A 44,813-nucleotide genomic window follows, 5' to 3' on the forward strand; every position below is an offset into this window, starting at 1 on the left:
TTTCATTGAACAGGTGTCGAAGCACAGCGGCGTGCCGGGCAAGGTGGGAGCCAGTTTCTTGAGTTCTCCGCGCTGAATCTTGTTGGTGGCCGTCAAGGGCAGGGCATCGACAAAAGCCACATAGCCGGGCACTTTGTAATAGGCCAGCTGCGCCAGGCTCCAGCTCACGATGTCGTGCGCCAATTGCTTGGCCGCGTGGGTTTCGGGAGGCGTGTTGCAGACCACGCAGGCCAGCACTTCGTCGCCGCGCACGGCATCGGGCACGGCGGCCACGGCCACGGCCTTGATGGCCGGGTGCTGGGCCAGCACGCTCTCGACCTCGATGGCGGCAATGTTTTCGCCGCTGCGCCGGATCACGTTTTTCTTGCGATCGACAAAATGCAGGTAACCCTGTTCGTTGCGCCGCACGATATCGCCGGTGTGGAACCAGCCGTCCTGCCAGGCTTCTCGCGTGGCGGCCTGGTCTTTCAGATAGCCGGCAAAGAAGCCGAAGCGTGGGTTGGCTCCGGCGTGCCTGACCAGCAGTTCGCCGTTTTCACCCGCCTGGGCCGGCTGGCCGGCATCGTTGACGAGCCGGACTTCCACGTCGGCCTCTTCCCTGCCGAAGCAACTCGTACCGATAAGCCGGGGTTCGCGATTGGCAATGATGACGGCGCCGGCGCCGGTTTCGGTCATGGCCCAGGCTTCGAGCAAGGGGAAGCCGAAACGCTGCTCGAAGGGCGCGTGCAGGGATCGGTCGATGCCGGCGCCGAAGCCGAAGCGTACCCGGTGTTCGGTATCGAGAGGGCTATGCGCGGCCTTCATGAGTATGGCCGGCATGACGCCCAGGTAGTGCACGACCGTGGCCCGCGAATCGCGCACCGTGTCCCACCAGGTCTTGGGATGAAAGCGGTCGATGGCGATCAGGCAGCCGCCGGTCAGGACCATGGCCATGACCGAGTAGGCCATGGCATTCATGTGTACCAGAGGCAGAGGCGTAAGCATGCGTTCCGTGCCGGCATTCAGCGCGGCCAGATCGCCGATTCCCGCATACCAGCGTCCGGCATGCAGGAAGTATTCGTTGGGCAGGATGCAGCCCTTGGGACGGCCGGTGGTGCCCGAGGTATACAGCAGCGCGCATTCGGTGGCGCTGTTCACCGCCTGATTGGCCAGCGGTGCGGCGGACTGCGCCGGCTGGGGGGCCTGGTCGGGGCCGATGACAACGAGCGGCCGGCCCGTTGTCGCGGCGGCCGCGTGCAACGATGCGTGATGGCTTTCCAGGGCGACGGCGATCGCGATTTCGGAGTGGCCGACCAGGTATTCGAGTTCGGCCGCCCGCATGTCGGCATTGATCGGCACCACGGACACGCCCAGGGCGTTCAGCGCAAACCAGTGCAGGAAGAAGGCGGGACGATTCTCCAGCAGCAGGCCGGCTCGATGGCCGTGTCCGTAGCCGGCATCCTGATACGCGGCTTTCAGTGTGTCGACGCGCGCAAGGAATGCCCGATAGCCGATTTCTCCCGGCTCGATGCCGTAGATGCCGGCCGTTTCCGGCATGACGCACAGGAACGGGTTCTGCGGCAATCTCCGGGCCGTCCAGCCGAATGCCTGATAGACCGAGTTGAGGGTACTGGGCAAGAACGGCTCCTTACATGAACAACTGAATGCTGCGCAATGCCGAGTCGCAGTTGACCAGATCGACGCGCTTTTGCCGGATACGCAAAGCCTGCTCTTGCGTGGCCAGTTCGTAGGTGGCCCAGCCGGCGTACAGAGCCTGTTGATCCTGCCGGGTTTCAATATAGTGGAAAGCGGCCCTGACCACATAGTGCCCCAGTTCGGGTTGGTGCCAGGGATGCTGGGTTTCGATGGTGGGTTGCTGCAGCAGGTGATGGCTGCGGCTGACGGGTTGTTGCGAATAGGTGCGCTGGCCGGCCAGCCGCTCGACGCGGACTTTGAGCAGGAGCTTGTCTTCATACATGAGCGAGGCTTGCAGGCGGGCGTCGGTCTGGCCGTGGGTCAGGGGCATCCAGTAATGGCCGTCTTCGGTAAACAGATCAAGCCAGGCATCGAACTGCCGCTCGTCCAGCAGGCGGGCTTCCGCATACACAAAATCGATCAATTGCTGAGAGTTCAAGGGGCTCATGCCTGCTCCTTCATGCTTGCCGTGATGAAGCGCGCCCAGGCCTGGTACTGATTGCGCATCTGCCATTCGCTGGTGCCGTTGACCGCTTCGTTTTTCCGCTCCGGCTCGGTGGGCTCGTAGAGGCGCGCCACATTGACCCAGTCGCGGCCGCGCGAGTGCAATCCGTGCTGCGAGCGTTCGTACACTTCGTGATCGTCATGGCCGACCACCGAAGTGGGCGCATTGATAAGCCGGTTGTACATCAAGGTGCGTTCCAGCAGCAGGTCGGGCGCCCCCACCAGGCGGAAGGTCCAGGACTCGACCAGGGTTTTGTTGGCGGCCAGGGGCTTGAAGATGCGCAGGGTCTGGATCGGACCCTTGACCATGATATTGGGGAAGTAGGTGGTGTTGTGCCGGGTGTCGGCCAGTATCCGGTGGGCACGTTCTTCGCCATAGGCGGCGACCATGGCCTCCATATAACCCGGGACCGCCGAGTACGCGGCATGTATGGAGTTGTGGACGCCGGTGTGGCCGTGGCCGTTTTCCCAGACGCGTATGCCCATGCCTTCAAAAAATTCGTAAGGCGAAATAAAGGGGGCGAATTGTTCGACGGCCATGGGCTTGGGCGTGCCCTCGGGCGCCTCTTCCCAGACCCGCACGGCGGTCCCGGCCGAAGACTCGTGGGCCACCATGGGGTGACAGGTATCGGTCTGGTTGTCGACCAGCATCTTCCAGTTGCAGTCGTGCATATAGCGCAAGACGCCGCCGGCCACTTCCAGCTTTCCTTCGGGCGAACGATCGATCATATTGTCGATGGTCGAGAGCGATTCGCCGAAGAAGTCCTCGAAGGACAGGCCTTGCGGGCTCAGGCGGCAAAAAATGAAATCGCGGTAGTCGCGTGTGTTTTCGACCGGCGCCATGCCCTGGCTGGCTTCGCACTGGCTGAAGACCTCGGGGTCGTAGCCTTTCTTCAAGGGCACCGAAAGCAGCTTGCCGTCGGTCTTGAAGGTCCAGGCATGGTAGGGGCAGCGAAAGAACTTGCCGGTATTGCCGCAGGTATCGCCGGCCACCATGACGCCTTTATGCGGGCAGCGGTTGTACAAGACCTTGACGGTCTTGTCGGTATGCCGGACCATGACCACGGGCTGGTTGCCGACCGTGGTGGTGTAGAAGTCGCCCACGTTGGGGATCTGGCTGCCGTGGCCGACATAGACCCAGGTGTTGGCGAACAGGTGTTCCATTTCAAGATCGAACACTTCATCGTCGATGAACAGGTCTTTGTGGACTTCCGTGGCGCGCACCAGTGCCTGGACGGCGGCGGGATTATGGCGATAGCTCATGGGGGTATCCTTGGGTCTAGAGGTCTAAAACCAGACGATCGGAGTGGCTGCGGGAAATGCAGATTTGCATGACCTTGCCTTCGGCCCGCTCGTCATCGGAGAGGTAGTAGTCGCGATGGTCTGGCACGCCTTCCAGGACCACGGCCTGGCAGACGCCGCACTCGCCCCGCTTGCAGTCGAAAAGCGGATCGCAGCCGGCTGCTTCGAGCACTTCGAGTATGGTCTTGTCCGGTGGAATATGAAACACCTGGCCGGACTGGCGCAGTTCGACCTCAAAGCCGCGATCGCCCGCTTGCGGCGCCGCCGCGGTAAAGAGTTCGAAGTGAACATGCGAATGCGGCCAATGCTTGCCGTGCGATTGTTCGACAACGGCATCGATCAGCCCTTTGGGACCGCATATGTACAAGTGCTGCCGGGGGTCTGTTTGTTCGAGCAGCGCGGGCAGGGGCAGCAGTGTGGCGGCATCGTCATCGGCGTGAACGCTCAATGCGGCGCCGTGCTGCCCGCACAGTTCGTCCACGAAGCTCATCTGGTCCAGGCTGCGTCCGTAATAGTGCAGCTGGTAGGGCCGCTGCTGGGCCTTCAGCGCGGCGGCCATCGAAGCAATCGGGGTGATGCCTATGCCGCCGGCGATCAGTACGGTTGCGGGTTCGTCGGCCTGGGCGGGGTGTAGGGGAAAATCGTTCTTCGGGCCTTCGGCGATGAGCGTGTCGCCGGCCTTGAGCTGATGCATATAGCGCGATCCGCCAGTGCTTGGGTCTTCCAGACGGATTCCCAGGCGATAGCTGGCGGGCGCCTCGAACAGGCCATTGTCGGGTTCGAGGCCCATCAGCGAGTAGCAGCGCTGCTCTTTCTGGCCGGGGATATGGATCTTCAGATGCGATCCCGCCGTAAAGCCGGGCAGCGCCGCCCCGTCGGCCGCTGTCAGGACCAGGGATCGAATGATCGGAGTTTCAGTCTGTACGGCGGCAACGGTAAGAGTCAGGGTGGTCACGGCTTATCGCTCGGTATGGTGGGCCAATCCCGGATTGGCCGGCCAGGGTTGTTGAAAGAGGCGTCTTCTATGCGGCGGCCTTGAGATCCTGTTCCAGCAGATGATCGAGCTGCGTGCCTTTGTCGTCGGCCAGGGCGGCATTGCGCAGTGTCCGCAGGCGTGCCGCCGCGTTCTGCTGGCCCAGCAACTGGCTGGCTGCCAGCAACAGTCGCTGGTACTTGCTGTCGCCGCGGGCATGAGTGTCGCTATAGCCCTTGACCAGGCGCCGGCAGTTCACGACCTCGACCGCCAGATCGTAATCGTGGTGCGCGGTGTCGGAAATCTGCTTGAGCCACTGATCAAGGCTTTGAACCTCGGCCTGGTGCCGCAAGGTGCCGCGGCGGAAGCGGCGCATGCCGGCCAGGGCATACAGCATGATGAAGCCGCCCAGCGTACCGCTTTGCAGGAAGCGCCCTTTGCGGAAAAAACGATTCAGGAAGGAGCTGAGTCTTTTGGAGTTTTCGATCTTGCGCCCCAGGAAAGCCGGCAGGGTGCCGCAAACTTCTTCCAGCCTGGGGTGCATGTATTCGGTGGTATAGACCAGTTGGTCTTCTTTGGCGCCGACCTCCTGGCGCACGCGATCGAAACGCGAGCCGCGGGTTTTCAGGTCGGCCACACGGATGACATCGTCGTAGGCCATGGCCACGGCCACATAGCGGGCCGCCGCCGTGGTGAGTTCCCACGATTCCGCCGTACCGCCGAACTGGCCGTCCAGCTTGCGGATATCGTGCATGTGCTCCAGATATTCCCTGGCGTAGCGCAGATCCTGGAATTCAAGTACGCGCCGCAGGCCGGCAACCAGCATGGGCTGGGCCTGGACAGGGAAGTTTTGCTTGAGGTCGTCGAGCAACGCGCGCACCTTGGGGTGCGGGGCGGTTTCGGGAATCGTCGGCATTGGGCGGCTGGTATCGATGCGCGATGGGGCTTTGGGCGCCCCGGTCGCGGCATCGAAGCCCAGGGAAAACGCCTTCAGGCTGGCGTTGACGCCAACGCCGGCGCGGCGAATCGTGGCTTCGTAGTCGTCTCGGGCAAACGGCAGGGCGCCGCTGCCCGCAATGGCGCCGAACAGGCTGGCGCTGATCACGCTGCCGGCCTGGTCGGCCAGGGCTTGCAGGTCGAAGCAGAAAAACTGCTTGGCGGCATCGTTGCCGGCTTCAATGACTTTGTTGGGGTCGGCAATGCCATTGCCGTGCGCGGCCTTCTCGCCCACGGCATAGCTGCGGTGCGAAGACGAAATCAGCACGGTGCGCCGGGGCGTGACCAGGCCGCGGTGGATGGCGCGGCCGCCTTCCATGAGTTCGGCGGCAACCACCAGGTCGACGTCGCCGGGGGTGGGCATCATGGCCAGGGTGGGCGGCTTGCCCGCGGCTTGAACGGCGGATTCGGCCAGCAGTTCGACGTAGTAAATGGTGGCGCCGGTGCGCTGCGCGACGCCTGGAACCGAGGTGGTTTGCGCCCACCAGTGCGAGTGCTCGGCCATGTCGACGATCCAGTCGGCCAGCACGCCGCCGCCTTGGCCGCCCATGGCGAGAATGGCGATTTTGATCGGGGTGCCGGCATGAAACAGGGTAGTCATGATCGTTGCCGTCTACAGAGAGTATTGATTCAGGCGCGCCGTGCGGCGCTGCTGCAGGAAGCCGATGACGCGTTGGCGCACCCTGGCCTTGAACAGGTCCCAGCCACTGGGGTTGTGCACGATATCGGCGCGGTAGAACGAGGGGCAAAGCACGGCGGCATGGGCGACTTCGCCGCAGTTGCCGCAGCCCACGCAACTGTTGTCGACGTAGGCGATAGGATCTTCTTTGAGGATGTCGCCGCTATCCTTGACGGTCAGCGAGGGACAGCCCGACAGGCGGATACAGACGTGGTCTCCGCTGCATACATCGGGATCGACGCCAAAACGTTCTTTGACCCTGCGCTTGCCGTCCTTGACCGCTTTGTTGAACAAGGGCTTTTCGCGGCGCTGCTTGTTGAGCATGCACTCGGATTGGGCAATGATGACCTTGGGGCCGGTGTCGGAGGTGGTGAGGGCCTCTTCGATGGTGGCGCGCACCTTGGCGACGTCGTAGGTGCGGTCAAGCGTGCGGATCCATTTGACTCCGACGCCGCGCACCGCGCTTTCGATAGGGTTGTTGGTGGAGCGGTGATCGTTGCCGGCCCGCGACGACAGGACGTCCTGCCCGCCTGTGGCGGCCGAGTAGAAGTTGTCGATAATGACGATGACGCCATCGTATTTGTTGAATACCGCGTTGCCCACGCCCGAGGCCAGGCCATTGTGCCAGAAGCCGCCATCGCCCATGATGGAAATGGGCCGCTTGGCAGCCGGCACGTTGAATGCCGCCACGCTGGACGCGCCCAGGCCATAGCCCATGGTGGTGGCGCCCAGGTTGAAGGGCGGCAAAATCGAGAACAGATGGCAGCCGATATCGCAGGCGATGTGATGCTCGCCCAGCGTTTCCTGGGCCAGGGTCAGGGCGGAAAATATGGGGCGCTCGGGGCAGCCGGTACAGAAACCCGCCGGCCGGGCGGGTACCACTTCGGCCAGTTCCTTGGCGCGGCGCTGAAAAGTAATGGCCTGTTCCTTGACGGGCCGCACTACCTGGCTGATTTCCATTTGCCCGCCGGCCGGTTCGGGGGCGGCGCCGATGGCGGGCAGAATCTCGGGATGGTACCGGCCCAGGAAATTTTGCAGGCCGTCGCGTATGACGGCCGTGGTGTATTCGCCCGCCATGGGCAGGACATCTTTGCCTGCCAGCGCGGCGGCAATGCCCGCCTGCCGCAAAATGGTGTTGAGGTTCTGTTCGATGTAGTTGGGCTGACCTTCTTCGAGCAGCAGAACCGCCTTTTTTTCCTTGCAGAACGCCGCGATCTCGTCGTCGATAAGCGGATAGGTGACATTCATCACATACAGCGGAATGCGGCTGTTGCCGAAGTGATCGGCCAGGCCAAGCAGTTGCAGCGCCCGGATCACGCCGTTGTACAGGCCGCCTTGCAGGATCAGGCCTATGTCCTGGACGTCGCCGTCGAAAAATTCGTTGAGCCGGTTTTCCTTGATGAACTTGATTGCCGCGGGCCAGCGGGCCTTGACCTTTTCCTGTTCATGCAAAAACGAGGCGGGGGGCAATACGATGCGGCTGACATCGCGCACCGGGTTTTCCAGCGCATGCCTGAGGCTGAACTTGGGTCGCTGATTGTCTTTGGCGGTAAAGCGCCCGTGCACATGGCAGCCGCGAATACGCAATTGCAGGATGACTGGGGTATTGCTGGCTTCGGACAACTGAAAGCCGTCTTCAACCGCCTTGACCATGCTTTCGAGATTCGGACGCGGGTCGAGCAGCCAGATTTGCGACTTCATGGCAAAGGCGTGCGTACGTTCCTGCATGATCGACGAGCCTTCGCCGTAGTCTTCGCCGACGATGACCAGTGCGCCGCCGGTTACGCCGCCGGAGGCCAGGTTGGCCAGCGCGTCGGAGGCGACGTTGGTGCCTACCGTGGATTTCCAGGTTACCGCGCCGCGGATCGGGTACATGACCGAGGCGGCCAGGGTGGCGGCGGCAGTGGCTTCGGAGGCGCTGGCTTCAAAGTGCACGCCCAGTTCTTCCAGGATGTCCTGGGCGTCGGCCAGGACATCCATAAGATGGGAAATGGGCGAGCCCTGATAGCCGGCGACATAGCCTACGCCCGATTGCAGCAGCGCCTTGGTGACGGCCAGAATGCCTTCGCCGCGAAATTCTTCGCCCGCACCGATCCGGAGTTGTTGAACTTCTTTTTTGAATGAACGTTCTGCCATGATCTCTCCAGGGATCGCCGCGATCCGGCCGACAACGCAAGGCGCGGCCCGGCGGCAGTGCTACGGCGAAAATACGGTGCGGCTCTGACGGGTCTTGAATACTTTAGGCTTGAAGCTTAGGCTTGTCAATATAAACATGAATATTCATATATATTGGAAATTTAATATATATAACAGGCTCTTGAATATAAGTAAAAACCATTATGTTGACTGCTTTCGCGGTTTGGAATACGATTTTTCGAGTCACAAGGAAAGCATTCATGTCCACCCCGCAGCCGACTCGTTTTGTGCATCGCTACCTGGCCTCCGTGCTGGCTCTGGCGAGTCATCGCATTTCGGCGGAATTCCACGTCGAGGTCAGAAAGGCCGGCCTGACCGTCACCGAGTGGCGCGTTCTGGGCAGCCTTATCGAGGGCGAGGGTGAAACCGTGGGCGAACTGGCCGAATTGGCCGTCACCAAGCAGCCGACGCTCAGCAAGGTGCTGCCGCGGCTGGAAGCCCAGGGCTACGTTACGATGCACACCGCGCGCGCCGACCGGCGCCAGACCCTGGTGCGGATCACGCCCAAGGGCTCGAAGCTGATCAGCGGTTTGTGCGACCGCGCCATGGAACACCAGCACCGCCTGCTTGAAAAGCTCGATCCCGACCACGCCGAGCGCCTGGTCGATATGCTGCGGGCGATTATTGCGCGCTAAGGCCGAAGCCCGCCCCCTAAGGCGTTCGGGCTTTACATCGGCATTTTTGTCTATTTTTACGAGGCCTGAGCCCTAGCCGTTCAAATAGCGTGCGATGCGTCCTTTTAGGCCGGGGCGTGCCGCCGAGCGCACCAGCGCCGCCAGGTCATCATTGGCGTGATTCTCGTGAATCGCGCCATGGAATCGGACACGCGTGTCGTGATCCAGGGCGGCGGCGGTTTTCCTGGCGCCATCGATAAGCCCGGCCCATTCATCGGGTTCCACCGTTTGCTGGACAAAGCCGATGCGTTCGGCTTCCGCAGCCGAAAAGGTTTTGGTCTCGCCAAGGATGGCCAACGCATTTTGCCTGCCTACGATATCGGCAAATCGCCGTGTTCCCAGCACCAGGCCGAAATTGAGCCCCGGCATGCGGAATGTGGTTCCGGGCGCGCAGTACCTTTGTTTGCATACGGCAAACAGATCGACCCCGGCGCCGAAATTTTTCCCGTGGGCGAAGGCGATCGTCAGGCTCGGCGACATGGCGATGGCGTTGAGCAGCATTTCTATGCGAACAAAACGCAGCAGCAGGTCGCCCTCGCTTTGGGCCTCGTAGTCGGTGAAATCGAAGCCGGCGCTCAGGTTCTTGCCGCTACCCTGGAAAACAAGCAAAGGAATTTTTTCGTCGTACGCCTGCGCTACTCCAGCCAGCAGGGCTTCTATCAGTTCAGACGAAAGGGCATTCATTTTTCTGGGGCGGTCCAGGGTGAATGTCCAGCAATCGGATTGTCGGTCTATTTTTAACGGGCTATCCATCTTCTTATTCCGTCATTTTGGACTGTAATTCCGCCAGGATTTCAGCGTTGTGCTCACCCAGTGCGGGCGGAGGCTTGCGTATTTCCGAGGTCCGCGAGTCGAAGCGAATGGGCGATCCAAACGTTTTGATTTGCGATCCGTTGGGCAGGCTCAGGTCTTGCACCCAATTCATGTGGGCGACCTGAGTATCCGACAGGACGTCCGAGTAGGTATTGATGGGGGCGCATGGCACGCCGGCCTTGCGGAAACGTTCGAGCCAGGTTTCGGCGTCTGCCGCGGCGAATATCGATTCCAGTATTTCCCTGAGACTGTCCTGGTGCGTGGCCCTGGATCCGGTCGTCAGGAACCGTTCATCGCCCAGCAGATCCTGGCGCGAAACCACGCCGCATACCGATTTCCATAGCGAGTTGTTTCCGGCGGCCATGCCGAAGTATCCGTCGCGGCAGTGAAATACCTGGTAGGGCGCATTGCGTGGATGCGCCGAGCCCAGTTTTTGGGGATCGATGCCGGTGCCAAAGTATTGCGATGTCTGGAGTGCCGCAATGCCAAGCGTGGCGCCGAGCATGGAAATGTCGATATGGGTTCCATGGCCTTCGCGTTGCGCCGCCCGCAGCGCCGATACGATTGAAAATGCCGCATACAGGCCCGCGGTGAAGTCGCAGACAGGCACGCCGCATTTCACCGGGGCGCCATCGGGCTCGCCCGTAACGCTCATCAGGCCGCTCATGGCCTGGAGCGTCAAGTCGAAGCCGCCCTCCTGGTTGCGCGGACCTGATTGGCCGTAGGCCGAAATGGAGCAATACACCAGTTTCGGATTGATTTCCCGCATGGCCTCGTAACCCAGGCCCAGCCGATCCATGACGCCGGGCCTGTTGTTTTCCAGAATGACGTGGGCTTGCGCTATCAGTTGCCGCGCGATTTCGACGTCCGCCGCGTTTTTCAGATTTAGTGCGATCGATCGCTTGTTGCGATTCAAAGAGGCGAAATTCTCGCTGAAACCATTGGTGATGGGCGCCCAGCTTCTCAGGGTGTCGCCGCCTTCGGGATGTTCGATCTTCACCAGATCCGCCCCCATGTCCGCCAGCAGCATGCCACAGTAGGGGCCAGCGGCAACATTGCATATTTCAATAACCCGGATGCCTTCCAGCGCTGTTTCCTGTTTCATACATTTTCCATAAGGGCTTTCAACGAGGTTCCATCCGTTTTGTTCCTAAATAATGGGATTTAAACCCCATAATTCAGTTGGTAATGCGGAAAAATAATTGGCTGAATGCATCGTATATGAGATTCCAGTCAAAATCAAATTATAGTATTTATATCCTAATATATAGGATATAAATCATGCTCGGCAATAAAATGGATCAGGCCCCCGCTATGCCTTGCCAATGCACATGCCTTTGCGTGGCATGAGTCCTTTATTCCGTTGCGTTTATGTATTGCCCGCAGCAAGGTTCACTCTTGCGAAAACAGTCGTTCGCCCGGGGGCTAGGGTATTTCCTGATTATTTGTCACTTGCCGCTTATTTGGATTTTGTTTAACTTTAAATAAGTGTATGCAAATGCATAAATATGAGTGAACTGGAACCTGTCAGGCCATTGAACAAAAAACAAGCAGTACAGCGAACAAAACGCCGATCGGGCCTGTCATGGGAACGATATGTCGATATTCTGCATCTAACAATCAACATAATCGGAATTCAATAAATAATCGTGCAATAAAGTGGGGATCATCGCTCGCGACGAAATGCGAGCGCACGATAGGCCGTCAATACCATCAAAAAATTAACCAGCAATCCATAAACAATCCATAAATGAAGAGCAAAACCCAAGAACAAGAAAACCCCGATTCGGGGTCGTCGGCCTACCGGGGCCACAGTACTTTTTTACCGTATGTCCTGAATCGAACCACGTCGGCGGTGAACGCCGACTTTCAAATGGTGCTGCGCGAGCAAGGCCTCACCCTAATACACTGGCGCGTGCTGGCCTTCCTGCGCGATGCCGACGGCCTGGGCGTCAGCGCCCTGGCCAATGTTACCGGCACCGACCAGGCGACTTTGTCGCGCGCGCTGACCGTCATGGAAAAGGCCGGCTATATCGCCCGTGATTCCGACCCTATGGATCAGCGCGTCGTTGTCATCAAGCTGTGCCCGGCCGGTGAAAAGCAATTCACGAAAATCCTGCCTGTTGCCTGGGAGTTGCATACCCGTGCCATTGCCGGTTTCAGCCCCGAGGAGCAGCACGTTCTTAACCAGATGCTTAACCGTATCTGCGACAACGTTCTTGCGTAGAGGGCCGCGAACCCGCCGACCCACCCCGTTCCGTAGGGGCGGCCCTCGTGGCCACCCGTTACTCCGATTCGCCCGTCATCACGACTTTGTTCCCACGCGTGCTTTTTCCAGCATTTCACGAAATGCGGCAAACACTTTGCGCATGGCAGGGGCTTTATAGGGAAACAAATCTTCGGGATCCATGGCGTGGACAATCATGGAATTGTCCACTTCGAAAATCAGCAGCTCGCCCGACGCGGTTTCCGCGCAATCCATGCCCATATAGGGCAGGCCGATGCGTTGGTCGATGGCCTGCAGGGCCGCCGCGTGGCGCACCGCGAAATCGTCGTCGAAGGTAGCCATGCAGGCCGCTTCCTCCATCCGTTTCTCGGCGCTTTCGACCATTCCCGCGTTCAGGTAGTGAATCATCCAGTGTTCGGAGACGGCAAAATGGCAGACAAAAGGCTGCCCGTCAATCATGGCAATGCGGTACTTGCGGAACAGGCCGTCGGCGCCGCGGTAGTCGACGAAGCGGGACACGTAAAAATACTCGTCTCCCACCGCGTGCAGGTATGCGGCAAAATCTTCCGCGCGCTCGAGTTTTTCCAGATCATTTCCCGCATGCGATCCGAGCGGGCGCACGATAATCGGAAAATTGCCGTCCGGAAGAATATCCGTGATGGCCGTCTCGCCATTGCTTAGCGCCTGCAAAACCGATCTGTCGATACGCACCGAAGCGGGAATCTCGACGCCCGGCAAGCCTTGCAGCGCAGCGTAGACGCCGTTGCGAGAGAGCTTGACGATATGTTCAGGGCGATTGATGACGGGATTCGGCCAATCGCCCAGGTATTGTTCCAGGCGCTTGAGCAAGGGCAGGTTGGCATCGGATTCGGCCATCGCCACCATCAGCACGTCATGGTCGGGCAAGCTCGCCGGCAACTCGGCTTTGTCGCTAAGATAAAGCAATTCCAGCGATACATCCGAGTCTTCAACCAGGAACTCAACCGGCGTGTTCGCCATGAAGTCGCCAGGCCCCATGAGAACCAGCAGGCGCAGGCCGGGCTTGGCGTGTCGGGCAGGCAAGAAATAGCGCGACTGCATGGCGAGCGCTTCAGCCTGAATCGCCAGCGCATCCTTCCTGTGCCCGGTGATCAACAGAACCGCTGAAAGATCCAGGCAGGCATGGGCATCGAGCGGGTTTTCCTGGGCGCGTGCCAACAGCTTCTGCGCCATCGGCACCAGGTTTTCGCCGTTGAACGCGCGGCGTATCAAGGGCGCCATTCCTATGAGCGGTGGAATTTTCGTCGCGGCGGACTCTGGCTTGGGGGTGATGGCGTGTTCAGCATTGTCATCATGCATGACGGGCAGTCCCGGTAAGGGGCCGCTGACAGCAGGGATTTACAATCGAGCACGGCACCGTAGCGGGAATATAGGCCCGCAAACTTAGCCGAAACTTAGGAGCATTGATCGGGTGGGCACAAAGCCCACGCCGGCAAACCGATCAGCGGCGGCGCTGGGTCGACGGCGTTGGCGCCGGGCGGCCTGCTATGTGGCGGAAAGTAATGCGACCCTTGCTCAGGTCGTACGGCGACATTTCCAGCGATACTTTATCGCCCGCCAGAATGCGGATATGGTGCTTGCGCATTTTGCCGCCGGTGTAGGCGATGACCAGGTGTCCGTTGTCCAGCGTTACGCGAAAACGTGAGTCGGGCAGCACTTCGGTCACCAGGCCGCCCATTTCAATCAGTTCTTCTTTAGCCATAAAGGTAAATCTCCTGTGTAGTATTCAATAAACGCGGGCTTGGCGGACTCGCGATGCGTGCCATCCAGCCAGCCGATGCGTCCAAACGCGCACGAACCCATCCTGTATTCAACCCGCACGCGGCATGCGGCCGCCGCCTGAAGCTAGCGTTTCTCGCGGCTAGAGGATGAAGACGTGATGCGCGGCGCCACTGTGGCGACTTGGTGCTGCGTTTCCGATGCGGAAACGTGAATAAGAAAAAGTCCAGTCGGCATGCGTGGCCGGACAAAGCGCGCCATGCTGCTTAGTGGCGGAAATTGCGTGTAAAAAATGGACTTGAATCAAGCAGAGCCAATGGAGCTTGCGTGGGACCTGCCTGTTGAAGGCAGTGTGATATGGCTGTTTTCTGCCGAATGCAGGTATGGTGTAGCAAGTCTATGATACCACACATGTTTTATTGAAATTCGATTTACTTGGGGGCGAGGGTGGTTACAAGGGCCGTTCCTACACCAATTGGCTGGGCACCCATGTTTCCATGCCTTGGCCGTGCCCATTATTTAGTAAGGTCGCCCTCGGCGAGGCGACAGCGCGCATCCGCATTCCCTGTAAAATTTCTTTTATGAATATTTGCACAATGCCCTGCCAACCTGTCAGGCATCCCGCATGAAAATCTTCGATACGCGCCTATCCGGCGTCAAGCGGATTCAGCCCGCGGTTCACGAAGACGAACGAGGCTATTTTCTGGAAACCTTCCAGGCGCGGCGGTATCGACAGATGCTGGGCTTGGCGCAGCCGTTCGTTCAGGACAATTGCTCGCATTCCAGGCACAGCGTGCTGCGCGGCCTGCATTTTCAGGCACAGCATCCGCAAGGCAAATTGCTGCGTGTCGCCCATGGGGAAATCTTCGATGTGGTTGTGGATTTGCGTACCGAGTCAGCGACCTATGCCCAGTGGGAAGGCGCTGTGCTGTCGGATCGGAATCACGAGCAGCTATGGATTCCGCCAGGCTTCGCGCATGGTTTTGTGGTGCTGTCCGAATCGGCCGATGTCACGTATCAGTGCACGGACTACTATCGATCCCAGGACGAAGTGTGCTTGCGCTGGGACGATCCCGATCTGGCCATTGCCTGGCCGATTGGCAGCCCCGTGCTGTCGAGCAAGGACCGTGCGGGCCTGACGCTGGCCGAGCTGCAGGCTTTGGGGCGCTTGCCTCGCGTTGTTCAATCCCCATGAAAGCGCTGCTGACCGGCGCCGGCGGGCAATTAGGGCGTTGCCTGCAGGACCGCTGCCCGGCCGATTGGCAGTTGCTGGCGCTGGACCACCGGGCCCTGGACATTACCGACAGCCACGCGGTCAGCCAGTGCATGCGGCAATTCCGGCCGGAACTCATTATTAATGCCGCCGCCTATACCCGGGTCGACCAGGCCGAACGCGAGCCGGCGATGGCCTATGCCGCCAACGAAGAGGGGCCCCGCCACATTGCGCAGGCCGCTCGGGCGGTCGGCGCCCGCTTGATTCATCTGTCAACCGACTACGTATTCGATGGCCATGCCGCACGGCCATATGTTGAAGCGGATCTTGCCATTCCGCTCAATGTGTACGGACGCAGCAAACTGGCTGGCGAGAATGCCGTGTTGCGGGATCCGTCGAGGCCGGAAGCCGAACCCAGGGCTATCGTCTTGCGCACCGCGTGGCTCTACAGTGAGTACGGGAATAATTTTGTTAAAACCATCATTCAGCGCCTGTTGCGCGGGCAGGCGCCAACTGTGGTGAATGATCAGGTCGGCGCTCCTACCTATGCCGGCGACCTGGCCGATGCCATCATTCAAATCGCGAGTATGTCTAACGTGGCGGGCGGTTTGTATCACTACAGCGGTACGGAGGCCCTTAGCTGGCATGCGTTTGCCGTCAGGGTGGTTGAAGCGGCGATGTTTGTTCAGAACCAGGGCGCAAGCCCATCACAGCCGAATCCCGCAGAGGCCGCGAAGCAAGCGCAAGGAACAATCGGTGGAAACCCCTGGCCCAAGCCAGTGTCGTCCGAGCTATACCCGGCCGTTGCCGTGCGGCCCAGGTATTCGGTGCTGGACAACCGCAAGATTCAAAAGCTGGGAATTGGCCCCTCGGCCGGCCTGGATACACACCTGCGAACCATCGCCGCCGCATTGCTTCGGGGTTAGTCTACTTTTTCAACGAATGGGCAAATTCCTGCACCCAATGCGCCGTCGAGGCATCGTGCCCGCCAGGGCCCTGTTTACCGGACAACTCCGCCATAATCCCCTTGGCCAGCACCTTGCCGTACTCCACGCCCCATTGATCAAACGGATTGATGCCCCAGATCGCGCCTTGTACAAACACCTTGTGCTCGTACAGCGCCAGCAGGGCACCCAGCGCATAGGGGCTTAGTCTGGGCAAGACAATCAGGCTGGAAGGTCGGCCGCCCGGGTGCACGCGATGCCGGGCCAGCCATGCCGCCTTTTCCTGCGGCATGCCTTCGGCCAGGCACTCGGCCAGCGCGGCTTCGTAGGTCTTGCCCTTGAGCAGCGCCTCGCGCTGCGCCAGGCAATTGGCCAGCAGGCTTTTATGGTGTTCTGCCCAGCCATGGTCGGCCGCCTGGCAAACAATGAAGTCCACCGGCGCGCCATCGCTGCCCTGATGCAACCATTGAAAGAATGTATGTTGCGCATCGGTGCCTGGCATGCCCCATACCGCCGGCCCGGTCGGTACGCCCACCGGATCGCCGCCCAAGCCCGTCGATTTACCCAGAGATTCCATTTCCAGTTGCTGGATGTACGGCACCAGACTGGCCAGACGGAAATCGTACGGGGCAATGTTCAATGACCCATAACCCAGCACGCTGCGGTTGATAATTCCCGCCACCGCCATCTGGATGGGCGCGTTTTCAGCTACGGGGGCTTGGGCAAAATGCGTGTCCATGGCGGCCGCGCCGGCCAGCATGCCCGCCACTACATCCGACCCCACCGCCAATGCGGTGCTCAAACTAACCGAGGACCACACGGAAAAGCGCCCACCAACCCAGTCCCACAGTTTAAAGATGTGCGCTTCGGGCACGCCCCAGGCCTGGGCTACTTCCGGCCTTGCGGTAATGGCCACCACCTGCTTATAAGGGTCTTCGATGCCGGCGCCACTTAACCATTCCAGGGCTCGTTGGCCGTTCTGCAAGGTTTCGGCGGTGGTAAAGGACTTGGACGCCAGCACAATCAGCGTATCGCGCGGATCCAGCCCGGCCAGGCCGCCAGCAATGGCATGGCCGTCGATATTGGCCACAAAACGCACATTGCGCCACGTGCCCGCGTAGCCGAAAGCGCTGACTGCCAGGCGCACTCCCCAATCGCTGCCGCCTATGCCTATATGCACGATATTGCGCCAGCGGCGTTCCGAATCGGCCAGACGGATGAATTCATTCATGCGCTGCCGCTCTGCGGCGACCTCGGCCACGGGTGCCGGGGCGCGTAAAGCCGTATGCCAGGCGGCGCGATTTTCGGTGGTGTTGGCGATTTGGCCCGACAAAAGCCGGCTGCGAAGCGCCTCGAAATCCCGCGCGCGAAGCAGTGCGGCGGTGCTGGCGGAAAGCGTGGGAGAGCTGCCTTGTCCGCTAAGATCCAATGAAATGCCCGCCGCGGAAATCAGGCGCAAATCGCCAGCATGAACCGATGCCGCGTTCGCGGCAGCCAAAAACGCGGCCCATTCAGGTAGCTGGGTCAGGGGGCGCATAGAGGAAGGAGCTATCGTCAAGTACGTATTCCCATTCGTGTATTTTTATAATGAAACGATTGTAATGCCTATAATTCGCCATGTTCTTCCGGCGCTTGCCTAATCCCTTTTCGGCCATAATCGAGAAATATTGGGCAGTCAGGGATTATCTGCTTAACACTTACGGATACCGATCGCATAAATGAAAATTCTCGTCACCGGCGGCGCCGGCTTTATCGGTTCGGCGCTTATACGCCATATTATCGGCAATACCGCGGATTCGGCCGTCAATCTCGACAAGCTCACCTACGCCGGCAACCTGGAGTCACTGGCGGGCGTGGCGGATAGCGGGCGCTACGTTTTTGAGCAGGTCGATATCTGCGACCGGGCCGGGCTTGAACGGGTATTCGGCCAGCACCAGCCCGATGCGGTGATGCACCTGGCGGCTGAATCCCATGTGGATCGATCCATCGACGGCCCGGCGGCTTTTATCCAAACCAATATCGTGGGTACCTACACTTTGCTGGAAGCGGCGCGTGCATACTGGCAGGCAATGGACGGGCCGCGTAAAGCCGCGTTTCGTTTCCACCATATTTCCACGGATGAGGTGTTCGGCGACCTGGAAGGCACAGGCTCGCTTTTTACCGAAACAAGCGCTTATTCGCCCAGTTCCCCGTATTCCGCCAGCAAGGCCAGTTCCGACCATCTGGTGCGCGCCTGGCAGCGCACTTATGGCTTGCCGATTTTAATTACCAATTGCTCCAACAATTACGGACCCTATCATTTTCCTGAAAAACTCATACCCTTGATGATTCTCAATGCCCTGGAGGGAAAGCCATTGCCGGTGTATGGCCAGGGCGAGCAGGTGCGCGACTGGCTGTATGTGGAAGACCATGCGCGGGCCCTGTACGCGGTGATTTCAGAAGGGAAGATCGGCGAAACCTATAATATCGGCGGCCATAACGAGAAACAGAACATGGATGTCGTGCGCACTTTATGCGAATTGCTGGAGGTATTGGCCCCCAACAAGCCCGCCGGCGTGGCGCGCTACAGCGACTTGATTACGCATGTGAAAGACCGCCCCGGCCACGATCTGCGTTATGCGATCGACGCCAGGAAAATCCAGCAAGAACTGGGCTGGGAACCGCAAGAGACTTTTGAAAGCGGTATTCGTAAAACCGTTGAGTGGTATTTGAATAACCTGGAATGGTGCCGCCGCGTGCAAGATGGCAGTTATAGGCGGGAGCGCCTCGGTATCTAACAAAATAGAACTATTCGTATAAATAAGGATGGTTAAAGTATTACATTAACTGTTCTTCAGTTTGATCTTACTGAGAATGTGTAGTCGCAATTATCCGTTCAATTTGTGTGTTTCATCAGCTATAGCGATCAATACCCCTGGGTATTCACATTTAGGCATTTGCCGGACTAGAGCTTCGAATTCGGTTGGATTTAAAAAATCGCGTATTAGTTCTACTTCTTCCTGACAGCTGACTTATGCCTTGGCGATGCTAAATAGTCTCGATATATAACGGAGGCTTCCTGCAGGGTGGTGTTTGTACCATCAATACCGTGATCGGGTAGTAATCATGGGCTTATCAAATATCACTTGTAACTCCCTTTTTGTTTCACCTGTTGTTTTGTGTGGGTCTTATTTCGAGACGCTTGCGTCCCGCGCCAGTTTATATACTATAAAACTATGGTTTTCGAACACGGACTGAAACGGATACTTCTTATGTATTGCCTGCCTTGACAGGACTAGGTAGTCAATACCGTATTTGGTTGACATGTTGGTGAACCAGTCTGGGTCCATATTATAAAAGCGCTTTAACACATCACCATTAAGCTTATCGAAACCTGCGAGTTGGTTCGGCGAATAAGTATGCAGATAAGGGCCTAGGTCTATCCCGAGTTCGTCAAAACGTTTTTTGCCTTCTAGATAGTTTGCCTTGCGGGAGTCGTAAAGCCAGCTAGTGTGAAGCCATTCACGAAGATTGCCAAACGAACTACGTGATGAAAAATCACGCCACCCATAATAGATTGTGGGATCAACCATGAACAAGGCTGTAGCCGGAGTATGTGCACGTGCCCAGAGTTGCGTTGCAAGATAGTCTTCTCCCCTTTTCCGATATGAGTCAGCTGGTAACTGTTCTCGCTGCCACAAAGACGAAAAGTATGCAGAAGTTGCTAATACTGCTACTAATATCAGGTTTCGACCTGCAAGATTTGTTTTTTTAATGAGTCCAAAGGCCCACCACAGGACGCTCAAAGCGCCTATTCCTGCAGTCATGGACCAAAAGTGGAAACTGCCCGTATAAGCGCTATAGTGTTGGGGTTGGATAATTCCAGCAATCCAAAATGCGCCGCCAAGCAAGATTACGGCGATGCTTAGCGTGAGTGGTGTCAAACGCACTGGCCATGACCATGTGCCATTTAGGCGAGTGAGTGTGCCAGGAAGAATCAGCAATAGAGTCGGGAGTACCGGAAACCCCGGCTTTACAAAAAAAGGAGAGAGAAGCACGGCACAGGCCAGTGCTCGACGAAGAGGGGAAGTCGAAAAGATCTCGTTTACTAGCCCACATACTGCAATTGCAAGGGCAATGAGTATCATCACAGCACTTGCCCGTGGGAGCGCCAGTTTTATCAGCGCCGGAATAGGTACGTACACCGAGATCAGAAGGCCAGCTCCTACAAGTACACTCAGTAGGAGAAGTCCGGCTAGAATTGACAGGCAACGACGATCATCCTTGCAAATACTTGGTAGATAGTAGGTGGCAATAGCAAGTAGACATAGCAACGGTAGGATTCGTTGATCATGCTGAGTAGTCAATGTTCCATAATCTATAGGAAAGAAATGGAAACTGAATGCTCGAGCCATATCTACCCAGACTTGGGGATCGATTGCGCCGGAAGACACATCTGTGCCTCTGAACTTCAAGATCCACCATGCCAACGAAACTGCTCCAAACATGGCGATGGCCGCGGTCAATCTGCGTGGTTCTGGAAGAGGCCGCTCAACCAACAAGCAACCAAGCGCAAACGCGCAACCCATTAGGGCCATTATTGGGTGAACGGTCAGACTGGCCGCAAACAATAATGCGGCTGTTTGAATTCGCCCTCGCAAGACGAAAGCGATACCGAGCAACCTTAATCCGTCTGCTACGTTGTAGAACAGGCCCCAAAAAAAAGGAGCGCCAAAATTGGACAAATCCATATCTCGCGCAGGGCTTCCAATCACTAATATCGCGAACAGGCACGGGGCAATCAATGAGGTGTTGGAAGCGATGGTTTGACAAAAATATACCGCGCATATAGCAAGAAACACAATCTCAAACAAAATCACTACCGGGATCAAGCTTTCTGGGGATATGCCGAGCCACTGTTGAGCCAGCGGGTAGATCTGCATGAAAGACGATTTGTCGTAGAGTTCGACGCCACTTGGAAAGTCGCGAATAAAATTTGCCGGGTGAGTCAGATGCGCCACCCAATCCATTGCGGACCAGCCTGATAAAGCGATGCTCCAATTGATGTCGGGAAGTTTGAGCAACCAAATCCGGAGACAGATCGCCCCGAGCACAAACACAGGGAGTACTTGTTCCAGAGTGAGCTGTATTTTTGGTCTGAGCATGGGTATTTTCAGTATCTTTGCGTCAAAATGTTTATTGGGCTTGCCGCGCGGTGGCACGCAGCTCTGCGACTAATGCCCACAATCCGATTCGCTCTGTCAGCATGATTATCAATGCTAATATTATGGGAAGAACCAACTGCGCTACATGGATAGTAACGGCCAAGGCCAGAGCGTCGGCAAAGGTATAGCCTAGCGATGTCAGAGCAAAAACGGCTGCAGCTTCGTATGTGCCTAAGCCGCCAGGCAATGCAGGCACAGCTCCACCGATAGTTGTACAGACGAACACCAGTAGCGCTCCATATATACCTACTTCCACACTCCCAGCCAAATCCAGTATCAGGTGGATATTCAAGAAGGACAGCCCCCAAACCAATAAACCAAGCCATAAGCCGTGCGCGAAAGCCCGGTCAGTCAGTGTTGAGGCAAAATGCGAGTGGGTTCTTTCAATCAGATTACCAACCCTAGGCCAGGGCAAGGCTTGAGCCAAAGACAGAATGCCTCTACGGCCCCATAAAGCCACGCCGATAATAGTTATTGTCAATACGGCAAATAGAAAAACTGCAGTTTTACTGACCATCGCGAAAAAGAAAAGCAGGCACAGTACCCCAAGAAGCGTGAGGATGATTAAATCAACAGTACGTTCTAGAAGAACGGCTGATACCCCAATGCTCATGGGAACATTGGCCCGATTTCGTAAGTAGGTTGCTTTAAGTATTTCAGACAACCTGGCAGGCAACAGAAGATTCAATCCCTGTGACAAGGTGACCGCTTTTGTCACGGTGAAATAAGATAAGCCTGGCGTGTCGATTAGTACGGTGTGGCGGATGCCCTGCAAAATGAGACTAATCAAGACCACTGGCTGAACCGCCAATATCGCCAGGGAATGCCGTAGATCCAGGATTCTCAGCGCAGGCTCGACCGCGCCAGAGAGCAGTATGGCGCCGGCGATCAACACTACTAAGCTGGCTTTTAGCCATGAAGCGTTCAATAAATGCTTGACGCGGAACACTATTTCTTCATCCCAATATCCGACCGCAAGGTTCGTTGAAGGAGCCTTAGGCCTGCGTTGTAAGCAATACGTTCATTTGCGCAATACGATAGGTTGGGGTCGAGTGTAAAAGGTTCTGTGTCAAACACTGTGCCTGAGTCAATCGTAGTGGTTACCTGGTGCAGCGTAGCGCTCTGATCCATCACTCCATTTCTTAATGCCCGAGCTATTGAGCCTAAGCCTCCGAATTCGGGGATTTTTGCGCAGTGAATATTCAAGAGTGGAATTTCATACGAAATCACTTCTTTATTGATTACAAGGCCTGCCCTGAATAGAATGACACGATTAGGCTGATGCTTATTAAGTAGGGTCAGCAAATCTTTATTGTTTTTTATTCTCTGAACAGAGGCTGGCACGTTGCGAGTATTACTACGTTGGCATTCACAAAAAAACATTTTCAACAAAAGGAGGGCGCTCAGCCTCCCTTTCCACATAAGCCTTGCCACTCTATGGAGATTGGTAGATTCGTCCCTGACAATTACAGGGTTCGTCGCTGAAAGCTCGGGTAAGGTAAAAACCGACCCGGCGACTTTGTCGCTTCCGAGAATGAGCATTGTGCTCATTAGTTGGGCCTATGGGTGAAAATATTGCGGGTGGATTGTTTCATGTTTACTGAGACCGGCAAGTTAATTGTCGTTCGGCTTGACAAGCTGGAGTTAGGGCAATTGGAATAATTCGATTGATACCCATGAAGAAGCGGAATGCTGTATTGAATCAGCGTTCCTAGGTGCACTCCTTTTTTTGCCAGATCGTTGACCACTGCCGCACGGTCTGGCACACGAACTACGTAGTGCGAGTAGGTTGCTCCATTTATGATAGGCGGAAACACCCACCCAGCTTGCTTTTCCATATGCTCTTCAAACCATATTGCATTAGCGCGATGGCGAGCAATGATGGCAGGATATCTCCGAAGTTGAGCCAAGCCTACTTGCGCCTCTACATCTAGCATTTTGTCTAGATAGTCAGGAGGAAAGTGAATTTTATCGTCCAAGTGATAGGATTTTGTAAGTCGGTTCAGTAGTGGCGTTTTTTCTTGAAGCCACCATGTCAGACCGTAAATTTTGTTATTGAAAGCAATATACACGGCTAACAGATATAGCCGTCTTAACAGAGATTTGAATAAGGTTGGCCGTTTGTAATGCTGATCGCGCCAGTTCCTTACCTGATTGGCCAATGTCTTGTCTTGAAAAGTTAGCATGCCGCCAAATATGGACGTCATGAGCTTGCTAATATTGAACGCATAGACGGCCACATCGCCTGATGTGCCAATCATGCGGCCTCGCCAATTCGCTCCAAAGGCGTGGCAGCAGTCTTGCATTAGCCAGATCTTGTGTCCGTAGCGCGCTTCGGCATCCTTGATGATATCTTCAATCCGATCGATGTCTTGCGGATAGCCAAAGGTGTGAGTGGCGATGATTGCACGAGTGTTCTGGTTTATGGCGGACGACATTAGGTCCAAGTCCATGTTGTAGTCGTCGAGTTGAATGTCAACGAAGCGAGGGTGGTTGCCGCTTAATGTTACAGCGTGAGCTACGACGGAGCAGGTATAAGCCGGCATGATGACTTCTGCGTTTTCAATGCCGAGAGCTTTGAAGAAAGCCCATTGTGCGGAACGGCCATAAGGAAAGGCGACTGCGTCGACGGCCTGGAAAGCTTTGGAAAACTCACTTTCAAATTTTGTTACTGCGCCTTTATTAAGACGAAATAATGCGAAAAATTCCGACCAACCAAGCCAAGGTTTGAAGCGGGGGATCATGGTGCTGTACCTTCATCCTGAATCTGCCAGTATCCTTGGCTGGCCATGTGAATGGGAATGAACGGTCCGAGGTCGATGATTTGGCTATAGCCTTTTGGCATACTCAAAACATCGTTAATCGATATGTCTGGACCGAGACGGATACAACGCATATTGGTCGCAGGCCAGCGCGGGCGGCGGGTTATTAGCAGATGTACAAGTAGTTGCTTGATCCGCTCCCGCAGAACGGGGATGTGAAAAACGGTGAGGCAGAGCATACGCAAAGCCAAGAATTGCCTAGGTGTTGGTATTTGTTTAGGCATGGGCGATAGGGAGGCACGGATGGTAAGGCCATTTTCATCGGGTGTAACTTCATTTTCGGGCGTAAATGTTTGCGTGCTTCCAAGCTTGCCATTAGGGTGTTTTACCAATACCCCGGAGTTGATCAGCATTAGCTTGCCATCCCGGAAATGGATAACAACGCCACCTTTGTGAGTGTTTATTATTGTGTAGTGATTGGGCCCGCCATCAATGATCAATCCTGCTTCGGTAAAATCGACGCGCCCGATCGATGATTGGCAGGGCAGATGCAGTTGTTGATTGATTGGTCGAGAATACAGGGTTGCGGCCCAGCACCAAGCGTTGAACATTGGCACCAGATTGGGCTCATCCATGGTGGAGAGCGTGACAACGGCATGTCGCTGTATGCTTTCGCGCATGAAAATGGCAAGTGACGCCGCCTCGGTTATTTCATTTGATAGGGCTTCCAGCCCTGCCGGATAATAAAACCGAGTGCAGCGGCTCCCATATAGCCCGCCGAATGATCCATCTGGGTGTGCAAAGTGCCAGAGAAACTGGATGCATCGGCGTAGCGGCTCACGTAAGCCCCAGTCGGGCCTGCATTGATGAACATCGGCAAGATAATAGATGCAAAGTGACTGGTAACCGGGATCTGCCCCTTCATATTCCTTGAGCCAGCCTTCGTTAGACTGGTTGTCGAGAATACGTTGTAACAACTTATGTGCTTTGTCCTCTGCCTGAACGTCTCCGCTCAAACTGTGCCAGCGTGTCAGTGCGGCCACGGCTGTGGCCAAATGATTGGAAATTAGCGCATGCGTTTCGTCCGACTTGACCAGATACGCGATCATTGGGTGGATAATTGCCAGCCAACGCGAGCGTGTTGGCTCGTCAAGCTCATTATTCAGCAAATCGATGGTGCATAAGAGATCGAAAGCAACCAAGGCGGTGACGCAGTAAGAGCCCTCATTGGGAAAGGCTTCTTCAAGACTACCATCGCGCCGAGTCAGTGCTTTTGCGCCAGAAAACAGGGAATCGATTCGTTCTAGAAATTGTTGCCGAGGGGTAGGATAAGGCCACATGCCATGGCGCCAGAGGCGGGCGAGGCCATGAGACGCTCCTTGAAAAGTACCATTACCAAAATCGATCAATCCCCAGGCCCAATAATAACGATCACCCATTCCGAAGCTTTTGTTTGACCGGTCAGTATCGAATAAGGCGAGCAAGCGCGGTAGAACGCTTTCGATTTCTTGAAGATAATGATTTTCAGCCATAGTTCAGTCCGATTTCTGATAAACGTACCGGATAACGAGGTTGAGATCCAAGCTGGGCAACCAGGATAAAGGCCAGTATTCCGCATGCCGACGGTCAAATACGTGATCAAGCTCAGTGAGAATCTGATCGCCAAAATTCGGATGCTCCCAGCAAATAATTTTATCGGGGTCGATATTTGTATTTTTTTTGAACCAACGCCTAGATGTAACGAGTCGCCCACTTCCCCATGCCAACCCGCCTTCTGTTGGAATAGCTCCCGCCAAAACACCGCCGGGCTTCAGTATTCTCTTCAATTCTTGAAGGTAGGGAGCAAGAGGGTAGATATGTTCAAGTGAATAAAACGAAATAATGACATCAACCGAGGCATCCGCCAAGGGAAGTCCTTCGCCTCGACGTATATGCAGAGAGCGAGTCGGCACGCCAGCATCCGCAAGCTTGGCTTCCGCCTTGCGAAGCATGGCTTGCTGGACGTCTGCCAAGATGTACTGGGCGGGGCGCTCCCGCCAAAATGCTATATGGCGAATATCGCCGGGGCCTATTTCGAGAACTGTCTTGCCAATAAGGTCGACTTGGCGCATCACTTCATAGCCTGCATCATTGACCTTCATGCCGATGCCTTCTCGCTGGTTTGCTGCATAAAACTCGAGATAGGTCGTCTGCCATTCCTTCCAGCAGGAATCCTGTTCGTTTATTTTTAAGCCCCATTTATCGCGGTCGCCCCACAGCATGGCGGAAATTCGGGCAGGGAGTAGGTTTCTTGCTAGCCAAGTTCTCAAGATTTTATCCGTTTCATGCTTGTCAAAAGGTCATTAAACCCTTCTTGCCATCCATAATCCTGTGTCAGGGTGTGTGGGTGCCAAAGTACCGCGGCTTGCCCCCCAACCGTGGTAACTTCATCAAGCCAATGGGCCATGGATATTTGACAATCCTGGCTCCCCACTGGTTGATAATCGTAAAAATGAGAATCCATTAATACGGTCGGCAGCGCTTCCAATGCATAGTGGGAGTGCACCCGAGAATTCCATGGGTGCCATTGTAACGCGGCCCCCGTGCGAAAACCCGGGCGATCATTGAACATAAGTGTTGTGTCCAATTTGATACCCGCTTTTTGTTGGGCTAACCAAGTACGATCCCATGAGAAGCGCAGCCAGTGTTGGCGGCATGTTTTTACATCGGCTCCTGAGGTTTTCTCTAGATGCTCCTTTTGATCTTGAATCAAAGCCGGACTTTGCCAAGCATCAAAACTAGGATGCAAACCAATCGTCCAACCTTTTTTTTGAATCGTCCTCATGAAATCTGACAGACGGGTATCAGACAGCGTATAGCCGGGATCGAACAGCCAGCGTGTAAACGTCTTGTGGCGCTGATCGGCAAAAAAATTGAAATGGCTGCGAATGCCGGTTGCAGCTTCTTGCTCGACAAGTTTGTCGAGCAACCACCAGTCTTCGCTTCCAATCAGAAATCTCTTTGCTTGTTTCAGGCAGGAAATTGAGCGGCGAACGTTACCAGCAGTTATGGCTCGGCCTGCATTGAGCAAGTTGAAAGCGCCTTGTTTGAGGCGAATGGGTAGCGTCTTTGCAACTGCATCCACATCGTGGGTCATGAGTAATTGGGCTCTGGGTTTGGGCCCAAACAATGTTTCCTGCGAGATTTGATCCTGCTGTGCAGCCCACGCTCTGAAAAAGAGAGCAATACGATTTACCCAAGCATGTTTCCAAGCATATGCGTCCCAGCCATGCAAATGGAGGCTGTAGGAATGAATTATTCCGTGATGGCATTCCCAGGCTCGCTCGTGCCAGCATTCGAGCATAAGGAAGGCTGCCAGCCACCAATCAACGTTTTCCATTGATGGGGTATCGGGATTGAGGCATGCTTCGCGTGGGACACCAATCTTGCCATTGACTCCGCAATCAGCGGCCCAGTGTGGCAAAGGAACCAAAGAAATTCGTAAAGGGCCGGCGATGTTGGGAAATGTAAACTCTTTGACTGACAGGGCTGCGATCCGATTTCTACCGCAGGGCCAATAACATTGCAATGCATTAAGGACATGTATTTTGAGTTCTTCGCGGGCAATTGGGCGAAGAAAGTTATTAGGCATCGATAAACCTCTGATGCCAAAGCTCCAAACATAAGGCACCCCATAGCTGGCGCCCTCCGACGCCGTGTTTGGAAAGCATGCTGTCCAGCATTTCCGGTCGAAAAATGCCACGCTCTTTGCTGGATTGGCTCAGCAAGACGTCGCCTACAAATTCTCGCACCGGCCCTGCTTGCATCCACTCTTTTAACGGGACCGGGAATCCCATTTTGTCCTTTCGGTTAAGAACTGTTGGTGGCAACAAGGTGCGAATGGCCTTCTTGAGAATATGTTTAGTGCGACCCGCCTGGAATTTTATGGGAGGAGGCATTGTGGTAACCAGATCGACGATCCGCGTATCCAGCAGAGGGACTCGGGACTCAAGGGAAAACGCCATGCTGACTCGATCTTCTATTTGCAGCAGCGCTGGTAGCTGGGTCTTGAGATCAAAATGGGTCATTTTGTTAATGTAGGAATGAGTGTCCGGATGATTGAAAATTTTCTGGAAGTCAGCAAAAAGTTGGTTTTTATCGAAGGAGGCATAGACATCAGGTGATAGAATCTGCGCCAAATCCTGACTACGATCAATGAGTCGGAAATATCGAGCGTCCATGGACTCGAATAACCCACTGCCCCAAAATTGCGCGAGCAATGGATGATATTGCTTGAGTAGGGGGAGTTGGGGGATGATCGATTCTAGGGAAACGAGGTGCTTGCCTTCCTCCTGTGTTTCGAAGATAGCACCCTTAAGGGCTTGTTCTAGATAGCCTACAAGGTATCGCGCATAACCGCCAAAAATTTCGTCACCACCTTGTCCTCCCAGCACAACTTTGACCTGCTGTCGGGCGAGCCGGCTTACGCAGTATTGTGGGAAGAGTCCTGGCCCGGCTAGGGGCTCATCAAGTGCGTAGATCAGGTCAGGCAGGCAAGAAACGAAATCGTTGGGGGTTGGTACAACTTCAAAGTAGCGGCCTGAACAAGCCTGAGCTTGTGCTTTTGCATAAGCGGACTCATCGTACTGCGGCCCTTCGGTAAAGCGGCCGTGAAACATTGGTAGGGGGGTTTCGAGATGCTGTGCAGCGAGGGCGCAAACAAGGCTCGAGTCGAGCCCGCCGGAAAGGTAACCTCCCAGAGGAACATCGGAGCGAACTTGCAAGCGAATACTATCTTCAAGCAACGCCCGAAGGCGGTCTACAAAGTACTCTTCAGTGTGATAGTGGTCGATTTGGTAGTTCGTATCCCAATAGCACTGCTCCTCAAGAATTCGAGCTCCTGAGCCGCGCATGTAATTGCCTGCCTTGAGTTTGCGAACACCATCGAAGAGCGTTCGGTCTTCAAGACAGAATTGAAATGTCAGATATTGTTGCAGGGCGGTGTTATTGCGGCGCGCCAGTATGTCTGGATGGGCTAGCAGTGCTTTGATTTCGGATGCAAAAACCAACTCGTCGGGCAACAAAGCGAAATAAAATGGCTTTATCCCAAATGGGTCGCGTGCAGCAAGCCAGGTGTTTTGCTTTTTGTCGTGCAAAACAAAAGCAAACATACCGTTTAAGCGTCGAATTGCATCAGCACCTTCCCGGATTAAAAGTTGAAGCAATACTTCGGTGTCAGAAAAAGTATCGAAGTGGCATCCTTGCTGTATCAGCGTTTGACGCAGTTCGAGGTAATTATAGATTTCGCCGTTATAGACGAGGGTATAACGACCATCAGCAGAGCACATAGGTTGGCGACCGTGCTCCACATCGATAATGGCGAGACGGAGGTGGCCAAGCAATGCACTATTTGTGCAATGAACAAGCCCATTGCCGTCAGGCCCCCTGTGAGCAATTCTTGCCAGCATTGTCTCAACAATTGGCAAACGGTCGTCCAGTGGACGGCCGCTACTCAGAATGCCGGCTATGCCACACATGGTTTATGGATATTGGCGTATATCATGAATGGGAGATGGTTATCCAGCCAACGATGTAATTTTCTGGGAACCGCGAGCGGCAGTGCTCGGGCAGGGAAAAAGTGAAAATAGATTTCATCGATTTCGAAATACGGGGAAAGTAACATTTGGAACTCTTTTTGTGAGTAACTTTTACCTATTGGATTGTCCAAGCCGTCATAAAGTCGAACAATTTCATCTACATTGGACTCTAAAAATATTTGCTCACGCCCTCGCCCTTTCAGGCCGCCTCCTAACCATGAAAGAGGGTACCCAGCCCAGCGTAACCAAGGCCACAGGCGAAGGGCCATATTCCGATAATAAACGGAAATGCTGGCGGTGCCGCCAGGTTTGAGTACACGCGAGATTTCGGCTACTGTTTTAGAAGTGTCCGGCGTGTGATGAATTACTCCTTGGCAATTCACATGGTCAAAAGTGCTATCAGAAAAAGAAAGAGCCTCCGCATTTTCTTCTTTAAGCTCGGCCGTTGCTCCATAAATTTCGAGGCGTTGTCGCGTAACTTCCAAAGCTCTTGGTGTCAAATCGGCAGCGACAAGATTATTCAAACCGCGCATGGCAAATTCGGTAGTCCAAAACCCGACACCGCAGCCTAGGTCAAGGATTTTCATTGCTTGCCCATGCTTGCGGGCAGGGGGAAGAAATCTTAAATCGAAACTTCCCCCAAAGCAGTCTCGAATATAGGTGGCACGATGTTCTTCAAAAAACAATTCACTGCCTGATTCGTATCGGGACTCGCCAAACCACAATGGGTTTTCATTCCAGAATTTGCGGACGTCGCCTACGTCAACCATTGCTTCTGTCCCATCTAATATGCTTTTTACGTATGCCTGTACGCCAGCCGCCCCAAGGCCAATGATAAAGAATAGCCATAACGAGATAGCCTAGTGTGGTAACACTACCTACCATCTTGCTGGCACTCTGCTTCTGGTCGTATCTTAATACAAACGGCTCTTCCCCAAACCGGGCGCCTATGAGTTTTAGCTTAACCAGTTTTTCTAGCGTGCAAGTGAAGCCAAGCCCTTTCAATTGAATGAAATTATTTCCATAGAAACTGATCGCATCCTTGATCTTCTCGCCTCGGTAGGCGCGAAAGCCGCAAGAATACTCTTGCAGCCCCGAGATTGGGAAAAACACCTTCATGAATAAATTCGCGCCGCGACTAATAAAGGCGCGGTAGCCGCTCACGCCGAGTTGCCCGCCCCCTGGGGCAAAACGAGAGGCGATAACTACGTCGTAACCTTCGCGAAGTTTTTTGATCAAGCGAGGAATGAACTCCGGCTCATGGGTGTCATCGCAATCAAGACGAATGATTACATCGTCATTGGTAACTAATTCAGCTGCTCGTTCAAAAAGATCGCGAGAGGTCTCACCAAGCCCACGATTAATCTTGTGCTCAATAACATCAAGCGGCATGGTTTTTGTCAATTGATCGAGTTGCACCTGAGTGCTGTCCTCACTACCGTCATTGCAAACCAGAACGCGATAGTCTTCTCCAAAAGCTTCCATTATGTTTTTGATTTTTGGCATGAGTAGCGGCAACGACGCTTCTTCGTTGTAAGCAGGCAGCAAAATGAGAATCACGAGCAGGGCTCCAGAAGTAGTTGAACAATGTGCTCGGCGGCCTTGCCGTCGCCATAGAGCGGTTGATAGGATGTCGGTCGCTGGATTTGAGTGTAGGCGAGTGTTATGCGGTGAGTATCGGCACCTACTAATTGATTCCAGCCAGAGTCGACTGTTTCAATCCATTCAGTCTCGTCACGAGTCGTCAGGCAGGGGACTCCAAAAAAATAAGCTTCTTTTTGTACCCCTTCTTGGCTTTCCCTGATGGCCCGAGAAACTGCGGCAGCTTTGATGAACTGCGGGCGCGCGCCAACAATTGTAATGACCTTTGTCATACTCTTTGCGCCCCTAGTGGCACTCTACAAGCAATAAATTGCTCTTTTTTTTCAAGAACAAGAATCATCAGCAGGCTTATTAAATTTTTTCGTTACTTTCTGGTAAACCAAATAGGTGCATCAGCGTATATCAACTGATATGCTGGCAGCAAGCTGGTTGGGTGTGTGGGGTAATAAGCTATCGCTTGAGTATCAATGTATTCGAGGTTTTTCTGAAAGACCGGCACGCTGTCGAATTTAGAGCATTGGATAAACAGGCTGGTCCGATTAGGGGGCTGGGGGAGCATTGAGAGGTTTATTTTGGAAGACACTGCCGCGGTCGATAGAAACAATGTTGGTTAATCAATATTTATTAAACGAATATGCATAGCAAGCATCTCTTTGATTAATGACTTTTCGCCAAAAAATCGTAATAGGAAAGACTTTAGATCTTCTCCGCCAATATCTTTTCAGCCAATCCAATATAACTATCGTAAGTATTAGGTGCTTATTAGCGCCGTTTCGTTGTCATTATAGAAATAACTGATCATGCTTATTCCAGAGCCTAGGGGCCAATAATATCCGGTAAAGCAGCGCCGTTAACGCGATTTGTGATTAGTTGTGATTATAGTAGGAAATTAAGAATACAGCGTTCTATGGAGCTTCTGGCTGGCTGGGTGGTTAACCGCGTTGGTAGTGGCGCTCCAACGGCTTCCGACGTACGATTGCTGGTAGATGGCCTCGATTATATTGATCTAGCAGCCACGGTTTTTCTTTGAATGTTGGTATTTCGTAGAGAGCGGTTTAGCGGCTACCGCAATTTTGGTTTTTGGTGATTCGGTAAATTAAGCTTAGCCAAGCTCTGCTAAAATAGCCCATCGGGTGGCGCTACTTGGTTTTGGTAGGATACGAGTTAGCGGTTATTTATTGTTAATGCATTATGATTAGTTATGTTTTCTCTGATTGATCAATGAGTGTGAAAGGCTGCCTATGTTGGCCAAACTCAAATCTGGTTGCTTGATTAATGGTTGAAGATGTGATTCTTTTGGGTGGTCCTAGTAGTTAGCCCGCAGTGTTTTGAGCTGCATACGTGTTAAAAAATTCGTTCTGAGTCATTATGAAAAATTTTGCCCTTATCGGTGCCGCCGGCTACATTGCCCCGCGTCACATGCAAGCCATCAAAACAACTGGCAATGAGTTGGTTGCTGCGTTCGACCCCAACGATTCCGTTGGCATCATTGATAGCCATTTTCCTAACGCCGAATTTTTTACCGAATTCGAGCGCTTCGATCGTTATGTTGATAAGGTGCGTCGCGCGAACGACAGCCGACACATCGACTATGTGTCGATCTGCTCGCCCAACTATCTGCACGATTCGCATATGCGGTTTGCCTTGCGCTCCGGCGCCGATGCCATTTGCGAAAAACCGTTGGTGCTGAATCCGTGGAATATAGACGGTTTGCTTGACATCGAGCGCGACACAGGCCACAAAGTGAACACGATTTTGCAATTGCGTGTGCATCCCTCTATTGTCGCACTGCGGGAAAAGGTCCGGAGCCGAAAGCAGGATACCAAGCACGAGGTGGATCTAACCTACATTACTTCGCGTGGCCACTGGTACCTTCAGTCGTGGAAGGGCGATCTTAAAAAATCCGGCGGCATTGCGACCAATATTGGCGTGCATTTCTTCGATATGCTGCACTTTATCTTCGGAGAATTGCAGGACAATGTCGTGCACCACTCGTCAGATACCAAGGCTGCGGGGTACCTCGAATATGAGCATGCACGTGTAAGGTGGTTTTTGTCGGTTGATGTGGAAAACGTGCCGGAAGCGCAACGTGCTGCGGGGCAGCGCACTTATCGCTCGATTACTGTGGACGGAGAAGAAATCGAATTCTCGGGTGGCTTCACCGATCTGCATAACCGCAGCTACGAAGAAATACTGGCGGGCCGTGGTTATGGGCTGGAAGCCAATCGTACGGCTATTGCCACCGTGGCCGCCATTCGTGGGGCTACTATTGCACCGCTCGTGGGTGATTATCACCCGTTTCTTAAGAAATGACTCATTATCAACATCCGACGGCGATCGTCGATGAGGGGGCACAAATAGGCGACGGTTCACGCGTGTGGCATTTCGTGCATGTGTGCGGCGGAGCCCGCATTGGCAAAGGCGTGTCGATGGGGCAGAACGTCTTTGTCGGGAATAAAGTGCTTATTGGTGACAATTGCAAGATCCAGAACAATGTTTCGATTTACGATAATGTCACTTTGGAAGAAGGGGTTTTTTGTGGCCCCAGCATGGTATTTACCAATGTCTATAATCCACGTTCGTTGGTGGAGCGTAAAAACGAATATCGCGATACTTTGATAAAGAAGGGCGCTACTCTTGGGGCAAACTGCACCATTGTGTGCGGGGTTACTGTTGGCGAGTTCGCCTTTGTGGGGGCTGGGGCAGTGGTTAACAAAGATGTCCCCGCCTATGCCCTGATGGTGGGAGTGCCAGCGCGTCAGATTGGATGGATGAGTGAGTTTGGTGAACAATTGCAACTGCCTTTGAATGGGCAGGGCCAAGCCGTCTGTCAGCATACCGGCGATTGCTATTGCCTTGCAGGCAACGTATTGAGTAAGCATATCGTTTAGCCGGGCTATGCTACGCATAGTTGGGGCCACTCTATCACGTGCCCCGCTTGCAATTCACTCTTGATATGGTCGGCCACAGGCGTATCGATAGCTGCTTGCTCAACCAAGACGCATCGCCACATGCTACCTATTAGCTTTTATATAAGCAGCTATGTGTAATTCGGTTGCTCCTTGTGATTCGAGGCGTGTTCTGTTTGTATTTACTGTTGCCCTCACTACTTTTGGGTGGGCGCTACTTTGGACTGTATTGATCGTCGCGTCTAGGCGGCCTTCACGTGAGGCTTCCCAAAAATTTGCATCATCTTCATGCGTTAAAATGTTGGCCAATCTTCAGTATCCATGTCAAGAGCCTAACTTATGCAATTTATCGACTTAAAAAAGCAGTATCAAATATTGCGCGATCCGATTAATGCGCGCATCCAAGCTGTTTTGGATCATGGCCAGTACATTATGGGGCCAGAGGTTAAAGAGCTTGAGTTGGCACTTCAGGTTTTTACGGGGGCTAAGCATTGCATTACAGTGGCTTCGGGTACTGAGGCTTTATTAATGTCATTAATGGCGCTAGGTGTTAAGCCTGGCGATGAAGTCATTACTACGTCATTCACTTTTATTGCGACGGCGGAAGTGATAGTACTCCTAGGGGCAACTCCAGTGTTTGTTGACGTTGAGGCTGACACCTGCAATATCGATGTGTCTCAGATAGAGGCAAAAATAACTTCGCGCACTAAAGTCATCATGCCGGTTTCCTTATACGGTCAATGTGGCGATATGGACGAGGTGAACGCTATTGCCGCTAAATACGGAATAGCGGTTGTTGAGGATGCCGCACAAAGTTTCGGCGCTACATACAAAGGCAGAAGAAGTTGCAATTTGTCTACCTTAGGTTGTACGAGTTTTTTTCCCAGCAAGCCGTTAGGATGCTATGGCGATGGTGGGGCGATATTTACAAGTGACGATGTATTGGCACAGGCTTTAAGGGAAATTCGGGTGCATGGGCAATCGGCGCGCTATTACCACAGCAGAGTTGGGGTCGGAGGACGTATGGATACACTGCAGTGTGCCATAGTCCTAGGTAAACTTGAACGCTTCAATTGGGAATTAGATAAGCGTGTGGAAATCGGAGGCCGGTACAAGGCACTGTTGGCGTGCATGCCTAATGACGCAAGAACTGTTACCGTGCGATCTGACCGTACCTGTGTGTGGGCACAATTTACACTAATTACGTCTAATCGTGACGAGATTATAAGTCGCTTGAAGGAGGCCAATATCCCAACTGCCATTCATTATCCGCGGCCAATACATGATCAGCCTGCTTATATTCAATATGCAGTGTCCAATGCAACTCCTGTTTCTGATGAGCTAGCACAGCGAGTCTTAAGTTTACCGATGCACCCTGATTTAGATGAGGCTACGCAAGACCTCATTGTGAAAACGCTCCGTGCAGTTACGACGTGAGTTTTACGCTTATAACGTAAACTCTATCGTTTCTTCGTTTATTGGCCATCAAGGTATTTCGGTAAAAGATTTATGGTGAAAATTCTTACAGTATTAGGGGCTCGCCCTCAGTTTATTAAAGCCAGTGTAGTATCCGAGGCTATTCGGCAAAGCGCTCAATTACACGAGGTTGTTGTGCATACAGGGCAGCATTTCGACGGTAATATGTCGGATGTGTTTTTTTCAGAGCTCGATATGCAAGCGCCTCAATATCAGCTCGATATCCACGGAGGCGGGCACGGCAATATGACTGGCCGTATGCTAATAGCTGTGGAACAGGTGCTGGCCCAAGAAAAACCCGATATTGTAATGGTCTATGGGGACACTAACTCTACAATTGCTGGAGCCTTGGCTGCTGTGAAAATGCATATTCCAGTTGCTCATGTAGAAGCGGGTTTGCGGTCATTCAATATGCGCATGCCGGAGGAGATCAATCGTATATTAACTGATCGTATATCGCAGTGGTTATTTACACCGACCGATACTGCCAGTAAGAATTTAAAGCTTGAAGGGCACGCCGAAGATCGCATAAACCAAGTTGGCGATGTTATGTACGATGTTGCGTTATTTCATGGCGCTAAAGTGTGCGAGCATGGCCGCATATTGGAAAAGCTAAGGCAAGCACCAAAATCATACATATTGGCCACCATCCATCGTGCAGAAAATACAGATGATTTCAGTCGATTGTCTAGAATCATCCATGGGTTAATAAAAACAGCCAGCACACTGCCTGTTATATGGCCAATACATCCCCGTACGAAGCAGGTATTAGCTCAACGGAATATGTTAGATGAAGTAGAGCGGGCCATTTCGCTGATTGAGCCAGTAGGGTATCTGGATATGATTCAGTTGGAAAAGTATGCCGCAGTAATTATTACCGATTCTGGTGGGGTTCAGAAGGAAGCTTTTTTTCATGGTGTTCCTTGCATTACTCTCCGCGAGGAGACTGAGTGGACTGAGCTAGTTGCAGGCGGCTGGAATCAACTAATACCGCCGAATGAGCCTTTTGATCTAAGTAATGCACTTAAGTTGGCGTTGAGGCATCGGCCTGAGCCCATGACCCCCTATGGCATTGGAAATGCTGCCCAGCTAATTACTAACGCGCTGGCAAAATCGGTTAGCAGTCGCTAGTCGATTCTTAGCATTATTAAATCTACTGTAGAGATGGCTTCAAGAGTTATTATGTTTTTATATTGTGGAGATTCTGAGTGACCCTTCCATTAGTGTCTGTCGTAATCCCTTGCTATAACCATGCGCAATTTATTGAAGCCGCTATAAAAAGCGTTTTAGCGCAAACATATGAAAACATTCAGTTAATTGTTATTGATGATGGTTCAATTGATGACTCTCTTCAAATAATAAATCAAATTGCACGTGAGCACTCAATTTGTGTTGTAGAACAAACTAACCAAGGGATTTGCAAGACTTTAAACAGAGCCATTAAGGAATTTTCGCATGGTGAATACATTGCTCTTTTGGCTTCTGATGATTATTGGGATCCTAGCAAACTTAAGAAGCAAATGAATATACTGGAATTGAATCCACGCTCTGAGTTTTGCTTTACACAAGCAATGAAGTTTGATTCGGATAAAAAACTTAGGGCAGAAAAAGTATTTCCACGAAAGGCGCTTACTGGACGAGTTACTAAACATGTTTTTTTGCGCCAACACGTTCCAGCGGGCTCGATGGTTTTTTCTCGCAGACTATTTGATCTTCTCAATGGATTTGATGAGACTCTACGTGAAGAGGATTGGGATTTTGTAATTCGTTGTTCGGCTAATACAGAGTTTAGCGCGATACAAGAGCCTCTTTTTTTCTATCGTTCTCATAGTGCAAACACTATGAAGACAAGAGATCGAAAAGAAATTTTTCGACAGAAAGCACTAATTTTATCGAAAAATTTTCATCTTGTTACTCCGATGAGATGGTTCGTAGCGGTTTCACTTCATTTTATTTATGATATTTTTTTAGCCGATTTTTTGAAGGAAAAATGAGAACAGGGCATAATCCTTAAAATTTTTTGTGAGCTCATCTAGGGGATGGCGATTCGTTATTTCATGAAGACAATAGTTTTCACTGACGAACAGTTTTGGTAATGTAAATGGCCTAGACGTATTCTATTATTAGTCTCTATAAAAACATAAACACGAAACAGGTAAATAAGGATGATGTTGTCGCGTAAGTTGTTAAATATTGTACTTTGGTGTCGAAGCTTTAAGGAAAACCTATGAAAGGTATTATTCTTGCGGGCGGTTCAGGCACCCGACTGTACCCAATTACGCAGGGTGTTTCCAAGCAGCTGTTACCAATATACGACAAGCCGATGGTGTATTATCCGCTTTCAGTATTAATGCTGGCAGGTATACGTGATATTTTACTAATCAGCACCCCGGACGATATTAAAGGCTACGAACGCCTCTTGGGCGACGGTAGTCAACTCGGTTTAAGCCTCAGTTACGCTATTCAACCCTCTCCGGATGGCCTGGCCCAGGCGTTTATTATTGGTGAACAGTTCATTGGTGCTCAATCTGTGTGCCTAGTGCTAGGAGACAATATCTTCTATGGGCAGGGGTTTACCCCTATGCTGCAGACAGCTGCTAATCGTCTAAGCGGGGCTACGGTATTCGGTTATCAGGTAAAGGATCCTGAGCGTTTTGGCATAGTGGAATTCGATGCGTATAAAAAAGCAATATCTATTGAAGAAAAACCTACAATACCAAAGTCTAACTATGCTGTTACGGGTCTCTATTTTTATGACAATGAGGTCGTAGAAATTGCAAAACAGGTGAAACCCTCTGAACGAGGGGAGCTTGAAATTACAAGCGTTAATCAAGTATATCTAGAGAGTGGAGCTCTAAACGTAGAAATTCTCGGGCGTGGTTTTGCTTGGCTTGATACTGGCACGCATGAAAGTTTGTTGGAGGCTGGGCATTTTGTGGAAACTATAGAGAAGCGTCAGGGTTACAAGATTGCTTGTCTTGAGGAAATTGCTTTCAATAATGGTTGGCTCAATGTGGATCAAATATACGCAATTGGAAGATCGTTGAGTAAGAATAGCTACGGACAATATCTATTAAGTATAGCGAAGGATGTAACTCTATGAGCTTAATTAGATTATTAAATCTCCCGTCTATTGGGGACGGGCGTGGCAACTTATTTGTAGTTGAAGCCAATAAAAATCTGCCATTTGAAATCAAACGCGTTTACTACATGAGTGGCATGAGTCCTGGCACTGAGCGGGGTTTTCATGCACACAAAGATTTGCAGCAACTTGCAATTTGTGTGGCTGGAAGATGCTGCATAACATTGGACGATGGAGAAAATCGTCAAAGCGTATGGCTCGACTCACCTGCCAAAGGCTTGCTTATTGGAAGTTTGATATGGCGAGAAATGAGTCAGTTTAGCGATGATTGCGTACTTCTAGTGTTTGCTAGCCAGTATTATGATGAGGCTGACTATATACGCGACTACACTCAATTTTGCGCGGCATCTAAACATGTATAGCGCGCACCCGCTGTCCGATATAGTTAATGCGACTATTGGAGAAGGGACCAGAATTTGGCAGTTTGTAGTAATTCTCGCAGGAGCGCAGATCGGCAGGAATTGTAATTTGTGCGCTCATACCCTGATAGAAGGAGATGTCATTATTGGAGACAATGTGACTGTTAAATCGGGAGTCTTTTTATGGGATGGTACGAGAATTGAAGATGATGTTTTTCTCGGGCCAAACGCTACCTTTACGAATGATCCAATGCCTAAGTCGAAAGTGTATCCGGCTTCCTTTTCTGGAGTTACCGTTCGGCGAGGGGCTAGCATTGGGGCCAACGCGACTATATTACCCGGTATTACTATAGGGGAATATGCAATGGTTGGTGCGGGCTCCGTCGTAACGAAGGATGTAGAAGCATATACGATCGTTGTTGGTAATCCCGCAAAAGTTATTAGGCGGTTAGAACATGGTTAAGTTTTTAGATTTGAAAGCCCTCAATAAACAATATAGAGAAGAGCTGCTAACTGCTTGCGCCAAGGTAGTGGATTCTGGCTGGTATATAGCAGGGGATGCACTGTCCATTTTCGAGCGAGAGTTTAGTCACTATTGTGGGACGAAATATTGTGTGGGAGTGGCAAACGGCTTAGATGCTTTGTCACTTACGTTCCGAGCATGGATGGAGCTTGGTCAACTCAAAAAAGGTGACGAGGTAATAGTCCCAGCCAATACCTATATTGCTAGCGTGCTTGCCATAACGTCAAATGGATTAACACCTGTTTTTGTCGAGCCTGATCCCCATAGTTTTAATTTAAGCCCTGCGAAAACTAAGGCCGTAATTACAAAACGGACTCGGGCAATACTACCTGTTCATTTATATGGGCGCCTTGCAGATATGCCTGAGTTAATGGCGTTGGCGGATAAGCATGATTTGCTAGTTTTAGAAGATAGCGCCCAAGCCCATGGTAGCAGTCTTAATAATCGAAAAGCGGGGAATTGGGGCCATGCAGCTGCATTCAGTTTTTATCCGGGTAAAAACCTGGGGGCTTTAGGGGACGCAGGAGCTGTAACTACTAATGATGCTGACCTAGCTAAAACAGTACGAGCTCTAGGTAATTATGGCTCACATGAAAAGTACAGGAATCTTTTTCGAGGATTTAACAGTCGTTTGGATGAAATTCAAGCGGCGATGTTGAGTGTCAAGCTTAAATATTTAGATGACCAAACAGAACGAAGACGAAAAATAGCCCGTTTATATCTTGCTGGCATTAACAATCCACTTATCCAAACCCCGGACTGGGGACATGATGAACAACATGTATGGCATCTTTTTGTTGTACGCTGTAAGCAACGAGCCGAGTTGCAAAAGTACCTAGAACAAGCAGGTGTGCAAACCTTGGTTCATTACCCACTTGCGCCTCACAAGCAACAAGCTTATTCAATGTATAATGCCTTCTCATTTCCAATTACCGAGTCGATTCATGACGAGGTACTCAGCTTACCTATTTCTCCGATTATTCCTGAAACGGATGTTGAGAGAGTTGTTGTTGCTATAAATAAATTTGGCGCAATGGCGTAAAAGTCTCTGGAGGATGCAAAATTTGCTATGGCATTTCTCCTTCACTATTGGCCGGTCTGGTTGGTAAAGCCCTTACGGAAGAAGAGCTTTGATGCTTAAATGAATATGAATTGTAGCGATAAGTTTGATTTATAAATGTGAAAAAGGCTAAAGAATAGCAATGTTGGCCTTAGCTCGAAAAAACACAAAAATGTTGTCTGCGGCTTACGTCAATTGCCGGTTTACCTAGAATGCCGCGCAAGGCTACGTGCGTCAATTAAATTTTAAGTAGGGATGTTTCGTGGCGAATAGACTATCAATAAAAAATGCGCATGCTCGATTGTTTCTGTTGCTCTCAAACTGAACAGGTTGCATGAAATTAAAATACAAGAGTCCGCCGAGGCTAGTAACCTATGCATGTCTTTATTGAGCTTTATACAAAAGAATTTAAGAGCACATCCGGAAGTTTTTATTGTCAAAATACATGAATACCCTGGGTTGAAAAGTGATTGTTTTTTATGTTGAATCTAGCTCTCATCTTGGCGATAAAAGTTTTATTGGAATGGTGTTATACGAATTATGTATATCCTATTTACCATAATACTGCGGATCTATATAGTCTAGATTTTAATATAACAAAATGGTTTGTTTCATATGTATTGACTGTCGTTGTATGGTTGCTATTTAAATTAAGTTTAAATAAATGGAATAGAGTAAGTGGCTTTATATTACTTGTCCAGTTTTTAATTATTGTATTGCCTGCATATGCTCTATTTGGATTAAGGAATACACCAAATTGGCAGATCTTCCTAATAACGCTTGGGTTTCTTGGCCCTATTGTTGTTATTTGGGGTATGCCCAGCATTAAGATCCGTCGCCCTTCACTCCGTACTGCAAACGCGTTTGTATTTATCGGTCTAGGATTAATCGCCTATGTCCTTTTTGGCTTATATTATACGGGTGATATATTTCACATTAATTTTAACTTTAATGATGTATATAACATTCGAGATAAGTATAACGAAACTAAAATAGCAGGATTTGGCTATGTTGTTCCATGGGTATCCTATATTATAAATATAGCCTTTCTAATATATTTTTTCTTTAAAAGAAAATGGCTGATAGTGGCATTGTTATTATTTCTACAAATTATAATTTTTGGCGCAACGAACTTTAAATCATTTTTATTTGCTCCCATAGTGGCAATTGGCATATGCTATTTAGTAAAATATTTGAAGCTGGAACGTGCAATATTTCTTGGCGTGTTGTTTGCGTTTGTTGTTGGGCTATTAGTTCAAATTGCTGGTCAGCCTTTTGGCGCTGGCATGCTGAATCGAGTGTTTTACATGCCTACGGCACTCCATAATCAGTACTTCGAGTATTTTTCAATTCACCCGTTCGCCATGATGTCTGGCACACGCTTTTCTATTTTATTTGATTCATCATCGTCCCAAACTGCTATTGATTTGATCGCAGAGCATTATTGGAAGGGTATATCTTCTTCACCAAATGTTGGTTGGATAGGAGATGCTTTTGCCCAATTTGGGTATTTTGGTGTTTTAATTTATAGTGTGCTTCTTGGTGTGCTTTTAAAAATAGGAGATATTCTCTCTAATAAAATTAGAATGAATTACTTCCCTGTCGAAGGGCTGCTCGTAGGCCCGGCATTGGCGTTTTGTAGCTCTGCGGTCCCCACTGTTTTTCTAACACACGGTTTTTTGATTTTGTTAGTAGCGCTATGGGTATTAGGTGCGTATCAGGAAAAATGCAAAATACCGATTACTAGAGCTAGCTAGCGTTGAATTTTTAAAGAAAAAAAGCCATGGAAAAAATTAAAATTGTACATTTGACCAGTGTTCATTCTAGGTTTGATGTCCGTATTTTTTTGAAAGAATGTAAAAGCTTATCAAAAGCAGGCTTCGATGTTTCACTTATTGTGGCCGATGGAAAGGGTGAGCAAATTGCCGAAAATATTAAAATTTATGATGTAGGAACACAGCCAACACGTTTCAGGCGCATGCTTATTCTTCCATGGAAGATATATCATATAGCAAAAAGAATAAATGCAGACATTATTCATATCCATGACCCAGAATTACTTCCCATAGCATTTATCTTACAAAAATCGGGAAAAGCTGTCATTTATGACTCGCATGAAGATGTTCCTCGTGATATTTTTAGTAAACATTGGATACCTTTTTTTCTAAGAAAGACGCTTTCAATAGGTTTTGAATTGTTTGAAAATTTTGTGGCAGCTAGATTGGCTGGGGTTATTGCAGCTACGCCAACTATTGAAACTCGCTTTTTAAAGATAAATAATAATTGTTTGGCTATTAACAACTATCCGATATTGGAAGAGTTTAATCAAACGCAGCCTAGTTCCGCTTTTCCGCATGCACATGCCATTTGTTATATAGGATTGATTTCATCTATACGCTGCGTAAAAGAAATGCTTCAAGCAGTAGAAATGGCAAATGTAAAATTTATTATGGCGGGCCCATTCGAGAGCTTGCAGCTTGAGCAGGAGGTAAAGCAAACGGAGGCTTGGAAGAATGTTGATTATCGGGGCGTGGTTAGTCGTGCCGCAATGAGCGAAATTTTGGCAGAATCTAGAATAGGCCTTGTATTGTTTTATCCAGAGCCGAACCATATCGAGGCCTTACCAAATAAACTGTTTGAATATATGGCGGCGGGCTTACCAATTCTTGCATCTAACTTCCCACTTTGGGAAAATATTCTTCGAGAAACAGGGGCCGGTGAAGTTGTAGATCCTCTAAGCCCCTCAGATATCGCCAATAAGATAACTACTTTGTTGAGTAGCGAGGAGGATCTTAATAATATGGCTTTATCTGGAATTTCTGCCACTTCTAGTAAATACTCGTGGAGCTTGGAAGAGCAGAAATTGTCCAAATTTTATGAAGGCTTAATGGGAAAAAGATAAGCATCATTTCGTGGCCGTCTTGAAGGCCGGGTATTCCTAGGCCACTTGACGCCTGGCTGATCCCACATCGACACAGCTTACTGCTGTCCAAAGCGATTGGGATGGTCGCGTCCAGGCGCTTTAGGATCGCTTCCAAGGATTCACTGTAAGCATCCGGTGAACACACCTTGAAGGCTTCGGAGGCCTGGTAGAACATACGAGCCCATTATTTTTAATGGTGGACACGTGGACATTATCGATAAACCTCAATTCGGTCAGCGACGCCGCCGCACTTTCGCTCCAGCATTCAAGGTGTAAGCGTCCGGTAAACGCATCTTGAGCTAGCCGCTCGCTCATAAGAGCATAGTGTCCATCAATATAGGTGGACACATGTACACGAGCGAACAGATCGAACCATCTAGGCGCCGACGCCGGCGCGTACATAGTCCAGAATCCAAATCCGAACTGGTATTAAGTTGCCAGCAGGTTGCCTACTTAGCATTCACAGCTAATGACTTGCAATGTTCGGCTGGCTGTTCTGAGCACGTGTTGCAGGTGCCAGTACCGTCAAGATGTCGGATGAAAAAAAATTGATCTGATTTATGGAGCCAAGGATTGAAAGGTGCGCGGCGTCGGAATATGCGATCCTATTGTCGGGCATTGCCGCGCATAAACTATCGTGGCAGAAATACTTGTAGGGATCCAGGAAAAGGATCCCCGCAGTATTTTTCAGGAGCTTCGCTAATTCCCTGTTCTCTTCGTAGCCGATACCTTTATTGGTCGGGAATATTAAGTGAGACATACATTTTGATGGGATGTAATTTGGTCGCTCTAGGCAGGATTTGAGGTTGACGCCATTATATGAGCCGTCGCCAGGAGGTGATCCGAAAACGATGATGTGGCGATGGTTGCCTGCGTAGGATCGAATTTCTTGGATGTTCTGATATAGAAATTCCTCGTATTTTTCTTGGGATGAAAACTGGATGGCGCCTTCATCCCTTCTCCCCAACAACTTAGAATAGCCGCCAGACCAACTTTCGGCAATAAGAATGGGTGCATCATAATCACGGATCAATTGGAGGGCCGCCTCAGTCGCCTTTAGGCACGCAGGGTCGGCTGTGCCGTTCTTGAGCGTGACCAGATGCGGCCCCATCAGGCACCCAGATTCCCAGATGCTAATAGCTTTGAGCTTATGAGCCTTCAATAGATTGTCAAGGCCTCGGGTGAGGTGGCCCGCAAAACTGTCGCCCATGAGAATGGCGCTGACGTGCGTTTGATTGATATCGCCTAGCACCGATTGGCCTCGAGTAAGCGTCATGTGAAGGCCGCCTAGTCGCGGCGTTTGAAACAGTTCAAAGTGGTGCCC

38 protein-coding genes and 2 pseudogenes (1 of these 40 cut by a window edge) are annotated in these 44,813 nt (G+C 51.8%); 17 read left to right on the forward strand and 23 right to left on the reverse strand.

Going from position 1 to position 44,813, the window contains the following annotated elements; all coding sequences use genetic code 11:
* From ACYVIS_RS18470 to ACYVIS_RS18495, 6 genes are all read right to left on the reverse strand, one after another.
* A protein-coding gene (locus tag ACYVIS_RS18470; RefSeq protein ID WP_460874681.1) for an AMP-binding protein crosses the window boundary here: on the reverse strand, positions 1-1,617 show its 5' portion. Its footprint begins 24 nt before the window's first position; the window shows 1,617 of its 1,641 coding nt (coding positions 1-1,617); the start codon lies at positions 1,615-1,617; the stop codon falls past the left edge of the window.
* A gap of 10 nt (positions 1,618-1,627) precedes the next feature.
* Positions 1,628-2,122 carry an aromatic-ring-hydroxylating dioxygenase subunit beta gene (locus ACYVIS_RS18475; RefSeq protein WP_460874682.1) on the reverse strand — a complete coding sequence of 165 codons (495 nt, stop codon included), beginning with the start codon at positions 2,120-2,122 and terminating at the stop codon, positions 1,628-1,630.
* On the reverse strand, positions 2,119-3,441 hold the full coding sequence (locus ACYVIS_RS18480; protein WP_460874683.1) for an aromatic ring-hydroxylating dioxygenase subunit alpha: 1,323 nt from the start codon (positions 3,439-3,441) through the stop codon (positions 2,119-2,121). The genes ACYVIS_RS18475 and ACYVIS_RS18480 overlap by 4 nt, the downstream gene beginning before the upstream one ends.
* A gap of 16 nt (positions 3,442-3,457) precedes the next feature.
* Complete coding sequence (locus ACYVIS_RS18485; protein ID WP_460874684.1) at positions 3,458-4,435, reverse strand: PDR/VanB family oxidoreductase; 978 nt, start codon at positions 4,433-4,435, stop codon at positions 3,458-3,460.
* 67 nt (positions 4,436-4,502) lie between these two features.
* On the reverse strand, positions 4,503-6,050 hold the full coding sequence (locus ACYVIS_RS18490) for an indolepyruvate oxidoreductase subunit beta family protein (protein WP_460874685.1): 1,548 nt from the start codon (positions 6,048-6,050) through the stop codon (positions 4,503-4,505).
* A gap of 12 nt (positions 6,051-6,062) precedes the next feature.
* Positions 6,063-8,264, reverse strand: a complete 2,202-nt coding sequence (locus tag ACYVIS_RS18495) for a thiamine pyrophosphate-dependent enzyme (protein WP_460874687.1) — start codon at positions 8,262-8,264, stop codon at positions 6,063-6,065.
* A 260-nt stretch (positions 8,265-8,524) separates the two neighbouring features.
* On the opposite strand from ACYVIS_RS18495, the gene ACYVIS_RS18500 reads away from it, so the two are divergent.
* Positions 8,525-8,959: a MarR family winged helix-turn-helix transcriptional regulator gene (locus ACYVIS_RS18500; RefSeq protein WP_232741628.1), complete on the forward strand. Its 435-nt coding sequence runs from the start codon at positions 8,525-8,527 to the stop codon at positions 8,957-8,959.
* Positions 8,960-9,031: 72 nt separating this feature from the next.
* On the opposite strand, the gene ACYVIS_RS18505 is transcribed toward ACYVIS_RS18500, so the two are convergent.
* A complete protein-coding gene (locus ACYVIS_RS18505) occupies positions 9,032-9,751 on the reverse strand; it encodes an enoyl-CoA hydratase/isomerase family protein (RefSeq protein WP_232741627.1) in 720 nt (239 codons plus the stop codon).
* A gap of 4 nt (positions 9,752-9,755) precedes the next feature.
* Complete coding sequence (locus ACYVIS_RS18510) at positions 9,756-10,916, reverse strand: CaiB/BaiF CoA transferase family protein (RefSeq protein WP_460874688.1); 1,161 nt, start codon at positions 10,914-10,916, stop codon at positions 9,756-9,758.
* Between the two features lie 645 nt (positions 10,917-11,561).
* Here ACYVIS_RS18510 and ACYVIS_RS18515 point away from each other — a divergent pair.
* A complete protein-coding gene (locus tag ACYVIS_RS18515) occupies positions 11,562-12,038 on the forward strand; it encodes a MarR family winged helix-turn-helix transcriptional regulator (RefSeq protein ID WP_460874689.1) in 477 nt (158 codons plus the stop codon).
* A 78-nt stretch (positions 12,039-12,116) separates the two neighbouring features.
* On the opposite strand, the gene ACYVIS_RS18520 is transcribed toward ACYVIS_RS18515, so the two are convergent.
* Complete coding sequence (locus ACYVIS_RS18520) at positions 12,117-13,376, reverse strand: ATP-grasp domain-containing protein (RefSeq protein WP_460874690.1); 1,260 nt, start codon at positions 13,374-13,376, stop codon at positions 12,117-12,119.
* 142 nt (positions 13,377-13,518) lie between these two features.
* Positions 13,519-13,779: a translation initiation factor IF-1 gene (gene infA / locus ACYVIS_RS18525; protein WP_232741623.1), complete on the reverse strand. Its 261-nt coding sequence runs from the start codon at positions 13,777-13,779 to the stop codon at positions 13,519-13,521.
* A gap of 642 nt (positions 13,780-14,421) precedes the next feature.
* Between infA and rfbC the strand changes: the two genes are divergently transcribed.
* Together rfbC and rfbD are read left to right on the forward strand one after the other, a co-directional pair.
* Positions 14,422-14,991, forward strand: coding sequence for a dTDP-4-dehydrorhamnose 3,5-epimerase (gene rfbC / locus ACYVIS_RS18530; protein ID WP_460874691.1), 570 nt, complete (start codon positions 14,422-14,424; stop codon positions 14,989-14,991).
* Positions 14,988-15,935 carry a dTDP-4-dehydrorhamnose reductase gene (rfbD, locus tag ACYVIS_RS18535; RefSeq protein ID WP_460874692.1) on the forward strand — a complete coding sequence of 316 codons (948 nt, stop codon included), beginning with the start codon at positions 14,988-14,990 and terminating at the stop codon, positions 15,933-15,935. The genes rfbC and rfbD overlap by 4 nt, the downstream gene beginning before the upstream one ends.
* A 1-nt stretch (position 15,936) precedes the next feature.
* Here the strand turns inward: rfbD and pgi are convergent, their stop codons facing one another.
* On the reverse strand, positions 15,937-17,490 hold the full coding sequence (gene pgi / locus ACYVIS_RS18540) for a glucose-6-phosphate isomerase (RefSeq protein WP_460874719.1): 1,554 nt from the start codon (positions 17,488-17,490) through the stop codon (positions 15,937-15,939).
* A 181-nt stretch (positions 17,491-17,671) separates the two neighbouring features.
* On the opposite strand from pgi, the gene rfbB reads away from it, so the two are divergent.
* Complete coding sequence (rfbB, locus tag ACYVIS_RS18545) at positions 17,672-18,730, forward strand: dTDP-glucose 4,6-dehydratase (protein ID WP_460874693.1); 1,059 nt, start codon at positions 17,672-17,674, stop codon at positions 18,728-18,730.
* A gap of 390 nt (positions 18,731-19,120) precedes the next feature.
* Here rfbB and ACYVIS_RS18550 read toward each other — a convergent pair whose 3' ends face one another.
* The 11 genes from ACYVIS_RS18550 to ACYVIS_RS18600 are packed head-to-tail and all read right to left on the reverse strand — an operon-like array spanning position 19,121 to position 31,369.
* Complete coding sequence (locus tag ACYVIS_RS18550; RefSeq protein WP_460874695.1) at positions 19,121-21,097, reverse strand: hypothetical protein; 1,977 nt, start codon at positions 21,095-21,097, stop codon at positions 19,121-19,123.
* Positions 21,098-21,128: 31 nt separating this feature from the next.
* Positions 21,129-22,106: a lysylphosphatidylglycerol synthase transmembrane domain-containing protein gene (locus ACYVIS_RS18555; protein ID WP_460874696.1), complete on the reverse strand. Its 978-nt coding sequence runs from the start codon at positions 22,104-22,106 to the stop codon at positions 21,129-21,131.
* Positions 22,106-22,708 (reverse strand): formyltransferase family protein, encoded by a 603-nt coding sequence (locus tag ACYVIS_RS18560; RefSeq protein WP_460874697.1) that lies wholly within the window; start codon positions 22,706-22,708, stop codon positions 22,106-22,108. The genes ACYVIS_RS18555 and ACYVIS_RS18560 overlap by 1 nt, the downstream gene beginning before the upstream one ends.
* Positions 22,708-23,901 carry a DegT/DnrJ/EryC1/StrS family aminotransferase gene (locus tag ACYVIS_RS18565; protein WP_460874699.1) on the reverse strand — a complete coding sequence of 398 codons (1,194 nt, stop codon included), beginning with the start codon at positions 23,899-23,901 and terminating at the stop codon, positions 22,708-22,710. The genes ACYVIS_RS18560 and ACYVIS_RS18565 overlap by 1 nt, the downstream gene beginning before the upstream one ends.
* Positions 23,898-25,451 (reverse strand): hypothetical protein, encoded by a 1,554-nt coding sequence (locus tag ACYVIS_RS18570; RefSeq protein WP_460874701.1) that lies wholly within the window; start codon positions 25,449-25,451, stop codon positions 23,898-23,900. The genes ACYVIS_RS18565 and ACYVIS_RS18570 overlap by 4 nt, the downstream gene beginning before the upstream one ends.
* Positions 25,452-25,454: 3 nt before the next feature.
* Positions 25,455-26,228, reverse strand: coding sequence for a class I SAM-dependent methyltransferase (locus ACYVIS_RS18575; RefSeq protein ID WP_460874702.1), 774 nt, complete (start codon positions 26,226-26,228; stop codon positions 25,455-25,457).
* A complete protein-coding gene (locus tag ACYVIS_RS18580) occupies positions 26,225-27,550 on the reverse strand; it encodes a polysaccharide deacetylase family protein (protein WP_460874703.1) in 1,326 nt (441 codons plus the stop codon). The genes ACYVIS_RS18575 and ACYVIS_RS18580 overlap by 4 nt, the downstream gene beginning before the upstream one ends.
* Positions 27,543-29,435 (reverse strand): asparagine synthase (glutamine-hydrolyzing), encoded by a 1,893-nt coding sequence (gene asnB / locus ACYVIS_RS18585; protein ID WP_460874704.1) that lies wholly within the window; start codon positions 29,433-29,435, stop codon positions 27,543-27,545. Before asnB ends, ACYVIS_RS18580 begins: the two co-directional genes overlap by 8 nt.
* Complete coding sequence (locus ACYVIS_RS18590) at positions 29,423-30,265, reverse strand: class I SAM-dependent methyltransferase (protein ID WP_460874705.1); 843 nt, start codon at positions 30,263-30,265, stop codon at positions 29,423-29,425. Before ACYVIS_RS18590 ends, asnB begins: the two co-directional genes overlap by 13 nt.
* Positions 30,258-31,055: a glycosyltransferase family 2 protein gene (locus tag ACYVIS_RS18595; protein ID WP_460874706.1), complete on the reverse strand. Its 798-nt coding sequence runs from the start codon at positions 31,053-31,055 to the stop codon at positions 30,258-30,260. The genes ACYVIS_RS18590 and ACYVIS_RS18595 overlap by 8 nt, the downstream gene beginning before the upstream one ends.
* Entirely contained in the window at positions 31,052-31,369 is a 318-nt protein-coding gene (locus ACYVIS_RS18600) for a UDP-N-acetylglucosamine 2-epimerase (RefSeq protein WP_460874707.1), read from the reverse strand. The genes ACYVIS_RS18595 and ACYVIS_RS18600 overlap by 4 nt, the downstream gene beginning before the upstream one ends.
* Before the next feature lie 1,096 nt (positions 31,370-32,465).
* On the opposite strand from ACYVIS_RS18600, the gene ACYVIS_RS18605 reads away from it, so the two are divergent.
* The 12 genes and pseudogenes from ACYVIS_RS18605 to ACYVIS_RS18660 all read left to right on the forward strand — a co-directional run bounded on the left by ACYVIS_RS18605 (position 32,466) and on the right by ACYVIS_RS18660 (position 43,468).
* On the forward strand, positions 32,466-33,410 hold the full coding sequence (locus tag ACYVIS_RS18605) for a Gfo/Idh/MocA family protein (protein ID WP_460874708.1): 945 nt from the start codon (positions 32,466-32,468) through the stop codon (positions 33,408-33,410).
* Positions 33,407-33,988: a UDP-2-acetamido-3-amino-2,3-dideoxy-D-glucuronate N-acetyltransferase gene (gene wbpD, locus ACYVIS_RS18610; protein ID WP_460874709.1), complete on the forward strand. Its 582-nt coding sequence runs from the start codon at positions 33,407-33,409 to the stop codon at positions 33,986-33,988. The genes ACYVIS_RS18605 and wbpD overlap by 4 nt, the downstream gene beginning before the upstream one ends.
* Positions 33,989-34,345: 357 nt before the next feature.
* Positions 34,346-35,443: a DegT/DnrJ/EryC1/StrS family aminotransferase gene (locus tag ACYVIS_RS18615; RefSeq protein ID WP_460874710.1), complete on the forward strand. Its 1,098-nt coding sequence runs from the start codon at positions 34,346-34,348 to the stop codon at positions 35,441-35,443.
* A gap of 72 nt (positions 35,444-35,515) precedes the next feature.
* Complete coding sequence (wecB, locus tag ACYVIS_RS18620; protein WP_460874711.1) at positions 35,516-36,613, forward strand: non-hydrolyzing UDP-N-acetylglucosamine 2-epimerase; 1,098 nt, start codon at positions 35,516-35,518, stop codon at positions 36,611-36,613.
* A 77-nt stretch (positions 36,614-36,690) separates the two neighbouring features.
* A complete protein-coding gene (locus ACYVIS_RS18625; protein ID WP_460874712.1) occupies positions 36,691-37,476 on the forward strand; it encodes a glycosyltransferase family 2 protein in 786 nt (261 codons plus the stop codon).
* Between the two features lie 233 nt (positions 37,477-37,709).
* A complete protein-coding gene (gene rfbA, locus ACYVIS_RS18630; protein WP_460874713.1) occupies positions 37,710-38,585 on the forward strand; it encodes a glucose-1-phosphate thymidylyltransferase RfbA in 876 nt (291 codons plus the stop codon).
* Positions 38,582-38,986 (forward strand): sugar 3,4-ketoisomerase, encoded by a 405-nt coding sequence (locus ACYVIS_RS18635; protein WP_460874714.1) that lies wholly within the window; start codon positions 38,582-38,584, stop codon positions 38,984-38,986. The genes rfbA and ACYVIS_RS18635 overlap by 4 nt, the downstream gene beginning before the upstream one ends.
* A pseudogene (locus ACYVIS_RS18640) lies at positions 38,979-39,155 on the forward strand (WxcM-like domain-containing protein); the annotation flags it as partial. The gene ACYVIS_RS18635 and the pseudogene ACYVIS_RS18640, both read left to right, overlap by 8 nt.
* A gap of 78 nt (positions 39,156-39,233) precedes the next feature.
* Positions 39,234-39,431 (forward strand): annotated as a pseudogene (locus ACYVIS_RS18645) (DapH/DapD/GlmU-related protein); the annotation flags it as partial.
* Positions 39,432-39,438: 7 nt separating this feature from the next.
* A complete protein-coding gene (locus tag ACYVIS_RS18650; RefSeq protein ID WP_460874715.1) occupies positions 39,439-40,548 on the forward strand; it encodes a DegT/DnrJ/EryC1/StrS family aminotransferase in 1,110 nt (369 codons plus the stop codon).
* A gap of 497 nt (positions 40,549-41,045) precedes the next feature.
* On the forward strand, positions 41,046-42,323 hold the full coding sequence (locus ACYVIS_RS18655) for an oligosaccharide repeat unit polymerase (RefSeq protein ID WP_460874716.1): 1,278 nt from the start codon (positions 41,046-41,048) through the stop codon (positions 42,321-42,323).
* A gap of 26 nt (positions 42,324-42,349) precedes the next feature.
* On the forward strand, positions 42,350-43,468 hold the full coding sequence (locus ACYVIS_RS18660) for a glycosyltransferase family 4 protein (protein WP_460874717.1): 1,119 nt from the start codon (positions 42,350-42,352) through the stop codon (positions 43,466-43,468).
* A gap of 487 nt (positions 43,469-43,955) precedes the next feature.
* On the opposite strand, the gene ACYVIS_RS18665 is transcribed toward ACYVIS_RS18660, so the two are convergent.
* Positions 43,956-44,813: SGNH hydrolase domain-containing protein (locus tag ACYVIS_RS18665; protein ID WP_460874718.1), on the reverse strand; the 858-nt coding region annotated here is incomplete at its 5' end.

The sequence above is a fragment of the Paralcaligenes ginsengisoli genome (assembly GCF_054781135.1).

Excerpts from the sequence above, each read along its gene's own strand:
- ACYVIS_RS18475 (WP_460874682.1), bottom strand. The coding sequence starts at position 2,122 with ATGAGCCCCTTGAACTCTCAGCAATTGATCGATTTTGTGTATGCGGAA.
- ACYVIS_RS18480 (WP_460874683.1), bottom strand. The coding sequence starts at position 3,441 with ATGAGCTATCGCCATAATCCCGCCGCCGTCCAGGCACTGGTGCGCGCC.
- ACYVIS_RS18490 (WP_460874685.1), bottom strand. The coding sequence starts at position 6,050 with ATGACTACCCTGTTTCATGCCGGCACCCCGATCAAAATCGCCATTCTC.
- ACYVIS_RS18495 (WP_460874687.1), bottom strand. The coding sequence starts at position 8,264 with ATGGCAGAACGTTCATTCAAAAAAGAAGTTCAACAACTCCGGATCGGT.
- ACYVIS_RS18500 (WP_232741628.1), top strand. The coding sequence starts at position 8,525 with ATGTCCACCCCGCAGCCGACTCGTTTTGTGCATCGCTACCTGGCCTCC.
- ACYVIS_RS18505 (WP_232741627.1), bottom strand. The coding sequence starts at position 9,751 with ATGGATAGCCCGTTAAAAATAGACCGACAATCCGATTGCTGGACATTC.
- ACYVIS_RS18510 (WP_460874688.1), bottom strand. The coding sequence starts at position 10,916 with ATGAAACAGGAAACAGCGCTGGAAGGCATCCGGGTTATTGAAATATGC.
- ACYVIS_RS18515 (WP_460874689.1), top strand. The coding sequence starts at position 11,562 with ATGAAGAGCAAAACCCAAGAACAAGAAAACCCCGATTCGGGGTCGTCG.
- ACYVIS_RS18520 (WP_460874690.1), bottom strand. The coding sequence starts at position 13,376 with ATGCATGATGACAATGCTGAACACGCCATCACCCCCAAGCCAGAGTCC.
- infA (WP_232741623.1), bottom strand. The coding sequence starts at position 13,779 with ATGGCTAAAGAAGAACTGATTGAAATGGGCGGCCTGGTGACCGAAGTG.
- rfbC (WP_460874691.1), top strand. The coding sequence starts at position 14,422 with ATGAAAATCTTCGATACGCGCCTATCCGGCGTCAAGCGGATTCAGCCC.
- rfbD (WP_460874692.1), top strand. The coding sequence starts at position 14,988 with ATGAAAGCGCTGCTGACCGGCGCCGGCGGGCAATTAGGGCGTTGCCTG.
- pgi (WP_460874719.1), bottom strand. The coding sequence starts at position 17,490 with ATGCGCCCCCTGACCCAGCTACCTGAATGGGCCGCGTTTTTGGCTGCC.
- rfbB (WP_460874693.1), top strand. The coding sequence starts at position 17,672 with ATGAAAATTCTCGTCACCGGCGGCGCCGGCTTTATCGGTTCGGCGCTT.
- ACYVIS_RS18550 (WP_460874695.1), bottom strand. The coding sequence starts at position 21,097 with ATGCTCAGACCAAAAATACAGCTCACTCTGGAACAAGTACTCCCTGTG.
- ACYVIS_RS18560 (WP_460874697.1), bottom strand. The coding sequence starts at position 22,708 with ATGAGCACAATGCTCATTCTCGGAAGCGACAAAGTCGCCGGGTCGGTT.
- ACYVIS_RS18565 (WP_460874699.1), bottom strand. The coding sequence starts at position 23,901 with ATGATCCCCCGCTTCAAACCTTGGCTTGGTTGGTCGGAATTTTTCGCA.
- ACYVIS_RS18570 (WP_460874701.1), bottom strand. The coding sequence starts at position 25,451 with ATGGCTGAAAATCATTATCTTCAAGAAATCGAAAGCGTTCTACCGCGC.
- ACYVIS_RS18580 (WP_460874703.1), bottom strand. The coding sequence starts at position 27,550 with ATGCCTAATAACTTTCTTCGCCCAATTGCCCGCGAAGAACTCAAAATA.
- asnB (WP_460874704.1), bottom strand. The coding sequence starts at position 29,435 with ATGTGTGGCATAGCCGGCATTCTGAGTAGCGGCCGTCCACTGGACGAC.
- ACYVIS_RS18590 (WP_460874705.1), bottom strand. The coding sequence starts at position 30,265 with ATGGTTGACGTAGGCGACGTCCGCAAATTCTGGAATGAAAACCCATTG.
- ACYVIS_RS18600 (WP_460874707.1), bottom strand. The coding sequence starts at position 31,369 with ATGACAAAGGTCATTACAATTGTTGGCGCGCGCCCGCAGTTCATCAAA.
- ACYVIS_RS18605 (WP_460874708.1), top strand. The coding sequence starts at position 32,466 with ATGAAAAATTTTGCCCTTATCGGTGCCGCCGGCTACATTGCCCCGCGT.
- wbpD (WP_460874709.1), top strand. The coding sequence starts at position 33,407 with ATGACTCATTATCAACATCCGACGGCGATCGTCGATGAGGGGGCACAA.
- ACYVIS_RS18615 (WP_460874710.1), top strand. The coding sequence starts at position 34,346 with ATGCAATTTATCGACTTAAAAAAGCAGTATCAAATATTGCGCGATCCG.
- wecB (WP_460874711.1), top strand. The coding sequence starts at position 35,516 with ATGGTGAAAATTCTTACAGTATTAGGGGCTCGCCCTCAGTTTATTAAA.
- rfbA (WP_460874713.1), top strand. The coding sequence starts at position 37,710 with ATGAAAGGTATTATTCTTGCGGGCGGTTCAGGCACCCGACTGTACCCA.
- ACYVIS_RS18635 (WP_460874714.1), top strand. The coding sequence starts at position 38,582 with ATGAGCTTAATTAGATTATTAAATCTCCCGTCTATTGGGGACGGGCGT.
- ACYVIS_RS18650 (WP_460874715.1), top strand. The coding sequence starts at position 39,439 with ATGGTTAAGTTTTTAGATTTGAAAGCCCTCAATAAACAATATAGAGAA.
- ACYVIS_RS18655 (WP_460874716.1), top strand. The coding sequence starts at position 41,046 with ATGTTGAATCTAGCTCTCATCTTGGCGATAAAAGTTTTATTGGAATGG.
- ACYVIS_RS18660 (WP_460874717.1), top strand. The coding sequence starts at position 42,350 with ATGGAAAAAATTAAAATTGTACATTTGACCAGTGTTCATTCTAGGTTT.